Source organism: Paraburkholderia sp. Ac-20340, from assembly GCF_017104965.1.
In the GTDB taxonomy this organism is placed as follows: Bacteria; Pseudomonadota; Gammaproteobacteria; order Burkholderiales; family Burkholderiaceae; genus Paraburkholderia.
This window is the reverse complement of sequence record NZ_JAAGPR010000024.1, coordinates 57,335-113,230: the sequence shown is the minus strand read 5'-3', so window position 1 is coordinate 113,230 and position 55,896 is coordinate 57,335. Positions and strand designations below refer to the sequence as shown.

Below are 55,896 nucleotides of genomic sequence, written 5' to 3'. Positions count from 1 at the left end.
GGAGACGACTGTGGTCACCATCGGCAGACCCAGACGCTCGCCCACTGCATTGAGGACCTGGCGGTGCAGCGGCGAGGACATGTCCTCAAACCGGCAGCGATCCAGGGACAGACATTCCTCGAAGGCGTGTTCGTCGCCAATGCGGCGCAGCGGCAGCGCATCCGAGGGCGTGAACGCGCGGCGGGCATCAACCTGATCGGCCAGTTGCCGCACGCGGCTGCCATTGAACATGTAATGCAGCGCATCTCGCAGTTTGCCTCAAAGGCATCACGATCGATGCCGTGAAGCGGAAAATCCTCGGGAAAGTGAACCTGCAACTTCGTTGTCACCGTCTCGCCTCCTTTCATTGCGGGTCCGTCGAACCGACCTCGTTGCCGTCCACGCCGACGTTCTCGTACACGCTGCTCAGGTCCACGTCGCGCGCCACAAATATGTTGATCACGGAGCCCTGGTTCGAATACGCCGTCGGCGGAATGTTGATCGTGGAGCGTAGCGTCTCCGCAGCGACCTCCTGGGTCGCATTCGAACTGTTCGAGAAGGTGATCGTCTGCCCCGCTCCGGTTGCCCTGTTGGCCAGCGCCTGACCGAAGTCACCGATCAGGCTCACCATCAGCGCGCCCTTGAAGCGCAGCCAGAAGTGCTCGTCGACGTAGGCGGGAATGCCAGCCGCGCCCAGCGGATCGGTCGCCGGCGAATTCAGTGGAATCCGCACGTCGCCATCGTCGATCTCGTCCCAGATCGCGCCGATCACGCCCTGCCCCTGCATCACGGCATCACGCGTCTCGCCCTTGGCAATCGCGCCCTTGCGCACCAGCAGCGTCGTGCCGTCGTCTGACCAGACGTCCTGCGCAATCGGACAGCCTATGAGGCCGGGGCGGTCAGTACGGATCGCCGTGGCCTGTCCGCAGCGGATCATCGTGTTTCGGCTAAGCAGGTAGTGGCGGTTTGGCCGGAACGACGCCTGCATCGACTGCAGGTTCGAAGGCTGCAGCGACTGCTCAAGGGCACTCCCCTTGCCATCGCCCGTGGCCGGCGTCGCGCGGGCGGCACCACCTCCTCCTGACTGCCCGCGCAGAGCCGACAGGCCCATCGACCTCGCCGCGCCGGACAGGCCGCCGTCCGCGCTGCTGTCGTTACCACCGGAAGCACTGTTGCCGCGCCCGAACGCATCCATCGTTGCGCCGCTCTCTGTCGTATCTCCCGCCTCGGCACCCGTGTCGCCGCCACCCAGCGCGAGCACGCTGCCCTGCAGGCGCCGCTCGGCCGGCGTGAGCGGACGCTGCCGGTTCGCGGCCATCTGACCACCCGTGCCGCCGTGCTGCGCCGTATCCGAAGGCTGCGCCAGGTGCGCCCTCGCCTCCGAGGCCGCGTTAGCCGCGGCCGCCGCTTCTGACGCAGCTTTCGCCTGCGCCGCTTCATCACGCTTGATCCGGTCTTTCTGGGCATCAATATCCGTACCGGGGTCGTGATTTCCCGAGTTCTGCGCCTTCTTTTCGTCCGCTTTTTTGGCTTCCTGATGACTGTCGGCCAGGCGCTGGAGTCCTACCGTGAGGGCGGCCGCACCGAATCCGATGATGACGATGAACGCGAGCACGAGCTTCCATCGGCCGGCGCGGGTTTTGCGGCGCCCCGGGAGCTCCAGCGACGGTTCCGGCCCGGTGTCGGAGGTCGGCCTGCTCGAGATTTCGTTTTGCTCTTTCATCGGTCTGTGTGCACCGTTCAGTTGCCAGGACTCGAAGGGTTGAAGGACGCGTCACGCTCCCGCGTGAGCCGGGCTGTGCCAGGCAGCGACGAACCTGATGCGTCTGAATGGCCATCGGGCGAGTAGCCGTCGTTGCGAATACCCAGAACCGATTGCCCGTAGCGGATCACGAATTCCCTGGAGACCTCGTGCACGACGATCGTGTCGCCCTCCATGTGGTAATTCACGGTCGCCTCGTCACCGTCCGGCAGCTTGGTGAAGATCGTGGGCAGATCGCGTGTCGTCGAATACTTGAAGTAGGTAAAGCGCCCGTCGTCCCATAGGACGGTCGGCGCAAGAGCGTGATCGCCGCGCATCATGTACTGCATGTTCGACGCGTTGGCCACAGCGACTGGGGCCACCTGAGTGCCGGGGTTGCCGACGGCCTGCAGCGTCGCCAGGAACGCCGCCCTGCCGCCCGGCATTGATGCGCGCGGCATCGGACTGCCCGTCGCGCCCGCGAGTGCCGCCGTGACTGCCTGCTGCCGGCGCAGTTGTGCCGACGCCGCCTTCTCGCGCGTGTCTGGATAATCGAAGCGCAGCACCCACGTCGCCGGCTGCGCGGCCGTCGCATCAGCCAGGGATATGGCGTAGACGCGACGGTTCGTCACGATCAGGAAATTCGTCTCGGGCTGCTGGGCTCTCGGCTTCAGTAACGCTCCGCTGTCGGTCATGCCCAGCGACCACGCCTTGGTATCGCCGATGCCTGCACCGTGGTCGATGACCTTCTCTCCCGGCTCGAACTGGATGAATACCGCCCTTCCCGCTTCTGTCGCCACGCGATAGGACTGGTTTGCATCGTAGGTTGCGCACTGCACGTGCGGATCGCCGCCGCAGCTGTGCGGCGTTTGAACCGCGACTGCCGGCGCGCTCACCGTAACGACAGCGCACGCAAGCGCTTTCCGCATGGGAAACCGGCCCAGGCTCATGCCGCGCCTCCGGTCGATGGCGTTGCGGTGGAACCGGGCGCGACATCCGAGGGCGCACGCGTCCAGTCGCGCGAGACCTGGTAGCTCGTGCAGCGAAAGCCGTCGGGGTCGATATCCTGCTCGTCCTGCTTCTCCGGAATATCCACACGCGTGAAAGCCACCGTCGCAATCCAGTACGTCGGATCGGGACGCTGGGCGGCCGGACTCAATGGCACCAGCTGCCGCGAGAAGAAAACTTGTGCCGTGGCACCCACAAACGTGATTGAGCCGACCTTCGCAATGATGCGCGCCTGGTCTTTCAGCATCTTGAGCGGACCCGCTGGCCCGCGGATAAACGTGTCGTAGATCTGCCCTTCCCGGTCATCGCTCATGATCATCACGGCCTTGTGGGCGTCCTCGATGGTTTCCCAGTCGTAACCCTCCCGCAGCAGGACATAGGTGTGGAGGTCGTGACGGTCGGTCTTCTCATTGAACGTCACGCGGCCATGCGCGGTTGTGGGTAACACGTCCACCTTGCCGGTCGTGTTGTCCACCCGTAGCACAGCGGGTGGATTCGGCCTTTTCAGTAATCCTAAAGCTCCCATGCAAAAAACAGCCGCGAGAGCGACACCGCCCGAGAGCACCGAGCGACGATCGGCGATACGTGCCTTTTCTTCCAGCGCCCGCATCTTCGACCGTTCGAATGCCATCGCCTGGTTCAGATACCAGGTCACCGCATCGTTGCCAGATGCATCCGCCGATGTTGCTGTCTGCTGTTTCTGGATAGCCGTCGCCGCGGCATCCGGTTTGCGACGGCGGCCCGGCATCGCCGCCGCAAACCACCGTCTGATCATTGCGGACATCCAATCCTCACTTCTGTTGTGGACGGCTGGCTTGCGCCGTGACCGGATTGACGGGCACCCACTGGCCGGTAGGCTCTGGGGGCTTCGGTGGCGAACTGCACGCCGCGAGGATCGAGATCGCTGCCGCCACAGCGACGGCGATGGCGATGGCGCTCGCCGGCATGCGACTATGGCCAACTGGTTCAGTCATCTTTGCTTCCCCCTCCGCGTATCGCTCAGTGAAGCCAATGCGCCGCAGTGTTGACAAGCAGCGCTGAGACCACCGCGCCGACCGTTGCGACCGCTGCGGCAATCAACCACCAGCGTGCAAGCTTCAGAAAAAAATTGTTCACTTCTTACCTCGCTTCGCTCAATGAGCCACCCGCTCCGCTCTTTCCTCCGCTCCCACCCACCTTTCCAAGTGCACCCGCTATCCTGCCGACGGTACTGAACTTGCCCACCATCGTCGAAATACCAACCCCGCCCGCGAGAGACGATGCAAGACCGGGCAAATTCAGCGAAATGACCCAGAATGCGATACCCATGACGTCGAGTTCAATGAGCTGCGGAATCGAGACGGGACCGTTATTCGGCACGATGCCCATCGCGAAATTGACCTCGAGCGCGCACGCTGCGGCAAACAGCGCTACAAGCAGGATGTAGTTCATGCACTGGCCCACCCAGTTCCAGAAGAATTGCCGCGATGGCGGGAAAAGCCCGGCCGATATAAACAACGGACCAAGCGCCAGCAGAAGACCCAGCGCAAACTTCGCGAGGATGATGTAGGCAACCGCGATGGACATGAACGGGCCCCCGAAAATGATCATCAGGGCGATTGTCCAGATTGCAGCAATGACTCTGAGGCCGGAAGCCTGCTGGTAGATATTGATCGCTGCGTTGATATACGCATTGAGCAGATCGTCGAGGCCTGATATTGGATTGCCGCTGTTGGTCAAGGCGCCGGCGATCTGCTCGCCCAGACCATTCACAAACGGTACGACATAGTCACTGTAGAACTGGATGTTCATGCCGCACGTGAGAATGACAGCCCAGAGCGCCACGCGCTTGAAAAAATCGTCAATCGGATCGTCATGGCGGCCCTGCCAGTACCCCCAGCAGATCAATAGTACGTAAATACTGAAACACACAGCCATCAACGGCGAGATAAGAGAAATCATCCTCGTCGAGCCGGAGGAAATCGTACTCAGCACGTTCTGCTCGAACGTGTTCGTCATGGACGTGAAAAGGTTGACAGAGACCACGGACACCTCCTACCTCAGTCAAACGACGGCGAACCGCTGATGCTATTTCAGTCCGGCGGCGCTCGCCGCGGCGTCGTCGCTGGCCGGATTGATACCTTGCGCCTTACGTTGTGCCGCCAGTTTCTCGGGCGTTGTACCCAGCATCGCGGCATCGAATTTCAGGTCCCGTTGCTGCTGCTGTTCCTCCTGGAGGTTGTGCTGATGACGGTCCCACGCGAGGTAGCCCAGATAGCCTGCGATAACGGCCAGCAGGGTGATGACGGTTCCGAGGAGTGCCTTATTGACCATTGGTGTTCCCCACAAAAGCGTTGTCGAATTCGCGATCGCGCTGCTCCTGAGCAAGCTTGAGCTCGTCCTCCTGCAGCTTCGCGGTCAGCTGCAGACGCGTCTGGTCGTTAGTCACTAGGGCCTCTTCGGCCGCCATGCGGTTTTGCAGATCGGCTTTTTCGGTTGGGTCCTGCGTCAGGTTCGCCTGCTGCATGAGCGACTGGATGTTGCTGAAGCGCGCCATGATCGCCGAGTACGCCTGCTCGTTCATGGCCTTGTTCGCGGCAAGCGTGTCGTAATAGCGCTGCTGGCCCGCCGTGGCGGCGCCCGTCATGCCCTCCTGCTGCTCGATGCTCTGCATCGTCGAGCTGATGCCGGGCAGGCCGCCTGACTTCGCCTGCGAGTAAATGTCCTGCCACTCTTCAGGCAGGTAGTTGCGCAACGACGGATTGTTCAGCATCATGCCGATGCTGCTGTTGCCGGTGATGGCCTGGAACTGCGCCTCCTGGTTCTGCACCTGCCGAACCAACTGCTGAACCATCTCCATCTGCTGGGCGAGCTCGGCCGGCGAGATGGTCGGCACACCTTGGGCGTGCCCCGCCGACGCGCCGAACAGGATGGCAATAGCAGGGAGCGCGCGACGCAGCCCACTCTGCAAAGCGGTCGAGAAGGCGAGTTCAGGTTTCACGGCTACCTCCATTCGGGTTGAAATTCAAACTGTGGCCAGCGCAGCCGTTTCGTGCGCAACAGGCCCATAGATCGCCTCGAGCGCCACGCGCTTTTCCGCAAGCAGCGTATATAGCTCAGTAATCCATATCAGTTCGTCCTTACCGTGTTTTGCAATCAGCCGCGAGCGCTGCTTGCGCTCGTAAACGCGATATAGATAGGCCGGCACCCATGCGTCCGGGTCATCGCCCACTTCGGAGCGCACATCGTCGAGAATCCGCGCGTTCTCTCGATCGCCGGAGAACATCGCAATCGCATCGTCCATACCGCGCAGATCGAAATGAGCGATCGCCGACTGGTTGCCCTGCTTGATCAGCATGAGACGCGAGTCCTTCGTGAATGTCTTGAACTTGCTGAATTCCTTCTTTGTCATCCCGTCGCGTAGATAGGGAGCTTCTTCTGCCTGCTCATCAGCGAGATAGCACTTGGTGGCAATAAGGCTGCGCAGCGCCGGGTACAGATCCGCAACCTTCTGTGCCTGTTCTGGTTGCTGCGTGAGGAGGATCATGAATTCACCCTCCTTCCGGCCGCTGGCCAGCGTTTCCTCAATCTGCTCACGGATCGTCGGAAAGCGGGTCGGCAGCCAGTATTCCTCTACGACCGTTGCCATCAGCCCGCCTTCACGACGCATGAGCTTCTTCAGATGGAAGAGCCATGCAAATACGGGCTCCGACGGCTCGTAGTCCGGAACAAGGAATGCCTCAACGTCGAACCCGATAACGCGCTGTTCGGTCAGATTCCGTACCGGGTTCGGTGGGTTGTCGAACACCCATGCGAACTTGCCGTTCGCGGATTTGCACCAGAGCGACAGACGCTCACGCAGGCAATCGCCGCCTTCGTCCGGGATACTCTCCAGCAGGAGGCTGAAGCGGCGCAGGCGCACATCTTCGATGCCCATCACGGCATCGACGGCGTTCTGGCACTGCTTCGCTTCTTCGGCCGTCAGGGGGAGCTGGACCGGTCGGCCCTGTTGATCGACTCCGTTCTTGCGACCACACAACCCGACGAGGGTATAGAGAAATGCGCGGTTTTCCGGCGTATCGGCCAGTTCAAACGGCGCCCAGTTGGTGGGCTCACCTTTCACCACATGAACATACGCCCCGCGCATCATGCGGATCACGGGCTCCCATGCGCGCCCCTTGTCCAGCACGAACAGCATCGGATCGAACCGCATCAGCATATTTACCGTGGCAGCAATAACTGTACTTTTGCCTGCACCGGTCGTGCCTTTCACCTCGGTATGGCCGGCCACCTTCTCGCCTACATTGATGTCACCCATGCGCGTCGCGTGAAAGCTGAAATCGTAGGCATTGCTGGCGAGCGTGGGAAACGGAATGATCGCGGAGCCGTCGCCGACCGGATTACCCTCCGCCTTGCCAGTCGAGTAGGTGTGAAACGCGTTCATCGCGGCCAGATTGCGCGAGGACTGCACCTTGGGCCGCGGCTTGACCTTCGCGCCCGGAACCTGGGAAAAATAGGTGAACGGCGCCGATCCGGTGGCGGTCATCCATTCCACACCGCACTCGTTGCGCGAACGGGAAATAAACAGGTCTCCGTTCGCGATCGCTTCCTTTGCCGTTGCCCCATACACCACGGCCGCGCCGTGGTACTCGCCGAAGCTCAACTCGCCGGTGTTGACATAGCCTTGCGCGTTGCGCAGCTCCTTGATCTGGTGTGCGGCCTTGTCCCCTGCCGACTCCAGCCTGTTGATGGCGGAATCGATCGTGCGGTTTGCGTCATACCCGGTCAGACAATTGAACGATTGCGTGATGGTGAATTCCATCGGCAGTGTGAGCAGTGCGTTCAGTTGCCCCCAGCCAGGCCTGTCCGGAAAGCCACGCAGATCCAGACAGGTTGCAAACTGTCGTCCCGGTGTGACGCCCGGCCCGCGGATCGCCATGGTGTTGTAGCCAAAATGAAGCCAGCTCGACGGGATGACATCCATTCCCGGTTCCGCTGAAACCGCGGTATCAATCCATACCGCATTGACGATGTCGCTGACGAAGCCGTACTGCTTCGAGTACAGCATCTGCGTGCCGTTCATGTGCGTGCGGGGATACACATCAAGGAGCTCGGCGTCGTAACCGGCGAACTGCAGCATTGCCTGACTCGCAAGCGACTCGATTTCCTTCAGACCATCGTCGAAGTCCTCGTATTTGAGAATCAGCGACAGGTAATAGCGGTTCTCATAGAAGCGCGCATTGCTGAACCGCGCGATGTATTCCCGCGCGAACCACTGCTGGAAGCGCTCCCGAAACCGGTAGACACGTTCAAAACTCACACGTCGGCGGGCAAACGTCGTGCAGTAACCGAGGCGACCGCCCAAATCGCGCCCGAGTTTGCTGTACGTTTCCGTATCGCGATCGAAGGTGCGCTCAAGCGCCAGGTTTTCGTGAACCTCGAAAGGCATACCACTCAGCGAGAGGGTCACCATGAAACGGTCGCCCCCGAGGTGCTGGACGTATCTCGTCACCGGATGGCCGAACGTCGGCAGCCAGTCCTCGACCGCGCCCAGGCCGCCGAGAATGTCACTTGAAACCTCGGGCTTCTGATTCACGGCTCCTCCTGATCAAGTTCGCGCAGGCGGTGCGTGCCGCGCGGCAGGGGCGTCAGGAACGCCCGGTAAACGCGGCGCTGCCTCCCAAAGCGCAGCGGGGCCAGCGTCAGTGTGTTGCCAAAACGCAGAGCGGCGCCCTTCGCGTTGACGAACGCCCGAAGCTTCTGCATCCGGAAGTAGAAACGGCAGCGGATCTCCAGCCACATGATGCGCAGGCCCTGATCGTCCGTTTCACACACCTGCTTGAAGTACAGGAGCACTGGTGCACCCAGGAATGCAAACGCCAAACCGCCCGGTCCGAGAATCGCCCCTGCGATAACGCCAACGAACATGGAACATACGACCACCACCAGCATGGCCATATACGGCACGCCCCAGATGCCGGCCGTGCGGCCCAGGCCGTTGAAACCGGGATAGCGGGTTTTCTCGTCGGACATGGCGCGCTCAGGAAAACATGTTCCACAGATAGGGGGCGAGCACACCGACGACCGAGCCCACCACCGCGACCTTTCCGCAGAGCACACCGAATTCGCTCCAGTGAGCACGATCTGCCCAGCATTCGGCCCCTTTCCACATCAGGACACAGGCACCCACGATGCCAAGAAAACTGTAGAGCCAGATCTTGAATGTGGTCGCACCCTGCGTCGCCGAATCCAGACCGCCGGCGAACGCCCGGTGCGGTCCAACGATGCTGCAGAGGATGGATGCAACGAGAGCATGGCAGGCGATACGCCGCATGTTCATGCGCGACGCGTAATTAATCAGTTGTACTGATTTCGCGTAATTCAACTTGGTGCCGAAAAACATAATTCCTCCGTCAGGTTGCCATTGATATCCGCCGGCCAGCGGGTCAGCTACATCAATTGCACGAGTCACCGTCGCATGGATAGTCACCAAACGCGTCCCACGACGGATGCGATCGTGCTGCGGTGTCGTTGTCCGCGTCGCCATCGGATGCAGTCACACGCCGCACGCGTACCGGCCGCGCGCGATCGGACTTGGGTGTCGCCGCCCTGTTCATCACAACGGGGATCGCCGGCACGACGGTGGTTTGGGCGGCCGGCTGCGCGTTGGCCGCGACGCGCTGGACATAGCTCGTGCCGTCGGCTTCGGCAACGAAACCTCGCGTGAAAGTCCCGCTGTAGTAGCAGCTGATAGCCGCACCCAACGTCCTGTCTCCTACTCCCATGCTCCCAGCCGCCCTGGCGTAGCAGCGGCTCAGGATGTCGGCGCCGGCGCGCAGGTTGGCGCACATATCGAACACAGTCCTGTAGGTGAGTCCATAGCGGGCCAGGTTCGCCTTATTGATCTGTCCGAGCCCCATGCTGAAATTGAGGCCTTGTGCGTCAAGCGCCTTTGCGGTCGCTACGGCCTCCGCCTCATTGCGGGGCTGCCTCGCAAGATGGCCGCCGACCACGCCAATTGCATAGGGATTGAAGCCGGATTCCGTGCGAACGAGTGCCTTCAGCGTGGTCGGATGGACAGTCGGAGCACACTGTTGCGCTAGCAAACTGAAATCGATCGGCATCATGGCAACCTCGATATCTTCTGCGGTTGATCCGGGCCACCACCGCGGGTGCGGTCATGGCATTCGGATGTGCTCCAAAACAGTTCCATCCTGCAGTCAGCAAACCTTGCGAATACCTTGGCGTCGCACAAAGCAATCGCCTCGGGATCGCCCCGGCTGCCTTGGCACTATAGTGCCATTTCGTGGCACTATACGGTAGTGTCTTCGTAGTGTCAAATACTGCACCTATGGATGACATCATTCGTTCCCAGTTCCGGTTGCCGCGTCCGCTGCACCTTCAGCTCAAAGCTACGGCCAGGGCGAACGGGCGCTCTCTGAATGCCGAGGCGGTTGCACAGCTCAGTCGCGCCCTGTCAATGCCCGAGGATGTGATAGCGCAGGCGAAGGTGCCGGCGCCGACGGCGAACCAGCTCGCCGAGGTTTTAGGGCGCATCCCCTTGCGGAGCATCCTGACGGCCGAAGAAGTCGATACCATCGCAACGCGGCTCCAGACACTGCTTGCCAGTGACAACTAGGCGGCCGCGCGGCACTAGAGCGGAAGGCCTCAGCCGCACTCCCGAAGACACCATTCCTTTCAGTTACGCGCATCCACGGAATCATCCAGGGCGAAGTCCAGGCATCTTCCCTCGACCGCGGCGCGGCGTTCGCGAAGCTCGACGATCAACTGAGCGTTTTTCGAGCGAGACTCAAGCTTCGCGCGGTTGGCCAGCCAATCATTGAGCTCCCTGGGGAGTCGACACTGTGAGCGAACAATGTCACTCATTCCCCCTCCTCTCACGCACTTCCGTGCTGTTCAACACGTTGTTAATCGAAGGCAACACTGAATCGACACCGCACTGACACTCTCGCCGAAACAGCCTGATAACTTCAAGATGCTCGTTTATTCTTGATTTTCGTGCGTATCGGTGCTACGCCGATGCGACGGCATATCTGGATGATGGTTCATGACCGAAAACCAGAGCGGTGGCAAAAGCGCGAGGAAGAACATGTGCATGTATCCCGCTGGCAGCGTCACGCCAACGCACTTGAGACGCCTGCAGGAGAGTGTTTGGTCGAGATGGTGATGGGCGTGAAAACCATTGTTCACGAACAGCCGGTTGGAGAGCCAGGAGCGGACGTTCCATGCGACAGGATCGCCGCCACCGACAAGGCCGTAGTGCTGGATGTAGCCGATCGTTTCCACGACGAAGATGGAAATTGCACTTTGGCCAAGAAAGAACATCAAGCCGCGCGCGCCGCCAAGCGTCAGAAATACGAACACAGTTCCGATCCACGCTGAGGCTGGAAACACGAGCCTGCGCTTTCGCCCTTGGGCCAACCGCCGGCGATCGGCAGCGAGAGCCGCAAGCGATGATCTGGCAAAGGAACGCCCCACATGCCTCCAAAGCGGCAGGCCAACATGCGCCGTTGACCCAAACTGGGGATCCCCGACGTTGGCGTGATGCAGTTCGTGTACCAACCGGTAGTGCGGATATCCGGCGAGTGTCATCCCAATATCGGTAGCCCATCTTCCCAGGCGACCGTCTCCATGCATGACCTCGTGAATGTGGGCCATCGCAAACGCACTCAGAACGCCGCATACCACCGTAAGACCCACAAATTCCGGCGCGGGGACATACTTGATTCGAGATGCCGAATCGAGAACCGCAACCACCCACAAGCAGATAAACCCGACAGGAACCACATGACTGACCGTAGGGCCGTCGATTTGTCCGTCACCCGTCCCGATATGCTCACCAAGCAACGCATCGAAGACAAGGATTGCAACTATCAGGCCGGCGACGTACACCCATGGGTGATCACACTGAAACGCGACAATAGCTGAAACCGGGATTGCCCACGACAACAAGTACCACCCCGGCTTGTCACGCAAGGAGGTCATGCTCTTCCGCGAATTTCACCGCTGCGGTGATGCGCGCAACATTGAGCTTTTCATTGATGCGCTGGAATTGGCGATAGACAGTCACCGACGATACCTGCAATTCGGCGGCAATGTCTGCGGCGGTGAAACCCGTCCTTACCAGGCCGAGGAGCCGGAGCTCGTCGTGTGTCAGGCCCGTGACCTGCATCACTTCTTCTCTCACCGCACGGGACGACCATTCGAGAAGTTCCAGTGCCAGGGCGCGAAAAAGCGGGCGCGCTTCGTGGAATTTTGCCTCCATCGTTTCTGGCGGCAGGTCAGATCCGAGATAAAGGATGCCGATGCGCCCCTTCTCGCTTGTGTGGACTGGAACGACGTAGCCGCTGCGAAAACCATATTCCGCCGCCACCTCCAGCATGCGTCGTTGACCTGCCGTGCGAACAGGCAGTTCGGAGCCTAGTAACGGCGCCGTGTTCGACCGCGCATACTCAAGGCATGGATCGGTGAGGTACCAGCGATTTGCATTGTAAAGTTGGCACCACTCCGGCCGGCAGCCAATCAGGAATCGATAGGTCGATCGGCTATCGGAAAAATCCGATGGATGCAGGGAGACGAACACGAACGACTCCGCACCACGTGTTTGAATCGCGCGCTTCACAAGCTCGGCTAACTCAAGCTCGTCTGTGGCGTTCAACAGGTCATCAACGCTCAGATCCATAACTGCCGTCCTACTTAACGTGCTTTGCCAACCTCACTACCCCAAACCAGTTGCCGAACTTCACCGTAGATGTACTCCATCACGGAATAGTGCGGATCGGCCGCCGCGAATCCCTCAAAATCATCGCGCACCAACATGGGAAGAACCTGCACCGCGACGGTCCGGTCACCCTGAACGAGAAAACGTTCGGCAATGAATCCCGTTGCTACACGATACAGGCGGACTCCGACGCGCTCTGTCGGAGCGCCAACGTCCCGCTCAAAGATGAGATTCTTCATAATCCTCACCAATATCACCGGGGTGGTACCCACACTCCCTGCATCTACGATCAAGGCAGTCTTGCGCAAATGGCGAGGAAATTAAATTGTCGGCAGCGCAAGCTTCGCACTCGAACCAACTCGTGAAAAAGACCTTGCGACATGCCTTGCAGGTAATCTGATGAACTTCTTTCTCGGTCAGGACCTCCCACCCATCCTCACCGAATACCATGCCGCAAGCCGGACACACGATGCTAAGACACTCACTCATAGTTTGCAGTCCAACTGTAATTTCGGTACCGGCGCACTACCACTAAGCACCCGATTGCTGCGCGATCCTTCTGCCAGTACAGGTCCTAGAAGTGGTTAAGCGAACCCCCTTCAAGTACGCCATGAACCGACCAATCTCAGCGTCCTCCATGCCCAACCACGCGTAACGCACACGTGCCGGTTTCAAAGGAAATATGCGCTCACGCGCGATTCCGTGATGTTCGAGATACGCAAGAAAGACGAACAGATCTTCGCCCTGCATTCGCTCGATCCATGACCGCAATCGGATCACCTGCTCGTCCGTGAGAGCCGCTGGCGATGTATTCAGCACACTCAATGCAAACCGCGTCGGTTGCCGTGTTCGGGGAGCAAAGTAAAGGTCCCGGAGATGCTGATGCGCTGCTCGCGGATCCTTTCCAGAATCGGAGTCTTGCGCCCTGCGCCGTCCGCGATTCCAAGGTCGACCTTCGCGAGCCGCAGACCAAATGCGGCGCAGGTTAGCTGACCGGGCGTCCTCCCTTGAAAACCAGATCTCCCGCAATTGGGCATACTCGTCCGACTGCGCAACGCGATATGCAGCGTCCACTAAAGGGCCGTCGTGCCAGCGCGCCACGGGCGGCATTCGCGTGGCCGCTCGCATACGGGCCTGGTCATCCTTCAACTCAACTTCTGCTTCCTCAAAGAGGCGGCGGAAAAGGACGATCGAGCGGCGAAAGTATTGGTTAGCGGCGTCTGCCTCAACGTACGGCCGCTCGGGAAACGTCTGGGCGTTTGCGGGAGCAACGTGGCCGTTACTCGAATCCGTTATCCTCGTCGCTATCCAGAATGCATACTGCGGAAAGAGACGCGCCAACGCTTCGATCATGTCCGGCGTCGGTCGCTGACGCCTATGGAATACCTTGCGCCACCGCTGCGTCGAAATCCCGGTGTATTCGGTGAGCCGCTCAAAATAACCTCGGCCCGGCTCGGGAACTTGAATGAATTCCGTCAACGAGTCGACGACTCGCCGGAGCCTTCCTCGCCCCCGTGCGCCATCCGTTTGTCCAAGCCTAGTCCGCTCATCCAGAAGCAGAATGATGCGGTCCTCGATCGTCGTACACATGCCCGGATAATCCTGATTCGACTATCTGTCCAGTCAAGACCAAAATTCATTTCGTACGACGTTACTGCGCCGGTCGCAAGGGACGCCAATGCTGTTACATCCAGATACATCGGCTAAACCAGACTGCATAAAAGAGGTAACTACCTCATTTCGGAGCCGGATGAGGCTCGATAAATCCGCAATAAATTCAGAGCGTCAGATAACCCGACGTCATCCAATATCAGCCGAAGCGTTCGATCATGTCTCGAGCAACTCGGTTCAGAGTGTCGGGCTGTAGATTCTGGAGCTCAATGGAGGGCGCGTTGGGGATCGACTGATAGACCCGTTTCGTTGAGCGTGCATAGCTCGGATCGTAATGAGCAATCATTAGGCGTTCGAATAATTCGGGAATCCTTCGTGCCGACGCCAGCTCGTGCCATAGCTCAACCTCTTTCCCGCCCACGAGGCTCCGCAGATGGGCGAGCCGATCGAGCAATGATTCAGGATCGCTTTCAAAATGTGCGTAGTCTTCGCGCCATAACCGTACGCGCTCTTCCATCGGGGCACGGACCTGCACCAGCGTGCCTGTCGAGTGCATCGTTTCGAGCAGGGTCAGCGGCACTTGAACGTTGCCGATTTTCTTGCTTTCAGCCTCGACCCATACTGGACGAGTTGAATTGAATGTGGAAAGTTTCTGAAGGAGCAAGCTGTCGAAATATTTTTGTGTCGGTTGCTCGATCCCGGGGATTGCACCGATAACAGAACCGCGATGCGCGGCAAGCGCCTCAAGGTCCAGAACCTGCGCCCCTTCAAGGGTCAGTTGGTCAAGCAGACGCGTTTTACCGCAACCCGTCGGCCCAGAAAGGACAATGTAAGAGAATTCGCGCGGACGACTCTCCAATTGCTCGTTGACCCAACGTCGGTAGCCTTTCCATCCCCCAGGTAATCGGTCAACCTTGTAGCCGATGGTGTCTAGCGCATCGAACCATAGACGGCTACGTTTGCCGCCACGAAAACAATAGACCAGGATCCGGCAGCGGCGAGAGTGGTTGGCAATTACAGTGTCCAGATGACGTGAAATGTTCTTCAACGAGTAGGACACGCCAATCAGGTATGCATGCATCTTGTCTGTTCGATGCAAGGTACCGACTTCCGCGTACTCCTCGTTGTTCACCACCGGAAGGCTGATTGCCCCCGGAATATGATCCTCCGCGTATTCGCGCTCGCACCGTGCATCAATGATGAGGTCGTAGTCTTCAAAGCGATACATGAATTCGGTGCCTCTCCTATTCGAACCCTGCCTCGGAGCAATTATGCGCAGGTTCGTGGCTGCCACGGTTAGATAGACCATACGGCACTCGAACCGCTCGGACGCACTATCCGTCACGCAGCAGAGCCGCGTTCGTGCGACAAGCGGGCGTCCACAAAGCCAGCCTCCCAGCCCACACTTTTGCGTAAAAAGCAAGAGCAATCTGGCATCTTGAAGTTATCACGGCGTTTGGGCGAAGGTGTCAGCGTGGTGTCGGTTCAGTGCGGTGAGTTGTCCTGCTTAGAAGTGCTGTCCGTAGATGCACCATCAGCAAGCATCAAGAGGCCGTACCGGTCAACCGAACTGTGTGGAAATGTGCCAATCCACTATCCGTGCTGGACGCGGCCGAGAAATCAACACTTCAGAGTTTACTTGAAGTTTACTCGGTCAGCCATTATCCTCACGGTTAATCGACTTCCACCCCAAAACCCTGCGGAAGTTCGGGTAACCTGAGGATGCGACCGTGACCGCCAACGACATACTGATTACCCACCTGCCAGAGGTCGACCAATCCGTGTCGTTCGACGCGTTGATTGGCGTATCAGGTCGGGCCAAGGACGCATTTGGGCAAATCCGAAACCGATTGCTCGAGCCCTATCCTCGCAAGAAGGCGCCGGTTTTCAGTACAGCAGCTCTGGCGGCGCTCTGCAATATCGACCGCCAAAAGCAGCGGTATCTGGCAAGCAAAGGTGAACTCCCGCCCGGCACCTTACCCGGGAATGGAAAAGCAAAGGTCTACACGCTAGACGAGACGATAACGTGGATTCAAGCAACATCGAAGCGTCCGAAACGCCCAACCGCGGCGCGCGGGCGCGTGTATGCGATCGCAAACTTCAAAGGCGGCGTCGCAAAGACAGCCACAGCCGTGTCCGTTGCACAAGCTCTCAGCTTGCTCGGTCGTCGCGTCCTCATCTTAGACTGCGACCCACAAGGGTCCGCTACGCAGTTATGTGGCTACGCGCCTGAAGCCGAGATTCCAGAAGATAAGACGCTACTGCCGCTTATTTATGGCGACCAGAAAACACTGCACTACGCTGTGCGGAACACGTATTGGCGTAACCTGGACCTCATTCCGGCGTCCGCCGCGCTCTTTGACGCTGAATTTGAGATCCCTTCGAAGGTGCTGCATGACCCGCGTTTTGAATTCTGGGACATCATCAACAAGGGGTTCAAATCGGACGCGACGAATTCTAGTGGTGACGGTGTACGTCCGCTAATCGAAGACTATGACGTTGTCATCGTCGACACCCCTCCTGCCCTCAGCTACCTGACGATCAACGCGCTTATTGCGGCGGATGCCATCCTGATGCCATGCCCGCCTGAGGGGCTTGATTTCGCCAGTTCCACCCAGTTTTGGAGTCTCTTCTCCGACGTCGGCAGCAACCTGCCTGGCCTCAAGGAAAAGAAACGCTATGACTTCGTGAAGGTGATTATGACGAAGGCACGCACCACTGATACCTCAAGGGCAGTACAGGGTTGGCTGCGTATGGCGTACAGCGACCATGTGCTTCCGTACATCATCCCGGAGTCGAAGATTCAACAGGACGCCTCGGCGATGTTGTCCACAATTTACGATCTTCCCAAGTCCGAAGTTCGAAACTCGACCTATGCAAGGCTACGCGAGCCACTCGACCAGTTGGCCGAATACCTTGATGACCAGCTGATCGCAGCTTGGGCGAAGGAGTCGGCGCAATGAGTATCGGGAAACGTCTTGCGCAGCGAACGGCCGGGATCGAACTTAAAGAGACTACCGCACCGGCACCAAGTCAGGGCGGGCCTGCCCTGACCTCACCTGGCCGCCTAATGAGCGCGACTAGCCGCATTGTGGAGGCTGAGGACCGTGCTCTAGCTGCCGAACGCACTGCGGAGGCAGTCAAGGTCGAACTCGAAGACGCTCGTAGACAAATCGAGAGCCTTCAGCAATCGAACCTAAGCGCAGGCACAACTGAGATCGAAATTTCTACCCTCGTTGAGGTACCAGGACGCAGGAGAGTTCTCTCGCCGGTGGAATATAGCGAATTGCGCGAAAACCTTCAGCGCAATCCGTTGGTCCACCCGATCGTTTTCCGTCCCCTCGGGGATGGCAAAAACGAGATCGTTTCTGGTAACAACCGGGTAGCGATATACAGAGATGAACTAGGGCGGACGACGATCCTCGGCGTGCCGTTCACTGGTGACGCCAAATCCGCGGAGATGGGGGCAACCTTCTCAAATCTGCTTGCTCCATCTTTGCCAGACTTCGAGAAGTTTCGGCAGTTCGTGCGGCTACAGGAAGAATCCGGGTTTACCCGCTCTGAAATTATCGAAGCCTCTGGACTGACTAAGCAGCACGTCTCCCGCATCCTCTCGTTCGAAAAATTGCCACAAGAAGCTCGCGACGCAATTGCGCGGCGGCCAGACCGGGTTGGGGGCAATGCTGCCGAAGATTTTGCTGCGCTCGCGACTGATGGGAACGCCGAGGCAGTGGTGAAGGCGATTCGAGCGCTCGTCACCGACGAATCATTGACCCAGAAGCGCGCTCTTGAGCTCGCCAAGCCGAAGAGAGAAAAAGTAGCGGCGGCGCCTCTGACCCGCACGATCACAATCGGGCGCAAGAAGCTCTGTGACATCTCAGTCCGGAGCGGAGTGATCGGTCTGCGATTTGCCGGCAGTGCCGACGACGCAGAGGCAACCGCACAGATGTGGGCGGACAGGATTGAAACGCTTATCCGGCGTGAGGTTGAAGAGAAAAACGCCGAAGAAGGTCGCTAATAGCGACTCCAATAAAATCAAACACTTAGCGATTAAGCGAGACGTGGTAGCAAGAGTCGCTTCTAGCGACTCCTTATAAATCAATGACTTACAAACTCAGGATGACGGGATGCGCTAACAATCTGGGTACCTGAAAGACAAAGGCCCTCGGCTGGAACCGAGGGCCTTTGCAAAATTGGGCTCGACTGAAATCGTGCCCCGCTACTCACTCAGCCGGCTGGAACCGGGAGAGCTTAGACACCTCTGAGTGTAGCGGAAAGCGATAGGCAGTCAAGCATTGGCCATCCATTTTCAGAGAAATGGACGCTCGCTATGTCTATCGCGCAACATTCCGTTGCCTGCGAGGATGAAACTCATCTCGCAGAAATTGATGAATCCGCGGCACACGAATACACGTGTGATCGCGTCAATCTCCATTGGGTAATCTTTCGCGCCGCGTACCGTGCCGCCCGCATTCCCGGATTGCCCCGTCGCGCGTGCGACCTGCTGGCCGCCCTCGCCCGCACCGTCGATCGCAAAAAGCCCAACGGCCGGATCTTCATTGGCCGAGCCCGACTCGTTGAACGCGCCCGGCAATCCACTCGCACGCTCTACCGCAGCCTGCACGACCTGGAGCAGGCCGGGCTGATCATGCGCGGCGAGCAGGGGCGCGACATGGAAAACCAGTTCGACCGCGCATATCTGTATCTCACCGACACCGCCATCCGGCTGCTGGGGTACTGCGACGACCTTCCCGTCCAGTCCCGCCAACCCCGCGCATCCGCGGCTTCTGCAAACGGTGAGGACGTTGACCCGGCCTCAGCCGACTCCCCGAAAACCGAATCAGCATCCCCGTGTGCCACTCTGGCAGACCGTATACATGAAGATCTTTCCCCAACTGCTTTTCAAGAAAGACATCCAGCCGGTCAACCGCCCGCGGACCTTCAGCGCCTGCGGTCGCTGGGCTTTTCTGACAAGCTGATCTTTTTCCTGATGCGCCGGGCGCGAGAGCACGGCAAGCGGCTGTCTGACGTCGTTGAAGCCACGTGGCAGCACCTGAAGCAGGCCACCTGGCCACGTGCCTACCTCACGCGCCTGCTCGCTCGACCGGTCGACTTCCGACGGCAAACCCAACTCCGGACGACGGAATCCGAAGCACGCCAGGTGCAGGAGGCGGAAGTGCTTGAGTTGGATCGCATCCTTGTCGAGGCTGCCGGAAAAACCTACGTCGATGTGTCCTTGACAGCCCGATTCGTCGTCAGCCATGACGCACGATCGCTGGTTGCCGTCCGCGCCGACGAAGGCATCGAACGCACGATGCCGGCCTCCGGGATGCACTGGTTCGCCCGCGAAATCCGCAAGGGCAGGGTGCGGCTGGCGACGGCCGCCGAACTCCTGACGCCGGGCGCCCCGAAGGCCCGTATGAGTGATGAAGCCAAACGGCCGTCGCTCGCTGCCATTGTCCGGACTGTGGCTGTCTTGGGCTACGATCGCCTGCACGACGCATCGAAGACAGGCAGCGCGTGTGGCGTGGGTATCGCAGCGCCGTGAGAATGTAGATGGGTCTGCATTGCGGCAGCCAAGCAGACGGCCACAAGGCGCGTTCCGGCTGCCTTATACCAAAGTTTGGTATATGATGGGCGCGATAGAAAGGAGAGTGCCCATGTCCCGCAACACGTCGGTTTCGCTCGGCGAGCATTTCGCCGACTTCGTCGACACACAGGTCCAGTCAGGCCGGTACGGCTCCGCGAGCGACGTCGTGCGCGCCGGGCTGCGTCTGCTCGAGTCGCATGAAACGCAGGTGCGGGCGCTGCAGGAAGCACTGAAGGCCGGCGAGGCGTCGGGCGCACCAGTACCGTTCGACAGCGAGGCGTTCCTCGCACGCATGCGTGCGACGCACGGCGACCTGGATGGCCGTTAGGGCGCGGCAGCTGCGGCTGACGCCGCTGGCCCAGTCCGACCTCGAGGACATCTGGCGCTACACGGCCGCGCACTGGTCGCCCGGGCAGGCCGACCGCTATCACCGCGACCTGGTCTCCACCATGGAGGCGCTGGCGCGGGGCGAGAAGGCCGGCCGCGCCTGCCTGGTGCGCGACGGGGTCTTCCAGTACCCGGCGGGATCGCACATCGTATTCTGGCGCGAGACGGATATCACACTGGACGTGATCCGGGTCCTCCACCAGCGCATGGACGTCGGCCGTCACCTTTGAACTGGATCACGGCAGGTGCTGCCTAGGGCAGGGCAGAATCGCCCTTGTGAATGCGCCGGACATTTCCACCGAGAACCCTGATGAAGCCAATTGGACCGCAGCAGCGGCCACGGCTGGATCAGGGCGTCAGGCCAGTTGCTGATGCGTCCAGCGCCGCGTCAAAAAAACGCTCCACTGACTCGTACCGGCGCGCGGCGTCCCCCTTGGTGTAGAGCGTGGTCGTGCCCAGACTCGCGTGGCCCAGCTGGTCCTTCACGTCGCGCAGGTCGCTGCCGGCATCGAGGGCGTGGTTCGCGTGGGTGTGGCGCAACCAGTGAGTGCTGGCCCGTTGCAGGTCGGCCGCGGCGCCCGGATACCGGGTTTCCAGCCGTGCGGCCGCCTGGGCAAAGATTCGCTTGTACATAAGGCCAATGCCGTCGGCGGTCATGGCCCGGCCAGTGGTCGTGCTCACCAGCAGCGGCATGTCGCGCGGGGAGGAGTCGAGCGTGAGCGGCCCGCCGGGCGTGAGCCGCAGCAAGGCGCGCAGCGCTTCCATCAGCCGTCCTGGCATCGGCACGACCCTCGGTTTCCCGCCCTTTCCCCTGACCTTTAGCGTCCAGGCGTCATCAAGCGTGCCGTCCAGTCCCTTCCGGTCGAGCGCGCCCAGCGTGGCGGTGGCCAGCTCGGCGCGGCGCAGGCCGGTGGCATAGGCGAAGAGCAGGGCAAAGGCGTCGCGCTGCTGGGCGTGGGTGGGGTTCAGGTGGCTGACGGTCTGCAGGACATACCGCCACTGCGCGTGGGTGAGCGTGCGACCGTGGGTGTCCACCTCGGGGCGCGCCACCTGCAGGCGGGGCAGCGCGTCGAACGGATTGGCCAGCAGGTAACGGACCTTGACCAGCCACGCGCACAGGGCGGAGAGAATTTTCCGGGCGGTCTCGCGGCTGGACACGGGCAGCGGCCCGGTGAATGGGCGCCACGCCGGATCGAACCGTTCGGCCTTGGCGCGCCCGACCCAGCGTGCAGCCGGCTGCGGATCGGCCAGAAAGCCGTTCAGGTAGGCGTCGGCGTCGCCGGCATTGAGTGACGAAAACGCCTTGCCCCGTGCCACGACGGCCCACAGCAGCAGCCGTTCGGCCTCGCGCCGGTAGGCGCGCACGGTGTGTTCGCTGTTCACGCCGCGCACACGTATCCACGCGCGGATCGCCTCGATGTCGGACCGGAATTCCTGCCCCGCCGCCGCTGTCCCTGCCGGGACCGGCGCCCGGTTGCTGCCCGTGCTGCCGTCCAGCTCCACCGGTACGGCAAAGGCCTCGATCGGCGCGATGTCGGCCACCACGGTCGGGCGCGTGAGCGCCGGATGGTCTGCCGTCAGCGAGCGTCGGGGGTGGAGCGCCAGGGGCGAGAATTCATGCCGCAGCGGAGCGGCGTGCAGATCCAGCCAGTCCACGATGCGGGCGGCACCCTTCGGCCCGAGGCGCGGGACGGCCGTGTACCAGCGCTGCCGGCGGCGGTCGATCAGGGCCAGCAGGTCGGCCAGCGTGGGGACGCCCGCGGCGCAGAGGCGGGCGGCAACGGACGGTTCGAACCAGCCGTCGACAGGGTGTTCAGGAGCCGGATCTTCGGCCAGCGCCTGCTCCATGCGCGCGAGCGCGGCGGCCTGGCGCTGGCGCAGCCGGGCGTTGCGGGCGATTTTCCGGTCGATGCTGGGGGACGCCTGTGGCGGAAAATCTGCCTGATACAGGTCCAGCAGTTCCGCCTCGCCATAGAACCCGTCCGGGTCCACCTGGGCGCGGTAATCCTCCAGTGACGGGGGATCGTCGCGCCCGTGCATTTCCGCGGGGGCCAGTTTGTCGTGCAGGCTGCCGGGGCGCAGGCGTAGCAGGTGGGCGGCCTCGATGTCACGCGCGCGGCGAGCGACGACGGCCAGCGTATCGCGCATCGTCGCGATCATCCGGCGGGTGAGCCGGATATCAGTGTCCGTTTCGCCGTACGCCGCGTGCAGTCCCTCGAGCGCCGCGCCCTCCAGCCAGCCGCGGTATAGGGCAAAGTGCTGCCGGGTCAGGCGTGGAGTGGCGGGTGTTCGCATCTCAGAACTTCAGCCTGGTTTGGCCCAGCGCAGTCCGCGCTGTGTTGCGATGAGCAACCAGACGTTCGACCGATGCCTTGACTACTTGGGTTGCGTTTTCGAGAACGAGCAGGTCGCTCGTGACCTTGTCCGCTGCGGCATCCCGCAGCGCACAGATCGCGGGGTTGTTGGGTGTCATCTGCGCTGCAGAGTGAGCGGCCACCATCATGTTTTCCGAGGCGATAAGTGCGTTGAGCGCACTCATCAGAAAGGCCGCCAATATCGGAAGCAGTTCCAGCTCGGAAAAAATCTCCGGGACAGCCGTAATCTCATCGGCGCTCACGTCGGCACGCGCGTCCGGTACGCGCCGATCGATGACCGTGCGTGCAGCAGCTTTTGCGGCAGCAGTGTGGATGACAAGGGCTCCAGCCGTCCGATGAAAAAAAACTCGTACCAGTCGATGCGGCTCGATCAGCCCGCACTCGCGGCTTCAAATTCCCGCCAGAACAAGAATCGCTTCAGCTGCACCAGAAGTGATTATTTGAAACCCCGGATGAGAGAAGTAACCAACTGAATTCTTGAGGAATGGTTGGGCTGCAACGGGCGATTCCGTGAAACATCGACCAGACAAGAAAAAATCCTTCGAAAGCCCGTCCTGTGAAGGGATCTAGCGATTTTCCACGGTAATGTTCCACGAAGCCACGCGTTTCCGACCCGAAAATGCTGTCCTGAATACGCGAGGCGCTTCCTCGCGAGTCGGGTTGGGCCTGAGGTGTATTGATCGTTACGTGATCTGTAATTTGGTAGCGGAGTAGCCCGACCAGCAGCCGGATCTTCTCAATCATTCGCTTGGCGGGATTCGTGTACTACAACGTGAACATCGTCCGCAGGAGTAATGCGATGCGCACGGCACGTTTTCAAAAGGCAGTGACCCCGATGCGGCCGCATGGTTCGCACCGCTTCGACGTGTTCGGTCCAAAGATCGGACGGCGGCTTACGCTTTTCGGACGCGAGGCGCTGCAACTATGGTTGCGTATGGAGGCCGACCCACAAGTGGTCACCTATTGCGAACGGCCGATGCGCATCTCGGGGCGGAGCAGGGCAGCCGACTTCTGGGTCGAAACGAACGTTGGTGAGCACCTGTATCTCGTCGCCCGGTTGCCGCCGGGTCCGTCGGCAGGGCAGGGTGCCTGCCCCTGCCCTGCGCTTGAGGCGTGGGGGCGAGCTCGCTCGATCGCGCTACGCGTCATTTCGCCGGACGATCTCAACGACAGCGAGACGCTTTGCCAGAACCGGCTGACGATGCTGCAGTACGTCGCAGCCCGCCCACTCGCCACAGTCGCCGAATTTCGGACCACGATCCTGAGCGCGTGCGAAGGCGAACTTTCGCTTGCCGTACTTGAGCGACAGTTCGAACAGATCGATCCGGCCGTTGTGCGAACGACGGCCTTCTCCCTGATCCTGCAGGACCGGCTCGCCTGTCCCACGATCGCATCGCAGCCGCTCGGGCCTCGCAGCCAACTGGTGAAGCGATGAAATCGATGACCTTCGGCTCGCTACGCTTTGACCGTCGTTCGATACCGCCCGAGATCGCCGATATCAGCCAGTGGCCCGGCGCCGATGACAGCGCACTTGGCGAGCGGGCGCGCTCGCTTTTCGCGAGACGGGTGCACGCGATGACGCTGTTCCTCGACGGGGCTGTCCCGCTGCGGGAGATCGGCCGGAAGACCGGCGTGCGCATCAACGATCTGTACCGGCTGTTCGAACGGTGCATCGCCCCCCACGAGGACGGCCGGATTTATGGCTGCCGTGCGCTTTTGCCCTGGCTGCATACGCGTCCCTATGAGCGTTGTGCAAAGGTCGCGGGGCCATCGAAGGGCGGCGCAAGCGGTGCGTTCAACCAGTTACTTCGCCGCTATCCAGAGATTGAGCGCTGGATCGCGCGAAAGGTCGCGGCGCGCAGCCGAAAAATGACCAGGCTGGAGGAAGTCCCACGGCAGCTCTGGCGGCTGCACGGAGGCTTTCTGGCGCAGTGCCGGGAGAATGGCATCCAGCCACATGAGTATCCTTTTAACCAGAAGCATCTCGGCGAACGCTCGCTGGCGACGCACGTGCGCAAGCTTGCGAACCGCGAGTTCGCCGCTGCGGCTCGCGCTGCCGGTGCCCGGCAGATCGGGCATCAGTGGCAAGCCGATTCGGGCGATGTGCGAAAGGCGGCGACGTTTCCCTGGGACGTCGTGGAATTCGATGGTCACAAACTCGATGTCCGGCTGACGCTGCGCATTGATGACCCGTTCGGTTTCGAAACGCTGCTGGTCCTGCACCGGATCTGGGTACTGGTGCTGCTTGATGTCGCAAGCCGCGCAGTGATCGGCTATGCCATCTCACATGGGCGCGAATACAACAGTGACGACGTCGCGCAGGCACTGCAGGCCGCGCTGATGCCGCATGTACCTCGCGAACCGGCGATCCCCGCTCTGCGTATTCGGGCAGGCGGCGGCTTCCCGTCCGCAGTGATTCCGCAGACCGCGTGGGCGTGCTGGCGCACGCTGCGCTTCGACGCGGCCAGGGCGCACCTGGCGAAGGCGACGCTCGAGCGTCTGACGGCGGTAGTCGGCTGCGCGACTGACAACGGGCCGCCCGGCGAAAAGAATGAGCGCGCGCTCATCGAACGTTTCTTCGATCGACTCGCCTCGCATTTTGCTCATCGCCTGCCAGCGTCCAGCGGACGTGACCCCCGATCGGTCGAACGCGCGCTAAGTGACGTAGGGGGCGACACATCATTGATGATGACACTCGACGAGCTAGAGGACGTAATCGACGTCGTGCTCGCCAATTACAACGGTGAGCCGCACGCGGGGCTCGGTGGCCGTACGCCCCTCGAGGCGATGCAGTTCCAGCTCGAACGAGGCGAAGGTCTGTTGCGTACGCTGCCTGAAGCGCGGCGCAGCACGTTGTGCCTGCTTCAGGAGGCGCGTATGGTCACTGTCCGTGGTAACGTCGCCCGCGGCGTGCGGCCCCACATCAACTTCGAATACGTGCGCTACGACAGCCGCCTGCTGTCGGGCATGACCGGGATGATTGGCCAGCAGTTGCGCATCTATTTCAACGTGAAGGACATCCGGCACCTGCACGCCTTTTTCATGAACGGGGAGGAGCTTGGTGTGCTGACCGCGTCTCGCCCGTGGTGTTTCACACCGCATTCGCTTCGGGTCAGGCAGGAGATCTTCTCCCTGATGCGCCAGCGCAAACTAGCCTGGCGTGAAGGTGAGGATCCCGTCGGCGTCTGGTTTGCGTGGAAGCGGGACCAGGCCCGGCGGCATACGCGCGACGCGAACGATCTCGCGCGGATGCTGGCCGACCGCGCGAAGGCCCATACCGTGCCAAAGGGCGTTCCTGTTGAGCCGGCAGGTGAACCGGGGGGCGCCCCGAACGTGGTCCGCCCGAGCAAGGCCGGGCCCGTGAGCGCGGCGCAGCCAGCGCCGTGGCTCACGAAAATCTTCACGTACTGAAGCGATGCTCGACGCTCTCAAACGGCCTGTCGACGCTGCGGATCATCCGCTTTCGAGCCAGTCGTACATCGTGCCGACACCGGCAATCGCTGCGATGTATGCGCGCGTGCGGCACTGTCTGCGGCGTGGCGTGACGGGGGCATTAATATACGGGCACACCCGCTGGGGAAAGACATACGCTGTCCGATACTGTGTGCGTCTGCTGCGTCACGAACTGCCGCGCGTGGTCGTGCTCACGTTTGGCATGCCGCAGAATCCGTCACGCTCGGAAGCCCTGTTTTTTGGCATGCTGCTCGAGGCTGCCCGGCACGCCCGTCCAGACAGCGGCACGGCATTGCAGCGCCGCCTGCGGCTCTACCACAAGCTTGGCGAACTCGTTGCGCGGGCTTCTGGCAACATGCTGGTGGTGTTCGTCGACGAAGCGCAGCGACTGGAACTGGAGCATTACGAATGGCTGCGCGACGTGCAGGACGAGCTCGGGCGTCGTGGCATCCGCATGTTCGTGTTTCTGGTGGGGCAGCCCGGACTTCTGAACCGCAGGAGCGCCTTCACGCAGAACGTCGATACCTCACAGATCGTTTCGCGCTTCATGATCGAGGAGATGCGCTTTACCGGTCTGTGCGCGCCCGCCGACCTGAAGATGTCGCTCACGGCCTACGACAGCTCGGTATTTCCGGAGGAAAGTGGCTGGACCTATACGCGTTTTTTCCTGCAGCGGGCGTTCGATAACGGTTTCCGGCTGGGGGCGCAGCACGGGATTCTCTGGGAAGCGTTTGAAGCGGCGCACCGCCTCGCCAGATTCGATTTCGCGCTCGAGCTGCCGATGGAATTTGTGGCACGCTCAGTTGAGATCGCATTGATGGGCAACCTCGAGCACGACGGCCCACGCTTCGAGCTGAGCCGCGCCTGCTGGGACGAGGCGGTTGGCGAGTCGAACTTCGTCGCCGCGCTCGAGGCGCTGCGGATAATCTTCGTCGATGACGCAGGCCCGCCGTGACGCGACGCTTCGACATCCTGCTGCCGGACGACAATCCCTTGCAGCACGATCCCTGGTGCTGGCGTGACGACTGGCATGTGCAGGGAGAGTCAGCCTTCGCGCTGCTTGCGAAGTTCCAGCGTCTGAACGCACTGTCCTGCAAGGCGCTCTCTGAGTCGTTTGCCTGGGGCAGTGGCGGCATGAAGGCGGCCCCACGGAAGATCGATCTGCGTGATGCGCGGCGATTCGACCTGCATCGCATGACGGACCTGCTGCGCCTTCGCCTTGTCGATGTCGCGACTGCATTCGTCATGCCCTCGGGGATGGCGCACCTTGTTGCGTCTCCGAGCCTGCGCTGGTGTGCCAGATGCGCGCGGGACGGCGTGCATCTGACTGCCTTCCAGTACCACAGGCTGGGCGAGTGCCCTTTTCACCACGTGCCGTTACGCGAGTACTGCGAGCAATGCGGCGGGGCGATTCCTTATTCTCTGCGTGCCGACCTCTTCAGGACGCCATTTAGCTGCCCGACCTGTTCGCATCCATGGTGTGAACCAGCGAGCGGCATCGATGACCTTCGCCCGCGTCGTCGGCAGCAGCGGCAGTCCATGCGATACGCGCCAATTACCCTGCTACCCACGCCTTCGTTCGCACAGTCCACGGATGTTGTTCTGGGCACCGTGGGTCCTTTGGGCGGCCAGGTGGCGAGCGGACGGGTGAATTCTCTCCAGGCTGTCGCGGCGCGGTGGATCACATTCGGCCTGGCAGTGGGCATGACCAGGGCAGCAACCACCGGAAATGCCTGGCCGGGTGAGAATGCGCCGGCTGACATCCCCGAGAGGGACGGTGGGTATCCTGACGACGCCCAGGCGCGTAGCTGCTACAAGTCGGTGCGCCGCCGCATCGCGAGCACTGTCGGGCGCGCCCATCGTCGGTGTGTGCGTCTGGCTGCGCAACAGATGTGCGGGGCAATGGGCGGATCGGCGACGACGCCATGGTGTCCTGTGGCGCAGGCGATCCTGCGGTGGCGCTGCAAATGGGAGGGGATCAGCCAGCCCGGATGGTTGTTCCGGCAACCACTGCACGGACCGTTGGGCCTGGCGATCTGGCTGTCCCTTGACGCGCCCATTGCGCCGGCTTCCTGGAGCCGCGAAGCGGGACAGTGGCTGACGCTGCATGGTCTTACGACGGCGTGCCTGGACAGTTTCTACACTTACCTCGTTGAAGCACGATCGGCTGGGGCGAGCCAACACATGCAGTGGCTGCCGTTCCCCGTGAGGGACTTTTCGTCACGCGCGGTCATTGTGTGCGATGGGCACGCTTCCTCCAAAGAGCCGCAACTATGCGTAATTCCACTGGATGCCTCGCATGGCGAACGGCGCATACTCCGCGAACTGGCTTCGCCCGCCCGCCGTTGCCCAGCTGTCGCGCAGGTTAATACCAGTGAGCGACAACTGAAAAAATGACACACAACGTCACGCGTCCTGGATGGTGCGGATCTGTTGCAGACGTACGTGAACAAGGGTACACCGCTGACGTTGAGATGCCACGAGGACATGTCTGGCAGGCGCCGGCGGAGCATCAAGCACGGGGACACCGGTGCGGGGCATGTGCCATTCTTGATCGTACCCATCTGGAAACCGCTTGGAAGCGCTGACGTTACGAGGTAACCGGCAGACTTTCGTTCTGAACCGCAGTTTCGGTTTCGAAATTGATCAGGACTACAGATTAATGACAGCCGCAGAGCGTTGCTGTAGAAGTCCGCGCATGATCGCGTAGACCGCTGGCAGCGGATCGTCGTCACGCTGCCAGTCGACTTCCGCATCAATATCGGCGCCCGCAAACCGGCTGTCGGCAAGCCGGGCGAATCCATGACGCACCGCATCCGGATGCCGCGCCTGAAAACCGGGATCGGCGAAGGCCTGTTCCTCGATCACGAGCAGCACACGCCATGTCGGAGCTGGAGCAGGGTAGCCCGGCATGGCTCGTGGGCGGAATATCGTGCGTTGCGCGAGCATGTTGACGAGGCGCTGCAGGTCCAGCGCGGCACGCAGGATGGCCCCGTTGGAACGATCAGTATCGGCCCCAAGTTCGTCGTCATGGGTTCGCGCGTTGGCGTCAGGGAAATTGAACATGGCTGATCAGGACGGAAGTTATCGGACCGCCTTGTGCATTGAGGCCGCATGCTGCGCAAGCACCTCGCGTATCCGGGAGAGGTACTGGTCGGCAATCGGGTTACCGGCGACGATCTTGGTTGCACTGAGGGGAGCAGGAGGACGCACGCCAAGATAGCGGCATACGGCCGAAAGGTAAGGCTTGGACCCGATACCGCCATGCTGTTCGCGCTGCGCGATCAGCCGGCGGGCAGCGTCCGACAGGCGGGCGTCACCGACATGCCTGCGTAGCCAGGCGAGGGTTTGCCGGTCGTTGTCGTTGAGGATTCGAACCAGGTGCTCCATGATTGCTCCTGCCTGTATATCCATACATGTAAATATATACAGTATTATTGGAAGAAGCAAGGGTGGAGCTGGCCCGTGCGGCACGGGAGTTGTTGCCCCGATTTTCGTTCGGAGGGACGCGTTTTCCGGTCGGCCTTGGAACTCTAGAGCGACGAGCGGGGCGACGTTGCACACGCCGCCCTCGAATGGCGGGACGACAGGCGTCGCGCGCGTCAACAACTGCGCAGACGGACCCTCCAATACCTAGGTCCGGCACAAACGGGGGCAGCATTCAGAAGAAGCGGCCAACCTCTAGCGCTGCCTGCGAACTTCCGGTATCGACCCGGAACGGTCCTTCCAATCGTTCATGCGACTGTCGGCTCACCGCGGCAAAGCCGTCGTTGATTTACGTAGCGTATGTTTTGCGAATACCGCCTCTAGGGCAAATGCAGATAGATGCTATTTGCATTAGATGTGCATGTGTGGAGGTGCCTATTCGTGCGCTGACGACGTGGGCAGCTTGTCGTGCACGGCAGGTAGCTCATCTCGTCGAGGACGTGCATCGTCCGCCCGTATAGAATCTTGCAGAACTCACGGTACACGGCTAGGTCCAGAGTCTCGTGCAAAAACGGCACCACTGCGACAACTTTTAACGCGAGCGCCCCATGCAAGAGAGTGCGAAAAACGCCGTAGGGGCTCCATTCGCTGATGGTCACCTGCACTGAGCAGTTCCACCAACGCCTCGGAGCGCGCGTACGAGATGCTTTGCTTAGAGAGCGGTATGGACTGGCTCTGGCTGTTGATCATATAGGTGATGGCTACCAAGAACCTTTTTACATTGGACGGCTTTCCCATGCGCCAACTTTTGCTCCCGTTCTTTGCTCAGGTCGTGTTGGTCGCAGCAGGTGCACTTGCCTTCACCGGCTTCGCGCGGTCCAGTAACGCTGCGGAGAAAAATGCTGGTAACGGCCTAGCCGCCGCTGGCGCTACGCTATCAGCCGCCGCGACTCAGTCAGCCGGAAACCCTCAGTTCACTCTTGAAATTCGCAGGGTAGGAGTTACGGTTGACCGCTTCCGGCAACGGGCTTTGCTCATGCGGCTCGACGAGGTCGGTCCCAAGGGCGCCGTGCTTTTGACGGACCCCAAGGAATACGAGTGGTCGCACAGCACGCGGTGGGATCAGTTCACTACCCGCACCAATAACATCGTCAGTTATACGATCCTTGACTGGGTTCAATATTGGCCGATCCCGACGGTACTTGTTGGACCGCCAAGCGATGTATCCAGATCCAACGCGGTACAGTTGGGTGCGTTCCTTGGTGACGCCGACAACGGCTCCGGCGTGGGCAACAGTTTCTACATTCGGGTGAGTGATCTCAACACCGCAGACGGCTCCGAAGTCGTCGGGAAACTCTTCAATCTTTTTGATGAGCATCCTGACCTCCCGGCTGTGTTTGTCATGGCACTGGATGGTTCCAGCACGCGCGGTTTCGCCAAAACGCCAGGTAGCCCATTGCCCGAGTTCAATAAGGACGGAAACTTTGTGCCCACGCAACCTGACGCTCTGGTTGGCCTGATCGTCACGCGCAAGGACCGTGTCGATCAGATGATTCGGCCGTATGCAACCGAGACGTCAGGCACCATTGACAAAAGCAAGACGCAGTATGACGTTGTCAAATTGTCGAACTTCTACTGGCAGGAGCAGCGTGCCTATCCGAAGCCCTCACGTGGGGTGAGCGATCCTACCAAAGAATATTGGCAGTCGAAGTTGCCTGAGTTTTATAAGACTGAATCCCTCAATTTGCCAAAGGGATTCAAACCCAATCCGTGGGTGCCCGTACCCTGGACGACCTGGCAACTCAAGGAATTCGATCAGTGGCCGGTACTCGGCTATTTGCATCGCCCTGTGACGGTAGATCTCTCGGACGGGCACGGCGCTCCGGCGAAAAAGGCCGACAAGATCGAAAAGCTGCGCACTGGCTGGGAGCAGGCACTGGCAACGTTGCCACAAGGCACGCAACCGGAGCGGATGTTCTACGACACAGGCGTGTCCACGGCAAACCTCGCTTTGCTTGTGCAGTCATTGCATGACAACAAGCAGAAAATTGATCTCGATGATCCGGCCGACGCGTTCGATATGCAGCATCGCATCGGTGCCGATACGGGCGTCAGCTCGACGTTCGTGCAGATTGCCCTTGCTACCATGATCGGCTATGGAGATGGGAAGACGAACGCACTTGTGAATCTGCGCGACCCTGGGCATACGACGATTACGATGTTGACGCCGCCGGACGAAGCCTCGCGCAAGGCGAATCCGCAGGTTTTCAGCTGGAGCGTGCCGCAATAACAGGACACAGACAAACTACGTGAGTGACCGCTGTGCATCGAAGTTCCGTCATATCGGAACGCTCGGCGAGTGTCTCCTCATGGCCGCGTCGAGGCAGTGCCCTCTGTGATTTGCTCGCCGCAAACCGGCCATTGAGCGAGGCCGGACGAGACCTCGCACAGCCAAACTAGGCGACGGCCCCGACCGGCCGTTCATGGCCGGACGGCGTCCGATCGCTGCCCGGCCAAACTGGTCAGACATCAGTCTGCTCCGCCATCTCGAGTGCGTCGTCAACCTCGATGCCGAGGTATCGCACCGTGCTCTCGAGCTTGCTGTGGCCGAGGAGCAACTGCACCGCCCTCAGATTCTTGGTGCGACGGTAGATCAGCGACGCCTTTGTCCTGCGCATCGTATGCGTCCCGTAAGCCGCATCATCCAATCCGATCGAGCCAATCCAGCGATGGACCAGCCGAGCGTACTGCCGCGTCGAGACGTGCGGCGAACTGTGGATCCGGCTGGGGAAAAGATAGTCGCCTAACGAGAGTCCCGCTGCGCGGATCCACTCCTCCGCGCTCGCGCGCGTCTGCTCAGTAATCTCGAACTGAACCGGCCGCTGCGTCTTCTGTTGCATGACAGTCGCCCGACTCGCCACCCGCGAACCCAAGCAGATGTCGGAAACTCGCAACTTCGTCAGGTCGCACGCGCGCAACTTGCTGTCGATCGCGAGGTTGAACATAGCGAGATCTCTCGTGTTTGACGCCAACTGCAGGCGGATACGGATCGCCCAGATCTCCCTGAGCTTCAAGGGCGGCTTCTGCCCGGTCAGCTTTCCCTTGTTCCAGGGCGCACGCCGCGCGTTGCCGATGACAATGGCTTCCATGACGGTTCTCCTTTCGACGGAAGGAGAACCAGTTTGCGCCCAACGCCGCGGGCGTTGAGCGACCCCGAGCGTCAGTCGACTTTCCTAAAAGCGGCCGTTCCGTCCAGCTTTCCACGGGGCCATTGTCGACAGCCGCCCTTCGAATTCTGCTCTGCCGTAGACTGCGCATCAAAAACTGCGCAACGAGATCTCGAAAGTCCCAGTCAGATCGGTCATGCGCGATCGTGCGTGGCGTTGTTCGAAAGAAATCGACTCTCAGGAATCACCTGACCGAAGCGCTGGGAAAAAGACGGCTATGGATGGACTACCGTCATCCGGAATGGACCGCCATTCGCCGCAGCATGGCTGACCGCCTCGTTCACCTCGTCGATTTTGAAGGACGTCACGTCGAAGTGTGCTAAATCGAGCAGCCCGCCACGAATCAGGCCCGTCATGAGCGTGACGGCTTCTGGCGGATACATCCATTTGCCCCGCACAGTGACGTCGTTGCGCATGATCCACGGGTACGGCAAATCAAGACCGTCGCCGCCGAGCATGCCAACACCGCCCATCAACACAACACGTCCATACGGCCGCACGGCCATCACCGCAGCGCGCACCGTCCTCGTGGTCGCAGACGGCGGGAGCAAATCCATTACGCAGTCGATGGGTGCTCCGGCAGCTGCACGCATCCCTTCCCGATCGTGGTCCTCGTTGCCGGTGAGCTTCACGGTACGGATGCGTTCGCCAAATCGTCTTTGCAGATCCGCGAGCACGTGTTCATTGCGTCCGGGCGCGACCACGCAGCGCACACCCATCGCGAGGGCGACGGCGACGCACGCGCTGCCAAAGTTGCCGGTCGCGCCGCTCACGAGCAATGTCTCGCCAGCCTGTAGACTCGACGCAAGCAGCCCGCCGTACGGGACCAGCATGGTGTTGAGCGCGCACCATTTCGCGGCATCGGTGGCCTCGATTTCGCCGATGCGAATGGCGTTCTCTGTCGGCACGCGTATTTGTGCGGCGAATGGGCCGTCGTGGAAATGGCGCGCGAGCCGCAGGCCGCCGTCGCCACGTGCACTCCAGCCCTGCAATGTAATGTCGGGCGTGAGCGCGTCGTCGCGTGATCGAACGGTCGGATCGCAGAAAACCCAGTCGCCCGTGTTCAGATGTGTGGCGTCGGGGCCAAACGCACGCACGCGACCGATTGCCCCGCAGCCCGGCACGATCGGCAATTCGATCGGGTAGCGGCGCTCCCCGCTGAACACTTCTCGCGCGTACGGCAGTACTGGCGCGGCTACGACATCCACGATCGCTTCGCCCGTGCCTAAAGAAGGATCTGCTACGTCTTCAATCGCAAGCGGCTTGCCAAGTTTCTTCAAAATCGCTGCTTTCATCTGACTTTCCCTTTGATGGTGATCGGACAAGAGCATTCTGGCGGGCGTAAAATCGGCAGCAAGGCCTGGTACTATCCCAGGATTCGCGTGTACCTGCTTGTGGAGGGCGGACGTTCATGACAAAAGCGAGCCGAAGCGAGTTCGGCGATTTTCTGCGCTCACGGCGCGAGAAGCTGAGCCCTGAGTCGGTGGGAATCAATAACGGGCGGCGGCGCCGAACGCCGGGTTTGCGTCGCGAGGAAGTTGCGGAACTCGCGGGCATCGGCGTGGACTGGTATGTGCGGCTCGAGCAGGGCCGCACGGTGAGTCCGTCAGATACCACGCTCGAAGCGCTCGCTCGCGCGCTACGGCTCGGCAAAGTTGAGGCGGCGCATCTCCGCGCACTGGCACGCAGCGGAGATCGGCAGCCCTTCACTCGCGAGCGCGTGCCGGCACCCATCGCGAATCTGATCGCAACACTCGGTCTTCCCGCGTATGTCACGGGCAGGCGTTGGGATCTGCTGGCGTGGAATGCGGCTGCGTCTAATCTTCTTGGCTTCGAGCGTCTTGCGGAAGCGGATCGCAACATTTTGGTGTTCATGTTCATCGAACCAGATTCGCGACGGCTGTTCGGCGAGAACTGGACTAGCGAGGCGCGTCGCATGATTGCGTTGTTTCGCGCAACGCACGATCTGTACGCGGACGATCCGGCGTTTGTCAAACTGGTCGAGCGGTTGCGCGCACACAGCGCGGAATTCGCAAAATGGTGGAACGCACACGATATTCGTCGGGGCGCGTCCGGGCAGAAGGTGCTGATCCATCCGGAGCGCGGCGCGCAACGCTACGACTACGCGACATTTCAGGCAGACGACGACCCCGCGTTAAAACTCGCGATCTACACGCCCGCGTAAATCAAATCCCCGCGTGCGGCGCATCAGCATGGCGCGGCGAGTCGAGCCGGTGGCCCGATAGGCTCCATCCACAGACGACAAAGGCAGTGGTCAATCGACCCGATGTGTCGCCGCTAAGCGGTGGTTGACGACACGTGATCGGAAGCCGGGCGTCCGTTCTTGGCCGAGGCCGTGTAAAAACGCGCAGAACGGCCGACCGATCCCTCCCCGGCGGGAGCACAGTTGCGTTAGGACGTGACGCAGGCAAATGAAGTGATCGTGTTTTACTGGCAAACAGCGTCGGCGCGCGCATTCACGCGCCTGCCAGCTTCATCGCTCGCATCGTCTTTGCGAATCCGAGGATCCTGATGACTCGCTTGAGGTTGTATGCCAGCACGTGCAAACTCATTTCAGCGGCGACATGGCCAAGTCCACGCGTCTGGAAGTGCGTCGTCCCCATCCAGTGCTTGAGAGTGCCGAACACGTGCTCGACCGTGCGCCGTCGCATCGTCATGGCATCGAGCTGGCGATCCAGCCTGGACTGCATCGCCTCAAGCACCGCTTCGTGTTCCCATCGTCGAATACGCCGGTAGTCGGTGGGCGTGCACCGGTTCTTTATCGGGCATTTCGGGCAAGCGCTGCTCCAGTAGGTACGCAGGGCCATCGGAGTTTCGCGCTCGACGGAAGTAAATCGGTAAATCGCCCGTTGCCCCGCTGGACATAGGTATTGGTCGTCTTTCGCGATGTAGATGAAGTCGGCCCGATCGAACCGTCCATCTGCCTTTGCACTGGAGGTTTGTGTTTTTGGCACCAGCGCTGCAATACCAGCGTCATCGCATGCTTTGATCTCCGTCGCGCTGTAGTACCCGCGATCGGCCAGCGCCTTGAGCTTCTTCTTGCCCATCGCTTCGCGCGCGGCTTTGGCCATCGGGCTTAGCTGAGCGCGGTCACTACCGACGTTCGTCACTTCGTGGGTCACGATGAGGTGGTGCTTCGTATCAACAGCCACCTGAACGTTGTAGCCCACCACGCCTGTGCCCTTGGCTTGCGACATCATCGAACGTGAGTCGGGATCAGTCAGCGAAACCTGTTTTTCCGGTAAATGATTCAACAGTTCCGCGGCCCGATCCAGATCGCGCATCTGCTCGCGCAGCGTCTCGATCTTTTCCCGCAGCCGTTCGGTTTTCGCTTCGACCTCTGCGGGTTGCGTGCGATCAGCAGTTTCCAGCGCATCGAGATAGCGCTGGATGCTTTGCTCGATCTGCTCCTGACGCTTTGCGATCTTGTTGGGCGTGAAGTTGTTATCGCGACTGTTGACTGCCTTGAACTTGCTGCCGTCGATGGCAACGACTGCTTGCGTGAACAGCTTCAGGTCGCGGCATATCACCACGAAGCGGCGGCATACATTGCGAATGCCGGCGCCATTGCTGCGTCTGAACTCGGCAATCGTCTTGAAGTCCGGCACGAGGCGACCGGTCAGCCACATCAGTTCGACATTACGCTGGCACTCGCGCTCCAGACGTCGGCTCGACTGCACGCGATTGAGATAGCCGTAGATGTAAAGTTTGAGCAGAACGGAGGGATGGTAAGACGGTCGGCCCGTGATCGCCGGCGTGGTGCCTTCGAAGCCCATGGAAGCCAGATCGAGTTCGTCTACGAATGCGTCGACGATCCGCACGGGATTGTCTTCAGCGATAAAGTCTTCGAGACACTCCGGCAGCAACGTGGCCTGATTGCGGCTTGTACCTTCGACGAATCGCCCCATCTCCGCCTCTCGCGCTAACAGGTTGATTCAGTCTAGGCGATCGCGCGGGTTTTGACACACCCTCGGCCGCATTCGGACCGACACGTTCGCGGAGACTCATACGTGAGCGAGCATAGTGCCGCGGCATGCGGGAGCACTGCAGCGGCAGTGGTAGTCATCGAGCGATTTCCGACGTCGTACGTTTGGTACTTCAAGAGCGTAGTCGATGAACAACTCTTCGCCCGCGCGGATACGTTGTGTCACTTCAATGAAAATCCGCCCGTTTTCTTCGACGGCTTCGCAGTTTGCACTGCAAGCATGATTGAGCCACCGCGCGCTATTTCCGCCGCGCCCGCCATCGATCACGCGTCCATCGGACAGCCCGAAAAGAAACGTGTGGCCCTCTGCCTCGCGGTGCGCGTAGTGACGCGCAGCTTCGCGCCACGAAGTCACCAGGCCCAGGTACTCCAGAACACGCTCGCCAGCGGCCAGCGTCTGAAGCGCAAAGACACCTTTGCCATGGATGGAAGAGCGCCGGACGGAAACACGTTTCATCGGTGGGGAGGCTTCCAGTTAAGGTAATCGACAGAGTATGCCGGAAAGGCATGCCACTGGACTCAAGCAGATCATTTGGAGACTGTGAAACCCGGCTGTCCCGTCAGCGTTGAATGCCAGTTTCGGGCGCCGTTACGGGTTCATTCGCAGCCAGCGCGATCAGGCGGTCCAGATAGTCGCTGGCTTTCGCGAAGAGTTCAAGACGAACATTGCGGAGCATGCGGTCGTATTCATTGACGACCACCGTCAGCGACTCAACAAGAGCTGCGGAGAACCCGTCGATTTCGCCGGTCCGGTTAAAGGCGAGCAGTGCCTGCGCAAGGTGCTGCTCGACCTCCTCAATCCGGTCCGGGGAAATGCGGCCATGGCCTGCACGCGCGATGTATCCGCTGAGGATGCAGATCTGCGCCATATGATTGATGGCGCCGCGGTCGATGTCGCGTCGCCGGATGCGCTCAAGGACAAGCCGGGTACGAAGGATCAGGTCGGTTGCCTTGTCGCGGGCCATGGGGAGCAGCAGCGCCTTTGAGGGGCCGGGAGTGCGGCGCGAGGGTTTTCTGTTTGGCATTGCGGCGTCCGGTCAGATCAGGTGCGAAACGACATGAGGGCGTCCGCACACTTTTCAAGAAAAGGTGAGCTAAAACGGGATGACGAACTGTTACTTTCGGCCAGAGAAGGCGTCGCCGATCTGCCGGGCCCGCTTCACCTCATCGCTGTGCAGGTAAATCGATGTGGTTGAGACCGAGGCGTGCCGCAGGTTGTCGCGGACGGTCGTCAGTTCCGCGCCCCGCCCGAGCGCATGCGTCGCGTGGGTGTGCCGCATCCAGTGGGGACTGGCACGGCGCAGTTTTTCGGCAAGGGGTGCGTGATCGGCCTCAATTGCCTTTGCGGCCTGCAGGAAGAAGCGGCGCATCACCACCCACAGACGCACGCTGCTGATCGCGGTGTCGCTGTCCGCCTCGAGGCTGCCGATGACCGGCGTTTCCGGCCGCCAGTGCTGCTGCGTGACCGGCAGCCCGCGCTCGGCCAGATAGCGCGCGAGTGCGTCCCAGGCGAGCGGCGGCAGCGCTACGCGCGCCAGTTTCTTTCCCTTGCCCATGACCCTCAGCCAGTAGTCGCCGCGTGGATCGGTCTCAATATGGCCGAGCGTGGCGCCGACGAGTTCGCTCGCGCGCAGTCCCGTCGCGTAGCCGAAGTCCAGCAGAAAGCGCAACCGCTGCGCGGCCGCTGGCGACCAGCGTTGCGCCCCCTGGGAAGACCATTCCAGGCCATCCGCAATCGTGCGGACAAGCGCCCATTCGCCTTCGCTGAAGGCATGGGAGACATCGAGGACATTTGATCCCGTCGCCTCGCGCACCTTGACGCCTGCAAACGGATTGGCCAGCACATAGCGCTGCTCGATCAGCCAGCGGAACAGGGCGCCGAGGATCGACAGGGCGTGCGCGACCGAGCGCGCTGAAAGGCTTCCGTTGAACGGGCGCCAGTCGGGCGAGGTTCGGGGGCGTACCGGGCCGACCCAGCGGGTGCGGGGTGAGGGATGACGCAGGAAAGCCCGGTAGGCGATGGCGTCCTCAGTCGTGAGTGACGACAGCGCCCGGCCGCGCTCGACGATGGCCCACAGGATCAGCCGCTCGGCTTCCTTGCGGTAGGTGCGTTGCGTCGCAGGTGACTCGTGCAGGGCGAGCCAGGTCTGGACGGCCTGATAGTCGTTGGTCGCATCAAGCGTGCAGGTAGCGGCGGGCGCGCGGAAGGTGCCCGCGGAGCCATCCACTTCGTGCGGCAGGCTGATCGATTCCCACGGCACGACGGGACTGTGCCGGCTCGCAACGATCAGCGCACGCGCTTTCTCGGTGAGCGCCGGCCACGCGGCGAAGAACGTCTGGATGGCGCGGGCGCTCGCCGCGCCCAGCCCAGGCACGGCCTTCCACCACTGGCGGCGCCGCGGAATGCGCACGGTCAGATCCGCAAGTGTGGTGATGCCGTAGGCCTGCAGCACGCGCACGGCACGCGGCGCGAACCACTGCGCGATGTCGTCGGCGATCTGCGGCTCGCGCGGGCGGGCGGTGCGCAGAAAGTCGATGGCCAGGGCGGCAGCTTTCGCGTGCTGTGCGCGCGTACCCGCGGGGTGGTCGAGCAGGGTGGCCAGATCCTCGCGGTTGACGGTACGCGCGAGTGCCACCAGCCGCCTGCGGATGCGCCCGAGCACGCCACGCGCGGATCTGCCATCACCCAGCGCCGAAGGCAGGTAGCGCTCGACCGCGGGCCGCACGGCGACACCGGCGTACCACGCGCGCAGCGCGGCGAGTTCGGCGGCATCAGGGAAGCCAGCCGTTTCAGAAGAAACAGGATCGTCTGGGGCGGGCAGGGCAGTGTGACGCGTTTTCATGCATCGTAGTTTATCTCAGAAATCATGCCATATTGATAAGAAGGATTATCTTAATGGCACGATCGTGCCACACGTTTTTGGAAAAAACGTGAACATTCACGCAAGGAATGTTGTGTCTAAACGGCAAGCAAACTTGTGTCTATCGATCCGGTCTTCTGCAGCTGTCAACGAAATACTGCTTAAAAAGACGTTCGGATTCCCGCAATCCCGCGTCCGTGAAGACCACGGATTTCGCTTTGTTGACAGGATGAGAGATGAGGCCTCGATCATGAAGTCTGGTGCCCTTCGGTTCTCTGGTAGCTTCTGAAACAGTGGGTGCATAGAGCGATGAAGCCTGCGGAAGGGGTTTGCAGCGCAGCGCGATTTGCGCCAAGATGGGGCAGGTCGCCCGGTATTCCCTGCCGGTCAGACAGCATTTCCCTACGACATGGCCGTCCGCTTCGAACTCGTTGCCCTTGCGCTGCCCCCCGGCTGCGCCCCCGAATCGCTTCCGCCACCGGTCGTGGCATTGGTCGCCGCGTGCTGGCCGGGGATGAGCCGCGCGCAGCTGCTTGATCGCGCGCGGCGCCTGGCCCTGCGCATGTCGTTGCGGGCGCGACCTGAAGCCGGGTCCGGCGGTCTGCAGCTGTATTCACTGGTGCTGGTCGCGGAGGGCGTCCGCGCCGAGCTCGTGGCGCACGTGCGCCGTCTCGCGCGCCGTCGTACCGCACGCCGCGCGAAGGTCTCGCTGCCGCCCCAACGGGATGAGCGACAGCAGGGACTTTTCTTCTAGCCGTTCATCCTGGGGTGCGGACGGGGTAGGCCAAGGAAGCCGGCCGGACGTGCTGCGCCCGCCCGGGGCGAACTGGATCAAGGATGCGAGTAACTGCGGCAGGTTTCTGAGCTGCGGATCCGGGTCGTTTTTAGGGCCGGTACAAATTTCACTTCCGGATTGGATCAGCTTTCACTTCTTCGGACGACAGTAGCCCGCCGTGCTCACGCATGGTGGTCCTTCACGCAAACAGGAGCTGCCTGTCTATGGCATCGCAACACACGGTACGTCACCTCCATCACCGCGCGTCCGCGCATCCCGTCGATAACCTCGTCGTTGAACCCGTCGGCGCGGACGTGGCGTCACCCGGGCCCAAGCGCCGTCGCCCGATCGCCCGTGCTTCGCTGGTCGCATTGGCGGTAAGTGCGCTCGCGGCCTGCTCGTCCCTGCAGCCACATGCCGCCCAGCCGCAGGTATGGGCCACACTGGTCGACGCTTCCGCGGGATCGGCTGACGCGACGCCGGGCGAACCAGTGCTGGGTGGACTGGTCACCCAGAAAATTGCGACCGGTCTTTACTGGCAGGTGGTCCCGGATCTCTTCGCGGTGCACGCGTGCGATGCAGGCACGGGCGGCTGCCGTCACGGGATCGCGAAACCGGTGGCCCGCGTGACGCTGCTGCAGGCGGGCGCGACCAGCGCCAAAGTGACGCTTCAGGCCGAGTACAACGTGGGCGCGAGCCAGACCCTGACAAACGGCCTGCCGGTGTCCCCGATGACCACGACCCTGTCAGTGCCGGCTGGGGTCCCGGTGATGTCTACCCATGTCGAACGGGTGGAGCGCACGGCAGAATTGCCGTATGGTCAGCTGCGCAAGGTGACGCTGCCCGATGGCGTCACGCTGGGCCTGTGCATCAGCGATTCCCGTGAGCCGGTCATGCCCCCGAGCGGCGCCTGTCCGGCGGGCACCGACGTGCAGCACCTTGGTGGGGCGCTGCACGCAGCCACCACGTTCTAGCCGCGCTGGAATGCTGTGACGTTATGCCGGCACCCGCGGCGCATCATGATGCTTGAGGTGATCTGCAGATGCCGGTTGACGACCACTGCGGCAAGAGCCGACCGTCGATCCCGGTCCGTTGCGTTCAACCGTTGTCAGGGCTTTAAGTCCCATTTAAAACGGGGAACGGTATATTCTTTCCACGCTGAAACACTGACCACACAACTTATGGGGAACGGGGTGAATCAACCTGAACGAGAACGCAAGAAGCCGCGCGGTATTTCGGTTACCTTGCAAAGCGGCCCGCAGTGCATTTCAGTCGAGCAAAAGCAGCTGCCGGCCAAAAAGGCCGATATCGAGCAACACTTCGCCGAGATGTTCTGCACGGATAACCACGGGATGCGGCCGCACTTCAGGCGGTTCACGAAATTCGAAAACCTGTGCGCGCAGAAGGAAAACGATATCGACTTCAAGGTTGATACCGCACTCGGAACGAAGTGGCTCGAACTCGCTGAATTTGCCCCCATACAAGAGGTCGGCCGCTACGAAGAAGCCACGGGGGTCTGGGACGCACGCCAGTTGGCCGGGATGGTTGTCGATCTCATCAAGAAAAAGAATGGCAAGGGCTACGGCAGCGGCGTGATCCTCATGGTGTACATGACCCACGACCGCTTCTGGGCTCCGCCGCCGGTCGTCAGGTCGATTCCCGAACTGCTCAAGGACGAGGCGATTGTCTTCGAGGCGGTGTACGTGGTTTCGCGGGGTGGAACCGTTGTGGAAGCGTGGCCGGGTGACCCTGACGATCAGGGGCCCAAGGGGCTTGGGACCACGATCGTGGGCCCGTTTTCGGGACCGGCGCAAGTCTAGACGGCGGGGCAAGCGAGGTCGCGCCAATTTCCGGAAATCCGGCTTGAAAAAATCCATCGTCACAGCCGCTCTTTTTTTGTCTCGCTGCTCGCGCCCGCACTACTTGCGCACGTCGGCGCAACCCATCACGTGGATGTGTCTGTGGTGCGTGACGGTGTGACCGTCCTCGCCGCCCTTACCCTGCTGGCGATCGGGGGGGGCAACGGGCGCGCCATCGCCGGTTGCGCCCGCAATCATCCCGGGCCTGAGGATCGGGACATCAGCCCGCGTATGTGGCAGATTTTTTCGCATGCGAAAGTGAAGGCGCCGATGCGTCAGCCTGCCCCAGAGGAAACTACGATGACCAGTCCGTTCAAGGGCTTCGCAACACTCAGGCAACCCGAGGAGCTGTACCGCAAGTTCGTTCACGACCGGCTGCGTCTGCAGTCCAACATCGGTCCGTCGAGGACGTGCGGGAAGACGGCGATGCCGTCCCGGACTACGTGGCGGAAGACTTTTGGAGCAGACGCTGCTGATCCGACTGATGCCGCAGGAGCAGGAAGCGCTGGGTACGCCCTTCATTACCTCGGTCGATCAGGCTGACCGGACGCTGAAATTTTGGGCCGACTATCTGAAGCTCGATGCTTCCAACCTGGAGTACAACGTTGTGCACAATGGCATGCACGGGTACGTCTCCAAGCTGCTGGACGATTTCTAGCCATGAACCGAGCCGGGAATCGTGGAGGCTATTGGGTTTAAGTTAAAGCAGGCGCATCGGCAGTATTTCTGAGTTGCCTGTAGTAGTTTGCCTCAGCTTCAGCGGGCGGGATATAGCCGAGCGGTTCCATCAGTCGATGATGATTGAACCAGGCCACCCATTGCAGCGTTGCCAGTTCGACGGATTCCTTCGTTTTCCACGGGGCGCGCCGATGAATCAGTTCCGTCTTGTACAGGCCGTTAATCGTTTCAGCCAGCGCGTTGTCATAGCTATCGCCACGGCTGCCGACCGAAGGCTCGATGCCCGCTTCGGCCAGACGTTCGCTGTAGCGAATGCTGACGTATTGGGACCCCCTGTCGGAATGGTGTATCAATGTCCCGTTCTCGCCTGGTTGCCGCGCATACAGCGCCTGTTCAAGTGCGTCCAGAACGAAGTCCGTGGTCATCGACGAACTGACTCGCCAGCCAACGATACGGCGAGCAAACACGTCGATCACGAACGCCACGTAAAGCCAGCCTTGCCATGTCGAAACGTACGTGAAGTCCGAAACCCAGAGCTGATTCGGCCGCTGCGCCTTGAATTGCCGGTTGACTCGGTCCAGCGGACGCGGTGCGCTTTTGTCGGCAATCGTGGTGCGAATGCGCTTGCCGCGAACCGCACCACGCAGACCTTGCAGCTTCATCAGCCGACCGACCGTGCAGCGCGCGACCACAATGCCCTCGCGGTTCATCTGCTTCCAGACCTTCGGCACACCATAGACCTGCATGTTGGCCTGCCAGACACGCCTGATCTCGGGTTGCAGAATCTCATCTCGTTTCGCGCGGGCGCAGCGTCTGGACGGATCGCGAAGCTGTGCCGCATGGCGTCGGTAGCCCGACGGGGCAATCCGCAAGACCTTGCAGATCGGCTCGACCCCAAAGGTGTCGCGATACTGATCGACGAAGGCCTTCAGGACTTGAAACGGCGGTCGAGCTCCGCCTGGGCGAAAAACGCGCTCGCGACCTTGAGAATCTCGTTGGCACGACGCAATTCCTTGACCTCGCGCTCCAGGGCCTTCAGCCGTTCGCGTTCGTCGGGGCTCAAGCCATCACGCTCACCCTGGTCAACCTGGTCACGCTTGACCCATTCGTGCAGCGTCTGCGGCGTACAGCCGATCATCGGTGCAATCGATTCGACCGCCGCCCACATCGACGGATGTTCGCTACGTTGCTCGCGCACCAGACGCACTGCGCGCTCGCGGACTTCCGGGGAAAACTTGGTTGCCTTCTTGTTCATGGCTCCATTATATGGACGTCTCCCGTTTGCAAGGGATTTCGAACTCTGACGTGACAGGAACGGTCGCAGCTTTATATCCGGCCTTGTTGCAGTCGGTTGTTCCGCTGCGGGCCACTATGGAATCCGCTGATCCGCGCCTCATTTCTCTCACGAGCTCGTAGCTCTTGGAGCCATTCAGGTTTTGCAGACCACGGTCCGACCTGTGTTGCCATCACTCTCGATCCCAACGCAACCTTCGACGTGCCACCTTTACAGAACCAGTCTCTCAGCAGATGTTAGCGGTTCCGACTCGATTCACGCTTACGTATCCCTTCTGGTACGGTCGATCATGAGCAAGCACCGCCCAAATTGTCCGTGCTATCTTGTTTGCCAGCGCGACGATGACCACGTTCGGATGCCGTCGTTTCTGCAACTGTTCGACCCACGGACCAGGGTCGTTCGCATGAGTCAAAACACTACGGGCACCGTGAATCAGTAGGGTGCGCAGATAGGTGTCACCACGCTTGCTGATGCCATGAAGATTCACCTTGCCACCCGAACCAGTCTGCCTTGGCACGAGTCCCGCCCACGCTGCAAATTCGCGCCCAGATCGAAACACCTTTGCGTCGCCCATCATTGCGACTGCCGCAGTTGCGGTTAGCAATCCCACGCCGGGAATCTCACTGATCGCTTTCACAGCATGGTCATCTTTCTTCCATTCACGCATTCGGCGTTCGATCGCCGCGATCTGCTCATCGAGCTTCGTCAGCCCGGCCCACTGCTCACGCAATGTGTCGATGAGCACTGCAGGCAAACGCTCCGCAACCCGCGCAAGGATTTCGGGTATCGCCTTGTCGAGCGAAGCCCGTCCCTTGGCCGACACTTCGCCATACTCGGCTAACAATCCGCGCAAACCGTTGATCTGCATTGTCCGGAACTTCACCAATTGCTCCCGTGCCCGATGCAGCGCCAGCATTGCTTGCTGCATTTCGGTCTTTACCGCGACTGCCTTGCCGGGCTGCTGCACAGCAAGCCAGATCGCTCGGGCATCCGCCGCGTCGTTCTTGTTGCGGATGTTGAATGCCTTCACGAATTCCCCTGGCATCAGCTTGACCTGATGCCCCATCTGCACCAGCTTGCGTGCCCAGTGATGCGCTCCGCCGCACGCTTCCATTCCGATAAGGCAAGGGGACCAGTTCGCGAAATGTTCGAGAAACGCAGCGCGTCTGATGGGCTTGTTCACAACCTCGCCAGTGTCGTGGTCTACGTAATGCACCTGGAAAACAGTCTTTGCAATGTCAATTCCAACTGGTGTCAGATTCATCGCTAGCCTCCGCTACGCCGTGAAGATCCATGTGATCTTGCGCTATGCGCTCGCTCATGTCGAAGGATTGCGCCTCACGATGTGGAAGGGAGGCGTCCATACCATTTCTCTCAAGAGTTGGAGCCTCCACCAAACCCGGCTCGGTTCACTACCCGGTCTGTAGTTCACGTCAGGCGGATGCACCGTAGTGCGCCTGGCGATGACAGTTCGGACAGGCGGCGACAGCATTTGCCGTCGTGTCTTCCCCCCCATCGGCGAGTTGAACAAGATGGTGGACTTCAAGGTAGGGTCGGCCGTCCCTCCGCATAAACGGAGCATCGCGACGACAAATTTCGCATATGCCACCTGCGCGCGCCAGAACTTCCGCGACAACGTCGGCATTGCGCAAGAAAATTTCGGTTGTGACGGTGGTGGTTGCTGGCTTCCTCGCTGCAGTGGCCAGTCGCTGGCGCCGGGCATCGCCAGTGTCCGCCAGAGACGCCTCAATCTCGCGCTCGAATTGAGCGCGTGCCTGCGTCAGCGTCGCGCTTTGCCGGTGCTCTTGTAATTGCGCCTCATACCGCGCAACCACATCACGCAAGGCGTGAACGGTAGTCTTACGTGTCTGCTCGTAGTAGGCAATGTGCGCCCAGACTGCTGCGATAGCTGGCGCAAGCGCATCAGCGCCATCTTCCGTAAAAATCCGTTGCAGGAAGACCTCCGCTGCAGGCGTGCTCAGCGTGCGCCGGTAGCATTCACCTTTTCGGAGATGCCGGTAGTCGCGGATAAGTGCCTTCGCACTGTTGATGTTGATGCCATGATCAGTGGACAGCTGGGTGGCGCCCACCGACGCCTTCACTTCCCCGAGGTAGACGCGCCTCGCGACGTTGAACGCCGCGATGATCTGTTCATTTGTAATTGTTGACGGCATGGTGTGCTCAATTTCCAGTGTAGTGGGGATGCCCAAGGCTGCTCACGCCTCTGAGTCGACATCGCGCGGTGGCGAGTCGGCTATCCAGCTCTCGATTTCTTCCATACGTTCGAAGCGAGGTTCGCGGAACCACGCAGTCAGTTCGTTTGCCCACTCATTCCAGAGCAGATCGCGCAACTCAAACTCTTCTTCGATCAGTCGAAGATCGTCCTCGCGAAGATATGCAAAGACAACCTCCCGGCCATCCCACCAGGCAACTGCATAGTTGGTCAGGCGAGCGGCAACGCCGCGGGGAAGATCACGAAGCAGCATGGCGAGGTCCCTGCGGAAAGCGTCGGGCGTGATAACTTCCATTGCTGTCTCCCAGATCGATGTGCTGCGTCGCAGTCTACTCTTGGCAGTGCATTTAACTCGGACTGAGTGTTACGTTTCACCTTCAGCCGAAAGTCGACGATGGTATCGACCGCGGTGGGGTCTGCCTGTTTGCTTGAAGCGCGCCCCCGAATTTGCGACGGCGAGCGTGACCGAAGCTACCTGATCGTCTTCCAGAATCATGCGGATTTGGAAGCCAGATTTCAGGCAAAATGCGTTGCGCGTGGCCACTGTCGATTTTGCCGCCCGTCACGACGGCGCATACGGGGCATCCCCGAATGCAGTTACCACCGCAGGGCAGACAGCTTTTTCCTGAATACCGTACTATGCCGCTTCCAACGACCGACTTCTTCAACCGCGTCCTGAGTGGACCGTACGACGCGCTGTGCCGCACGCCACAGGCGGCAGCGCATCTGAGCGGCACATTCCGTTACGACGGGGTGCAACTGGAAGACGGCGACGCGTTCGAACTGTTCGGCGTGGTGATGTCGAGCCGCGAGGCGGCGCAGTTGCTGATGGTGTTTGACGGCGCACGCGTGCATGCGCAGGACCAGTACGGCTACGGTGATGACGATGCGCCCCCGGGCACCTACTTCACGACGATCCATCCGAATCTGGTGCATGAAGGCCACAAGAACCGCGTCGGCATCTATGACGAACAGGGGACCGGCGAGGCACTGTTTCTTGACGATGTGCTGGCCGATGACGGCGATGACGACGAATTCCCTGCGGAAGAAATTGGCCCGCCGCGTGCTGTGCATGTCGACCACTTCTATCTGCGCCACCAGGCGCCCGAAGGTCTCGGCACAGTAGCGTTTGCGCTCTGTGCGATGACTGCGCACCGCATGGGCTACACCCGTATCTCGCTGATCGCCGGCGGCGGTCGCGGACATGCCAGGCACATGATCGGCTATTTCGTCTGGCCAAAACTCGGGTTTGATGCCCCGCTCGATCACGGGGAAACCGATGGCCGCGTGGATCTCGCGGGCTGCCTTACGGTTCAGGACGTGATCGCGATCGACGAGGCCTGGTGGCGGGAAAATGGCTCCCAGCGCCTGATGGAGTTCGATCTGGGTGCCGACAGCCGGTGCTGGGAAAAACTGCTAGACTATCTGCAACAGAAGGAGTTGATATGAGCGAAGCACTGAAAGCAAAAAAGCCGGCTGACGCTGCCAAGCAGCCGAAGGTGGTGGTGCGCCGTGCCCGTTCGAAGACGATGCCGGTCGTGACGCCTGCCATGAAAGAGCGGCTGCGCGCGAAGGCGAAGACGTCGACGCGAAGCTCTTTCCCTGAACTTCCTGAATGGCGTCTGGAATACTGAATGACTGAAAAACGGGCCGCGAGGCCCGTTTCTTATTGGGGCCGCAACGACTGTATTCCGTGTCATCTTATGCAGGGCAGAAGTTCTTTTCACACGCTAAACGGGGAACTACCTTCTTGAGGGGGAGCCTGAGATTGTGGCTAGCTTGCTCAAGCGGTCCCAGACGTTATGTCTCTAGTGCGTCGTCAGGAAAATTAATGGCCGCGTCCAACCCCCGTACATTCTCTCTTCAGACTCCAGCTGATCTCTACCGCAAACTGAACTTTGAAGCGCTGGAGCTGCACAACAATGCCCCCGCCGATCTGCAGCAGCGCGCGTATGCGGTGATGAATGCTGTGACGACGGCGTGGCAGATGAAAGACTGGGTATATGAAGCACTTCGCGATGCCAACGCGCTTGGTCGCCTGAACGAATTCGCAGGCCGGAACATCCAGGGGAATAAAGATTTCGGCAAGTTCCTTTGCGACAACAGCCCGTGGATGAACGTGTGTTTTCAACTGGCGACTGCAGCCAAACATTTCGGCGTCGGACAGGACACCGGACTCGAAGTGCAGACCACAATTGAATTCCAGGTAGATCCTGAGACCACCGTTCACGAACTACGCGGGCAGCATGAAATTATGGTTCGAACACCTCGCAACAGCATATCGGGCCCCGATCTCGTTTTGTTGCTCGATTACATCTGGTCTCGGGCACTACCCCGACTTGGACTTCTGGAGCCACAAGACGCCGGATAGACAGCGCTTCTCCCGCTGCTCACGGTAAGCGAGTCCACCGTACCGTCTGTTCATAACGATGCGGCTTCGGCATTCTGATTCCCACTAGATCTGGTGGGAATCAGAATGATGGAAGTGAGCGCACCGGGCCGGCGACGCGGCTCGAGGAACTACACACAAGAATTCCGGGAGATGGTGGTTGCGCAAGCTAACGACCCGGCGCGTTCGATCGCCGACGTTGCGCAGGAACACGGTCTGAACGCGAACATGGTCGCAAAGTGGCGACGCGAACGTTCGCCTGCGCAATCGACGGCTCTATTGCCGGCGCCAGAGTCCTTTCTCCCCGTGCAGATCGCGCCGTCGTCGAAGCAGCAGCCGGCCATCACGGTGGAGCGCGGAGCGGTTCGGGTTCGCTTTGAAGGCACCCCGGATCTCGACGTACTGCGCGTCGTGTTGGCTAGCCTGCGTGATGCTCAATGATGCTGGGACTACCATCTGGCACACGCGTGTGGCTCGCCGCCGGTGTCACCGACATGCGCGCCGGCTTCAACAGTCTCGCCGCGAAGGTACAGAGCGTTCTCGAGCGTGATCCGTTCAGTGGCCACGTGTTTGTGTTCCGGGGCAAACGCGGCGATCTACTCAAGGTGTTGTGGTGGAGCGGCGATGGATTGTGCCTGCTCATGAAGCGCCTCGAGAAGGGACGTTTCGTGTGGCCTCAAGCCACGAGCGGAACGGTCTGCCTGAGTCCCGCGCAGCTTTCGATGCTGCTCGAAGGCATCGACTGGCGCCAGCCCACGCGCACGGCGCAACCCACTTCTGCGTTGTAAACGTCGGCGCCGACACGTAAACTGTCGGTCATGACTTCGGCCGACACCCTTCCCGACGACATCGATGCCTTGAAAGCGCTGCTGCGCGAGCGCGACGCCAGGATTGAACGCCTGCAGGATGTCGTCGACTCGCAGGAGGCGGTCATCGCCACGGGCAAGGCTGAGATCGAGCACCTGAAGCTGCTGATCGCGAAGCTGCGCCGCATGCAGTTCGGGCGCAAGTCCGAGAGACCGGACCGGCAGATCGAGCAACTCGAACTGCGACTCGAAGAGCTCGAAGCCGACGAAGGCGCGATGCCAGTTGAAATTCCGAAGGCAACGCTCACGGTACCGGAACAGGCACCGCGCAGGCGATTGCCCGAACATCTGCCGCGCGACGTTCAAACGTATTTGCCCGAGTCGGGCGAGAAGTGCCCGGAGTGCGGCAGCAAGATGAAGCTCCTGGGCGAAGACGTTGCTGAACAACTCGAGTACGTGCCGGCAAGCTTCCGCGTGATCCGGCATGTGCGACCGAAGTTCGCCTGCTCGTGTTGTGACCACATCGCACAGGCAGCAGCACCGAGCCGACCGATCGAGCGTGGCCTGGCCGGCCCCGGACTACTGGCTCACGTGTTGGTCTCGAAGTTCGCCGATCACTTACCGCTCTACCGGCAGTCGGTCATGTACGCACGCGAAGGCGTGGAGCTTGATCGCTCGCTACTCGCGAAGTGGGTCGGTCACGCCGCGACGCTCCTGCAACCTCTCGTCGAGGCGTTGCGTCGTCACGTGATGGCGGCAACGAAACTCCACGCCGATGACACGCCGGTACCGGTGCTCGCGCCGGGCAACGGCAAGACGAAGACCGGTCGCTTGTGGGTGTATGTGCGCGATGATCGCACCTCGGCCGATATGACGCCGCCGGCGGTATGGTTCACTTACACGCCAGATCGCAAGGGCATCCATCCGCAACAGCACCTCGAGTCGTTCAGCGGCACATTGCAGGCTGACGCGTACGGCGGCTACCGGGCCATCTACGAAACCGGGCGTGTGATTGAAGCAGCCTGTTGGGCCCACGCGCGACGCCAGTTCTACGAGTTGCACGCGGCACGTCCGAATGCGCTGAACACCGAAGCGCTCGAGCGTATCGGTGTGTTGTACAAGATCGAGGAAACGATCCGGGGCAAACCACCCGATGAGCGCCGGGCATATCGACAGGTGCATGCGCGGCCGCTACTCGAGCACTTCCATGCGTGGCTCACAACAACGCTGGAAACGCTCTCGCGCAAATCCGACACGAGTCGGGCGATCCTCTACGCCCTGAACCGGTGGGAGGCATTCACGCGTTATTGCGATGACGGCCGGCTCGAAATCGACAACCTGCCAGTCGAGCGCGCGTTGCGCGGGGTGGCCATCGGCCGACGTAACTATCTGTTCGCCGGCGCTGACTCGGGTGGCGAACGCGCTGCCGTGATCTACAGCCTCATCGGCACGGCGAAACTCAACGATGTCGATCCCGAGGCGTATCTGCGCTTCGTGCTCGCACGCATCGCCGACCACGCGATCAACCGCGTTGACGAACTCATGCCGTGGGTCGTTGCGGACCAGCTTCGCGCAAACGCCTGAAGATCCCGCGCGCCTGTCAAGACGGCGCTCGTGCAGCGCTTACTGCTCACGCGGAGAAGCGAAGCCTTCTGCGCATCACGCGCCGACGGCACGCCGCATCGCGTTGCTGATCGCCTGCCGGACAGTCCAGTAACCCTGCTAGGCATCACCACCCAGGCGACGTTGACGCGCGAGCGCTGACTGCATTGTCCATTCATGCGCAGACCTGAGCGATGGCAGCTCTCCCCAGGCCACGGGCATTGAAACACCCATGCCGGGACGGGCCCGAACCGAATAGGCCGCAACCGACGTGGCGCCCTTCGCATTGCGCAGATAGTCGATAAAGATTTTCCCGACGCGGTTCCGCGGCCCCGACACTGCGGTAAACCGTGAAAGCACCACCCGCTGCATGTGCTTTGCCACGCACTTCGAGAACGCCTTCACGTTTTCCCAATCTTGGCCGCCGGTCAGCGGCACAACGATATGTAGCCCCTTGTCGCCACTGGTCTTGGGAAATGACGCGAGACCGAATTCGTCGAGCACCACCTTGAGTAGCTGGGGCGCCTCGATCATGCGGCTCCATTCAAGCGCCGGGTCCGGGTCAAGATCGAAGATCATCCGGTCGGGGTGCCCAAGGTCGGCCGAGACCGCATTCCAGGTATGCAGTTCGATCACGCCTATCTGCACAAGTCCGACCACGGCCCGGGCATTGTTGGCCACGAGCAGCGCCGCGTGTCCCGGATGCAGTTCGACGGGCAGTTCCTCGGCAGCCGGAACCTTCGCCCGCTCCTCGTGTTTCTGGAAAAAGAGCTGGCCATCGATGCCGTCCGGCGCCCGGACAAGCGAGAGCGGCCGATCGCGAAGGTGTGGCAGTGCCCATTCTGCGATTGCCTAGTAGTAACGCGCGACTTCGAGCTTGGTATGCGCCGCGCTGGCATCAATGACGCGTTGTCAACGTCGGACTTAATTTCCTCAGAATCGTCGAAGTAAATTTCCCCACCCTGTGTATTTGCGGTGATCAGCCGCTGAATGGATCAGGTGAGCTCTTTCGGGGGCGACCCGGGCGTCGGTTAGCAGGTTCGACCGGTGCCGGGTTTAGGGCGGATGGTCGGTTGCGCAGGTGGTCAGGCAGGAGATCGGCATGCTCCCGCAGCCGGTACGACGAACCTTCAATCTGGACAACAATCGCGTGATGCAGCAACCTGTCGAGCAGCGCCGCTGCGACGACGGTGTCGCCGAAGACCTCGCCCCATTCGCCGAAGCTGCGATTGGACGTGAGGACGATGGCGCAGCGCTCGTAACACGCGTTGACGAGCTGGAAGAACAAGTTGCCCCCGTTGGAGCCGATCGGCAGATAGCCGATCTCGTCAACGATGAGCAGACTGTTGCGCGCAAGAAAGCGCACACGCTGGGCGAGGTTGCCTTCGCGTTCGGCCTTCGCCATCGAATTGACGATTTCTGCCAGTGAGCCGAAGTACACGCTCTTGCCCGCACGCACCGCTTCGACACCTAGCGCAATGGAGAGGTGTGATTTGCCAGTTCCTGGCGGCCCGAGGAAGTGGACCGTCTGGCGTCGTTCGATGAACTCAAGTTGCGCAAGCGTCATGATGCGATCGCGATCGAGACTCGGCTGGAAGCTGAAGTCATATCCGGCGAGCGTCTTGACGGTGCCCAGCCTCGCTGTCTGCAGCGCCATGCGGATGCGCCGCGTCTCGCGCGTCGTGAACTCCTCGCCCAGCAACGTCTCCAGCACTTCGAGCATCGAGCTGTCGCCCTGTTCGAAACGCTTCAAGGTGGCATCCAGCGCTTCAAGCGCACGCGGCATACGCAAGCCAACGAGGTAACGCTGTATCCGTTCGACGGTTGAGGTTGGAACGCTGTTCATGCGCGCCTCCCGGCATCAGCCAGACGCCTGGCCACCTGATCGTAAAACGACAGCGGCCGACGTCCGACACCGGTCGTGCCCGACGATACGTCGCGCGCCGCCTGCTGCCTGCGCTGGCCCGCGCTCCGATGGCCAGGCAGCAACGATGTTCGTCGCCGGCCTTCCAGCACGGGGTGCACTGCGAGCAGTTCGCCGTCCTCGTAGATGCGGATCTCGTGAGCCAGACTATGGACGTCGAGCGTGCGCCTGCGGGTGCGATCGGGCACGCTATAGTAGTTGCCGCCGACCGAGACCAGACCTTCGTGGCTCACGCGCCGCTCGAGTCTGATGACGCCATTGAAGACGCCGGCAGGCAACTCCTGGAGCGCGGGGCGTTCCTCCCGGAAGTGTTGCATGACAACGCGATGCGTCGTGCCGTGTACTCGTGAGTTGGCCACCGTGTCGAGCCAGTTGCGCAACTGGCGGTTCAGATCGGCGAGATTCTGGAATCGTCGTGCGAGAAAGAAGTCCTGCCGGATATAGCGATAGGGGCGTTCGACCTTGCCCTTGGTCTTGGCGCGATACGCCTTGCACGCACGCGGAGCGAAACCATAGTGCTGTGCAAACGCGACCAGCTTCGCGTTGTAGACGATGTGCTTCTCGACTTCGCCCAGCACCGCTGCCTTCATGCGGTCGTACAGCACTTCGCGTGGCACACCACCAATGTGCTCGAACGCTTCCATGTGGCAGCGCAGGACGGTCTGCAGGTCCTGATGTTCGACGAAACGCCCCCACAGATAGCGGCTGTGCCCGAGCACAATCGAGAACAACCAGATTGAGCGTCGCTGCCCCGGTACATCGTCGAACTCAACATTGAAGTGTGCGAAGTCTACCTGCGCCTGGTGGCCAGCGGGAGTCTCAAAGCGCACCTCGAAGCCACGCTGTCGCGGTGGCCGGACTTCCCGAACCAGGTCGCCCAGCGCTGTTCGACCGCCCGCGTAACCCATGGCGTGAATCTCCCGCAGCAGCCGCTCGATACTGAGGTCCGGATACTCACGCACACGCTCGGTCACATAATGAACGAACGGGTCGATGACGCAGGGTCGCGGTGCACGTGGACCGTAACGCGGCGCCTGCATACCACCCTTGATGTATTTGCGAATGGTCTTGCGGTCCATACCCAGTCGAGCGGCGATGGCCGAGATACTCAGCCCCTGCCGGTGCAATTCCAGAATCGTCATAACCTCTCCCAGTTCGATCACCGACACCCCCTCGACGGATCCGTAGTGGGATATGGTCGGTGATCGGGAGAGCGCCGCCGCTTACGCGGCGGCGCCAGACAAAAACTGGGGAAAATTACTTCGACGAAAATGAGGAGTATCTATCCGACGCTGACACGCGTCCCGCGTCGCTGATGCTGACGCCCGCAACCATACCATCGCATCGCCGCACGGGTGGCTCGCAGGAATGTCAGCTATCTGCGCGGTATGGATGTCGACCACGTGCTCGCGAACGATCTCCGGGACGGCTTGTCGTCGCGCATTGCATGAAAGCTGCCATGTCGGATTTCACCACCGCGCGTCCATTCGAGAAGCGACACCTCGCAGACTATTTCGGGGCGTATCCAGTAATAGTCCCGGCCCGGTTCGAGACGTGGCGAAGGCTGTAATGGAGCCGCGGCCTGGGCGAGCGACAGCGCGCGCTCGTAGAACATCGCGGCACGTGCCTCGGACAGATACGGTCGCACACTACCGGCGTAGCGCAGCGAACCGTCCAGTTCATGCACGCCGAGCGATAGTCAATTCAACGAGTCGACGTTGCTCTGCAGGTAATCGTGTCCGTTGGCAGGAGGGGGAGCGCGTGGTCGAGAAATGAGTCATGCTGTCATTACCCATGGCAAGGACATAACAAGCCGCCTTACCTCGTACCTGATGTAATCGGCGCAAGCGACTACATAGCAGCCCCCCGCGCTGTCCAACCACGGACGGCAGATTCATGAATCCATTCCACGCGCCGCGACCTGGAGGGCGACAATCATTTTGGCCGGTGTAGCGGCGAAGGTTTTGGCCGGTGGTGAGGAGTCGAAGGCGGCGTAGCCGCCGAAGACGACGAATCACCGGCGGCGCCGAGTCGGCCGGGTTCTACGATGGCTGATCGAATAAGAAAGCGATCAGCCGCATGTCCGGAACCCGTATCACCGACCAACAGGTTCGCCTCTACATGTCTAAACGCAAACACCACTCTCAGGAGATCGCCGCCGCCAAGGCTGGCATCAGTGTCCGCAGCGCCCGGCGCATAGAACGAGACGCCTCACTGCCGTCCCAAAAGCCACGCCGCTATTGGCGCTCGCGCCCTGATCCTTTCGCCGACGTCTGGGATACTGAAGTCGTTACGATGCTCGCAAACGCGCCGCAACTTCAGGCGGTCACGATCCTGCGTAAGCTGCAGGACGATCATCCCGGGGAGTATCCCGACAGCACACGCCGCACACTCGAGCGACGCGTGCGGCACTGGAGGGCGATGTCCGGCCCACCCAAGGAAGTCTTCTTCCCGCAGCTGCATGAGCCCGGCGCACGCGGCCTGTCCGACTTTACCGACATGGCCGAACTGCGAGTGACGATCGCTGGCGTGCCATTCGAACACCGGCTGTACCACTTCGTGCTCTCGTTCTCACGCTGGGAATACGCCAATGTCGTTGAAGGTGGCGAGAGCTTCGAAGCCCTGTCCATGGGATTGCAGAATGCACTGTGGCAGGCTGGCGGATGTCCGCGCGAACATCGCACCGACAGTCTCTCAGCGGCGTTCAGGAATCTCGCTGACGAAGACGACTTCACAGTGCGCTATGCGGCGCTGCTTGAGCACTATGGCATGAACGGGACACGCAACAATCGCGGCCTGGGCCACGAGAACGGCAGCGTTGAGTCGTCGCATCGCTATCTGAAGGAAGCCGTCGACCAGGCGTTGATGTTGCGCGGCCATCGGGACTTCGTTGATCGTGCGGCCTATGATGAGTTTCTGCGCGAGGTCGTCATGCGTCGCAACCGGCGGAA

59 protein-coding genes, 1 pseudogene and 1 other annotated feature (2 of these 61 only partly in view) are annotated in these 55,896 nt (G+C 61.0%); of the genes and pseudogenes, 23 read left to right on the top strand and 37 right to left on the bottom strand.

Going from position 1 to position 55,896, the window contains the following annotated elements; genetic code table 11:
* From G3N59_RS25765 to G3N59_RS25710, 12 genes are all read right to left on the bottom strand, one after another.
* Nucleotides 1–231, bottom strand: the 5' portion of a protein-coding gene (locus G3N59_RS25765) for a hypothetical protein (protein WP_205985632.1). The gene continues 117 nt to the left of window position 1, outside the view; 231 of the gene's 348 nt are visible here — the first part of the coding sequence; the start codon lies at nt 229–231; its stop codon lies beyond the left edge, outside the window.
* A gap of 112 nt (nt 232–343) precedes the next feature.
* On the bottom strand, nt 344–1,702 hold the full coding sequence (locus G3N59_RS25760) for a TrbI/VirB10 family protein (protein ID WP_205985631.1): 1,359 nt from the start codon (nt 1,700–1,702) through the stop codon (nt 344–346).
* Nucleotides 1,703–1,719: 17 nt separating this feature from the next.
* Nucleotides 1,720–2,670, bottom strand: coding sequence for a TrbG/VirB9 family P-type conjugative transfer protein (locus tag G3N59_RS25755; RefSeq protein ID WP_205985630.1), 951 nt, complete (start codon nt 2,668–2,670; stop codon nt 1,720–1,722).
* Nucleotides 2,667–3,512 carry a type IV secretion system protein gene (locus G3N59_RS25750; protein ID WP_205985629.1) on the bottom strand — a complete coding sequence of 282 codons (846 nt, stop codon included), beginning with the start codon at nt 3,510–3,512 and terminating at the stop codon, nt 2,667–2,669. Before G3N59_RS25750 ends, G3N59_RS25755 begins: the two co-directional genes overlap by 4 nt.
* 7 nt (nt 3,513–3,519) lie before the next feature.
* On the bottom strand, nt 3,520–3,702 hold the full coding sequence (locus tag G3N59_RS25745; RefSeq protein WP_205985628.1) for a hypothetical protein: 183 nt from the start codon (nt 3,700–3,702) through the stop codon (nt 3,520–3,522).
* A 145-nt stretch (nt 3,703–3,847) separates the two neighbouring features.
* Nucleotides 3,848–4,726 (bottom strand): type IV secretion system protein, encoded by an 879-nt coding sequence (locus G3N59_RS25740; RefSeq protein WP_205985648.1) that lies wholly within the window; start codon nt 4,724–4,726, stop codon nt 3,848–3,850.
* A gap of 69 nt (nt 4,727–4,795) precedes the next feature.
* The gene (locus G3N59_RS25735) at nt 4,796–5,041 is read right to left on the bottom strand and encodes a hypothetical protein (protein ID WP_205985627.1); all 246 of its coding nucleotides are present in this window, start codon (nt 5,039–5,041) and stop codon (nt 4,796–4,798) included.
* On the bottom strand, nt 5,031–5,708 hold the full coding sequence (locus G3N59_RS25730; RefSeq protein ID WP_346777934.1) for a type IV secretion system protein: 678 nt from the start codon (nt 5,706–5,708) through the stop codon (nt 5,031–5,033). The genes G3N59_RS25735 and G3N59_RS25730 overlap by 11 nt, the downstream gene beginning before the upstream one ends.
* A 24-nt stretch (nt 5,709–5,732) precedes the next feature.
* Nucleotides 5,733–8,303 carry a transporter gene (locus G3N59_RS25725; RefSeq protein WP_205985625.1) on the bottom strand — a complete coding sequence of 857 codons (2,571 nt, stop codon included), beginning with the start codon at nt 8,301–8,303 and terminating at the stop codon, nt 5,733–5,735.
* The gene (locus G3N59_RS25720; protein WP_205985624.1) at nt 8,300–8,740 is read right to left on the bottom strand and encodes a VirB3 family type IV secretion system protein; all 441 of its coding nucleotides are present in this window, start codon (nt 8,738–8,740) and stop codon (nt 8,300–8,302) included. The genes G3N59_RS25725 and G3N59_RS25720 overlap by 4 nt, the downstream gene beginning before the upstream one ends.
* A gap of 7 nt (nt 8,741–8,747) precedes the next feature.
* Entirely contained in the window at nt 8,748–9,110 is a 363-nt protein-coding gene (locus tag G3N59_RS25715) for a hypothetical protein (RefSeq protein ID WP_205985623.1), read from the bottom strand.
* A gap of 52 nt (nt 9,111–9,162) precedes the next feature.
* Nucleotides 9,163–9,834, bottom strand: a complete 672-nt coding sequence (locus G3N59_RS25710) for a lytic transglycosylase domain-containing protein (protein WP_205985622.1) — start codon at nt 9,832–9,834, stop codon at nt 9,163–9,165.
* 224 nt (nt 9,835–10,058) lie between these two features.
* Between G3N59_RS25710 and G3N59_RS25705 the strand changes: the two genes are divergently transcribed.
* Nucleotides 10,059–10,346 carry an Arc family DNA-binding protein gene (locus tag G3N59_RS25705; RefSeq protein WP_205985621.1) on the top strand — a complete coding sequence of 96 codons (288 nt, stop codon included), beginning with the start codon at nt 10,059–10,061 and terminating at the stop codon, nt 10,344–10,346.
* A 59-nt stretch (nt 10,347–10,405) separates the two neighbouring features.
* Here the strand turns inward: G3N59_RS25705 and G3N59_RS25700 are convergent, their stop codons facing one another.
* The 6 genes from G3N59_RS25700 to mnmH all read right to left on the bottom strand — a co-directional run bounded on the left by G3N59_RS25700 (nt 10,406) and on the right by mnmH (nt 15,288).
* Entirely contained in the window at nt 10,406–10,594 is a 189-nt protein-coding gene (locus G3N59_RS25700; RefSeq protein WP_205985620.1) for a hypothetical protein, read from the bottom strand.
* A gap of 117 nt (nt 10,595–10,711) precedes the next feature.
* Nucleotides 10,712–11,713 carry a fatty acid desaturase gene (locus tag G3N59_RS25695; RefSeq protein ID WP_205985619.1) on the bottom strand — a complete coding sequence of 334 codons (1,002 nt, stop codon included), beginning with the start codon at nt 11,711–11,713 and terminating at the stop codon, nt 10,712–10,714.
* Complete coding sequence (locus G3N59_RS25690) at nt 11,697–12,410, bottom strand: LuxR family transcriptional regulator (RefSeq protein WP_205985618.1); 714 nt, start codon at nt 12,408–12,410, stop codon at nt 11,697–11,699. Before G3N59_RS25690 ends, G3N59_RS25695 begins: the two co-directional genes overlap by 17 nt.
* Before the next feature lie 14 nt (nt 12,411–12,424).
* Complete coding sequence (locus tag G3N59_RS25685; protein ID WP_205985617.1) at nt 12,425–12,688, bottom strand: hypothetical protein; 264 nt, start codon at nt 12,686–12,688, stop codon at nt 12,425–12,427.
* 292 nt (nt 12,689–12,980) lie between these two features.
* Nucleotides 12,981–14,039: a hypothetical protein gene (locus G3N59_RS25680; protein ID WP_205985616.1), complete on the bottom strand. Its 1,059-nt coding sequence runs from the start codon at nt 14,037–14,039 to the stop codon at nt 12,981–12,983.
* A 220-nt stretch (nt 14,040–14,259) separates the two neighbouring features.
* Nucleotides 14,260–15,288 carry a tRNA 2-selenouridine(34) synthase MnmH gene (gene mnmH, locus G3N59_RS25675; RefSeq protein WP_205985615.1) on the bottom strand — a complete coding sequence of 343 codons (1,029 nt, stop codon included), beginning with the start codon at nt 15,286–15,288 and terminating at the stop codon, nt 14,260–14,262.
* A gap of 502 nt (nt 15,289–15,790) precedes the next feature.
* On the opposite strand from mnmH, the gene G3N59_RS25670 reads away from it, so the two are divergent.
* The 5 genes from G3N59_RS25670 (at nt 15,791) to G3N59_RS25650 (ending at nt 20,267) form a co-directional block, all read left to right on the top strand.
* Nucleotides 15,791–17,023 carry an AAA family ATPase gene (locus tag G3N59_RS25670; protein ID WP_346777933.1) on the top strand — a complete coding sequence of 411 codons (1,233 nt, stop codon included), beginning with the start codon at nt 15,791–15,793 and terminating at the stop codon, nt 17,021–17,023.
* Nucleotides 17,020–18,078 carry a chromosome partitioning protein ParB gene (locus tag G3N59_RS25665; RefSeq protein ID WP_205985614.1) on the top strand — a complete coding sequence of 353 codons (1,059 nt, stop codon included), beginning with the start codon at nt 17,020–17,022 and terminating at the stop codon, nt 18,076–18,078. Before G3N59_RS25670 ends, G3N59_RS25665 begins: the two co-directional genes overlap by 4 nt.
* Before the next feature lie 312 nt (nt 18,079–18,390).
* Nucleotides 18,391–19,608, top strand: coding sequence for a Replication protein O (locus G3N59_RS25660; protein ID WP_205985613.1), 1,218 nt, complete (start codon nt 18,391–18,393; stop codon nt 19,606–19,608).
* 112 nt (nt 19,609–19,720) lie between these two features.
* Nucleotides 19,721–19,978: a type II toxin-antitoxin system ParD family antitoxin gene (locus G3N59_RS25655; protein WP_205985612.1), complete on the top strand. Its 258-nt coding sequence runs from the start codon at nt 19,721–19,723 to the stop codon at nt 19,976–19,978.
* Nucleotides 19,968–20,267 (top strand): type II toxin-antitoxin system RelE/ParE family toxin, encoded by a 300-nt coding sequence (locus G3N59_RS25650; protein WP_205985611.1) that lies wholly within the window; start codon nt 19,968–19,970, stop codon nt 20,265–20,267. Before G3N59_RS25655 ends, G3N59_RS25650 begins: the two co-directional genes overlap by 11 nt.
* Before the next feature lie 118 nt (nt 20,268–20,385).
* Here G3N59_RS25650 and G3N59_RS25645 read toward each other — a convergent pair whose 3' ends face one another.
* The 3 genes from G3N59_RS25645 to G3N59_RS25635 all read right to left on the bottom strand — a co-directional run bounded on the left by G3N59_RS25645 (nt 20,386) and on the right by G3N59_RS25635 (nt 23,156).
* A complete protein-coding gene (locus tag G3N59_RS25645) occupies nt 20,386–22,332 on the bottom strand; it encodes a site-specific integrase (protein ID WP_205985610.1) in 1,947 nt (648 codons plus the stop codon).
* Between the two features lies 1 nt (nt 22,333).
* Nucleotides 22,334–22,654, bottom strand: coding sequence for a hypothetical protein (locus G3N59_RS25640; protein ID WP_205985609.1), 321 nt, complete (start codon nt 22,652–22,654; stop codon nt 22,334–22,336).
* 175 nt (nt 22,655–22,829) lie between these two features.
* Entirely contained in the window at nt 22,830–23,156 is a 327-nt protein-coding gene (locus G3N59_RS25635; protein ID WP_205985608.1) for a hypothetical protein, read from the bottom strand.
* Between the two features lie 16 nt (nt 23,157–23,172).
* Between G3N59_RS25635 and G3N59_RS25630 the strand changes: the two genes are divergently transcribed.
* Genes G3N59_RS25630 through G3N59_RS25615 form a run of 4 tightly spaced genes read left to right on the top strand, consistent with a single transcriptional unit; the run spans nt 23,173 to nt 28,262 of the window.
* A complete protein-coding gene (locus tag G3N59_RS25630) occupies nt 23,173–23,847 on the top strand; it encodes a hypothetical protein (RefSeq protein ID WP_346777932.1) in 675 nt (224 codons plus the stop codon).
* Nucleotides 23,844–25,823: a transposase gene (locus G3N59_RS25625; RefSeq protein WP_241024087.1), complete on the top strand. Its 1,980-nt coding sequence runs from the start codon at nt 23,844–23,846 to the stop codon at nt 25,821–25,823. The genes G3N59_RS25630 and G3N59_RS25625 overlap by 4 nt, the downstream gene beginning before the upstream one ends.
* A 4-nt stretch (nt 25,824–25,827) precedes the next feature.
* A complete protein-coding gene (locus G3N59_RS25620; protein WP_205985607.1) occupies nt 25,828–26,820 on the top strand; it encodes an ATP-binding protein in 993 nt (330 codons plus the stop codon).
* The gene (locus G3N59_RS25615) at nt 26,817–28,262 is read left to right on the top strand and encodes a hypothetical protein (RefSeq protein WP_205985606.1); all 1,446 of its coding nucleotides are present in this window, start codon (nt 26,817–26,819) and stop codon (nt 28,260–28,262) included. Before G3N59_RS25620 ends, G3N59_RS25615 begins: the two co-directional genes overlap by 4 nt.
* A gap of 255 nt (nt 28,263–28,517) precedes the next feature.
* Here G3N59_RS25615 and G3N59_RS25610 read toward each other — a convergent pair whose 3' ends face one another.
* Both G3N59_RS25610 and G3N59_RS25605 read right to left on the bottom strand, forming a co-directional pair.
* Nucleotides 28,518–28,931 carry a DUF2471 family protein gene (locus G3N59_RS25610; protein WP_205985605.1) on the bottom strand — a complete coding sequence of 138 codons (414 nt, stop codon included), beginning with the start codon at nt 28,929–28,931 and terminating at the stop codon, nt 28,518–28,520.
* A gap of 18 nt (nt 28,932–28,949) precedes the next feature.
* Nucleotides 28,950–29,255: a hypothetical protein gene (locus tag G3N59_RS25605; RefSeq protein WP_205985604.1), complete on the bottom strand. Its 306-nt coding sequence runs from the start codon at nt 29,253–29,255 to the stop codon at nt 28,950–28,952.
* Nucleotides 29,256–30,048: 793 nt separating this feature from the next.
* Here G3N59_RS25605 and G3N59_RS25600 point away from each other — a divergent pair.
* Entirely contained in the window at nt 30,049–31,581 is a 1,533-nt protein-coding gene (locus G3N59_RS25600; RefSeq protein WP_205985603.1) for a DUF2875 family protein, read from the top strand.
* 232 nt (nt 31,582–31,813) lie between these two features.
* Here G3N59_RS25600 and G3N59_RS25595 read toward each other — a convergent pair whose 3' ends face one another.
* Complete coding sequence (locus G3N59_RS25595; RefSeq protein WP_205985602.1) at nt 31,814–32,440, bottom strand: tyrosine-type recombinase/integrase; 627 nt, start codon at nt 32,438–32,440, stop codon at nt 31,814–31,816.
* Between the two features lie 293 nt (nt 32,441–32,733).
* Entirely contained in the window at nt 32,734–33,813 is a 1,080-nt protein-coding gene (locus tag G3N59_RS25590; RefSeq protein WP_205985601.1) for a zinc-binding alcohol dehydrogenase family protein, read from the bottom strand.
* Nucleotides 33,814–33,929: 116 nt separating this feature from the next.
* Here G3N59_RS25590 and G3N59_RS25585 point away from each other — a divergent pair, with 116 nt between their 5' ends.
* Nucleotides 33,930–34,703 (top strand): helix-turn-helix transcriptional regulator, encoded by a 774-nt coding sequence (locus G3N59_RS25585; protein WP_205985600.1) that lies wholly within the window; start codon nt 33,930–33,932, stop codon nt 34,701–34,703.
* A gap of 292 nt (nt 34,704–34,995) precedes the next feature.
* Here G3N59_RS25585 and G3N59_RS25580 read toward each other — a convergent pair whose 3' ends face one another.
* The 5 genes and pseudogenes from G3N59_RS25580 to G3N59_RS37120 all read right to left on the bottom strand — a co-directional run.
* Nucleotides 34,996–36,447, bottom strand: coding sequence for an IS1182 family transposase (locus tag G3N59_RS25580; RefSeq protein ID WP_205985599.1), 1,452 nt, complete (start codon nt 36,445–36,447; stop codon nt 34,996–34,998).
* Nucleotides 36,448–36,543: 96 nt separating this feature from the next.
* Nucleotides 36,544–36,981, bottom strand: a complete 438-nt coding sequence (locus G3N59_RS25575; RefSeq protein WP_205985598.1) for an SET domain-containing protein-lysine N-methyltransferase — start codon at nt 36,979–36,981, stop codon at nt 36,544–36,546.
* Nucleotides 36,982–37,084: 103 nt separating this feature from the next.
* On the bottom strand, nt 37,085–37,489 hold the full coding sequence (locus G3N59_RS25570) for a hypothetical protein (RefSeq protein ID WP_205985597.1): 405 nt from the start codon (nt 37,487–37,489) through the stop codon (nt 37,085–37,087).
* Nucleotides 37,490–37,639: 150 nt separating this feature from the next.
* Nucleotides 37,640–39,367, bottom strand: coding sequence for a site-specific integrase (locus G3N59_RS25565; protein WP_205985596.1), 1,728 nt, complete (start codon nt 39,365–39,367; stop codon nt 37,640–37,642).
* A gap of 139 nt (nt 39,368–39,506) precedes the next feature.
* A pseudogene (locus G3N59_RS37120) lies at nt 39,507–39,644 on the bottom strand (DUF6429 family protein); the annotation flags it as partial.
* A gap of 150 nt (nt 39,645–39,794) precedes the next feature.
* Between G3N59_RS37120 and G3N59_RS25560 the strand changes: the two are divergent.
* From G3N59_RS25560 to G3N59_RS25545, 4 genes are all read left to right on the top strand, one after another.
* Entirely contained in the window at nt 39,795–40,139 is a 345-nt protein-coding gene (locus tag G3N59_RS25560; RefSeq protein WP_074987855.1) for a hypothetical protein, read from the top strand.
* A 245-nt stretch (nt 40,140–40,384) separates the two neighbouring features.
* Entirely contained in the window at nt 40,385–41,134 is a 750-nt protein-coding gene (locus G3N59_RS25555; protein ID WP_205985595.1) for a hypothetical protein, read from the top strand.
* 219 nt (nt 41,135–41,353) lie between these two features.
* On the top strand, nt 41,354–41,980 hold the full coding sequence (locus G3N59_RS25550; protein WP_205985594.1) for a hypothetical protein: 627 nt from the start codon (nt 41,354–41,356) through the stop codon (nt 41,978–41,980).
* A gap of 496 nt (nt 41,981–42,476) precedes the next feature.
* On the top strand, nt 42,477–42,677 hold the full coding sequence (locus G3N59_RS25545; RefSeq protein WP_205985593.1) for a hypothetical protein: 201 nt from the start codon (nt 42,477–42,479) through the stop codon (nt 42,675–42,677).
* Nucleotides 42,678–42,714: 37 nt separating this feature from the next.
* Here the strand turns inward: G3N59_RS25545 and G3N59_RS25540 are convergent.
* The 4 genes from G3N59_RS25540 to G3N59_RS25525 all read right to left on the bottom strand — a co-directional run bounded on the left by G3N59_RS25540 (nt 42,715) and on the right by G3N59_RS25525 (nt 46,519).
* Nucleotides 42,715–43,952, bottom strand: a protein-coding gene (locus G3N59_RS25540; RefSeq protein ID WP_205985592.1) for an IS3 family transposase whose coding sequence is annotated in 2 segments (ribosomal slippage) — nt 42,715–43,661 and nt 43,661–43,952 — 1,239 coding nt in all. Because the reading frame shifts where the segments join, the coding sequence is not laid out codon by codon here.
* Nucleotides 43,555–43,671 (bottom strand) — a sequence feature (AL1L pseudoknot). Its footprint overlaps the gene before it by 117 nt.
* A 265-nt stretch (nt 43,953–44,217) precedes the next feature.
* Nucleotides 44,218–45,255, bottom strand: coding sequence for an IS110 family transposase (locus G3N59_RS25535; protein WP_205985591.1), 1,038 nt, complete (start codon nt 45,253–45,255; stop codon nt 44,218–44,220).
* A gap of 169 nt (nt 45,256–45,424) precedes the next feature.
* A complete protein-coding gene (locus G3N59_RS25530; RefSeq protein WP_241024085.1) occupies nt 45,425–46,201 on the bottom strand; it encodes an HNH endonuclease signature motif containing protein in 777 nt (258 codons plus the stop codon).
* A gap of 6 nt (nt 46,202–46,207) precedes the next feature.
* Nucleotides 46,208–46,519: a hypothetical protein gene (locus G3N59_RS25525; protein WP_205985590.1), complete on the bottom strand. Its 312-nt coding sequence runs from the start codon at nt 46,517–46,519 to the stop codon at nt 46,208–46,210.
* 296 nt (nt 46,520–46,815) lie between these two features.
* On the opposite strand from G3N59_RS25525, the gene G3N59_RS25520 reads away from it, so the two are divergent.
* From G3N59_RS25520 to G3N59_RS25495, 6 genes are all read left to right on the top strand, one after another.
* On the top strand, nt 46,816–47,673 hold the full coding sequence (locus G3N59_RS25520) for a hypothetical protein (protein WP_241024083.1): 858 nt from the start codon (nt 46,816–46,818) through the stop codon (nt 47,671–47,673).
* Nucleotides 47,670–47,858, top strand: coding sequence for a hypothetical protein (locus G3N59_RS25515; RefSeq protein WP_027820657.1), 189 nt, complete (start codon nt 47,670–47,672; stop codon nt 47,856–47,858). The genes G3N59_RS25520 and G3N59_RS25515 overlap by 4 nt, the downstream gene beginning before the upstream one ends.
* Nucleotides 47,859–48,055: 197 nt before the next feature.
* Nucleotides 48,056–48,595, top strand: a complete 540-nt coding sequence (locus G3N59_RS25510) for a hypothetical protein (protein WP_205985589.1) — start codon at nt 48,056–48,058, stop codon at nt 48,593–48,595.
* A 105-nt stretch (nt 48,596–48,700) separates the two neighbouring features.
* Nucleotides 48,701–49,054: a transposase gene (locus G3N59_RS25505; RefSeq protein WP_234489200.1), complete on the top strand. Its 354-nt coding sequence runs from the start codon at nt 48,701–48,703 to the stop codon at nt 49,052–49,054.
* Nucleotides 49,055–49,080: 26 nt separating this feature from the next.
* Nucleotides 49,081–49,401 carry an IS66 family insertion sequence element accessory protein TnpB gene (gene tnpB / locus G3N59_RS25500; RefSeq protein ID WP_346777931.1) on the top strand — a complete coding sequence of 107 codons (321 nt, stop codon included), beginning with the start codon at nt 49,081–49,083 and terminating at the stop codon, nt 49,399–49,401.
* 30 nt (nt 49,402–49,431) lie between these two features.
* Complete coding sequence (locus G3N59_RS25495; protein WP_205985588.1) at nt 49,432–51,003, top strand: IS66 family transposase; 1,572 nt, start codon at nt 49,432–49,434, stop codon at nt 51,001–51,003.
* 138 nt (nt 51,004–51,141) lie between these two features.
* Here G3N59_RS25495 and ligD read toward each other — a convergent pair whose 3' ends face one another.
* From ligD to istA (G3N59_RS25480), 3 genes are all read right to left on the bottom strand, one after another.
* Complete coding sequence (gene ligD / locus G3N59_RS25490) at nt 51,142–51,855, bottom strand: non-homologous end-joining DNA ligase (RefSeq protein WP_241024095.1); 714 nt, start codon at nt 51,853–51,855, stop codon at nt 51,142–51,144.
* 145 nt (nt 51,856–52,000) lie between these two features.
* Nucleotides 52,001–52,867, bottom strand: a complete 867-nt coding sequence (gene istB / locus G3N59_RS25485; RefSeq protein ID WP_074987891.1) for an IS21-like element helper ATPase IstB — start codon at nt 52,865–52,867, stop codon at nt 52,001–52,003.
* A complete protein-coding gene (istA, locus tag G3N59_RS25480; RefSeq protein ID WP_205985587.1) occupies nt 52,864–54,087 on the bottom strand; it encodes an IS21 family transposase in 1,224 nt (407 codons plus the stop codon). Before istA (G3N59_RS25480) ends, istB begins: the two co-directional genes overlap by 4 nt.
* A 937-nt stretch (nt 54,088–55,024) precedes the next feature.
* On the opposite strand from istA (G3N59_RS25480), the gene istA (G3N59_RS25470) reads away from it, so the two are divergent.
* Nucleotides 55,025–55,896 carry the 5' portion of an IS21 family transposase gene (istA, locus tag G3N59_RS25470; RefSeq protein ID WP_205985585.1) on the top strand. 622 nt of this gene lie beyond the right edge of the window, so 872 of the gene's 1,494 nt are visible here — the first part of the coding sequence; the start codon lies at nt 55,025–55,027; the stop codon falls past the right edge of the window.

Bases quoted from the DNA above. Each gene is read 5' to 3' on its own strand.
- G3N59_RS25760 (WP_205985631.1), bottom strand. From the start codon at position 1,702: ATGAAAGAGCAAAACGAAATCTCGAGCAGGCCGACCTCCGACACCGGG.
- G3N59_RS25755 (WP_205985630.1), bottom strand. From the start codon at position 2,670: ATGAGCCTGGGCCGGTTTCCCATGCGGAAAGCGCTTGCGTGCGCTGTC.
- G3N59_RS25750 (WP_205985629.1), bottom strand. From the start codon at position 3,512: ATGTCCGCAATGATCAGACGGTGGTTTGCGGCGGCGATGCCGGGCCGC.
- G3N59_RS25745 (WP_205985628.1), bottom strand. From the start codon at position 3,702: ATGACTGAACCAGTTGGCCATAGTCGCATGCCGGCGAGCGCCATCGCC.
- G3N59_RS25740 (WP_205985648.1), bottom strand. From the start codon at position 4,726: ATGACGAACACGTTCGAGCAGAACGTGCTGAGTACGATTTCCTCCGGC.
- G3N59_RS25735 (WP_205985627.1), bottom strand. From the start codon at position 5,041: ATGGTCAATAAGGCACTCCTCGGAACCGTCATCACCCTGCTGGCCGTT.
- G3N59_RS25720 (WP_205985624.1), bottom strand. From the start codon at position 8,740: ATGTCCGACGAGAAAACCCGCTATCCCGGTTTCAACGGCCTGGGCCGC.
- G3N59_RS25715 (WP_205985623.1), bottom strand. From the start codon at position 9,110: ATGTTTTTCGGCACCAAGTTGAATTACGCGAAATCAGTACAACTGATT.
- G3N59_RS25710 (WP_205985622.1), bottom strand. From the start codon at position 9,834: ATGATGCCGATCGATTTCAGTTTGCTAGCGCAACAGTGTGCTCCGACT.
- G3N59_RS25705 (WP_205985621.1), top strand. From the start codon at position 10,059: ATGGATGACATCATTCGTTCCCAGTTCCGGTTGCCGCGTCCGCTGCAC.
- G3N59_RS25700 (WP_205985620.1), bottom strand. From the start codon at position 10,594: ATGAGTGACATTGTTCGCTCACAGTGTCGACTCCCCAGGGAGCTCAAT.
- G3N59_RS25695 (WP_205985619.1), bottom strand. From the start codon at position 11,713: ATGACCTCCTTGCGTGACAAGCCGGGGTGGTACTTGTTGTCGTGGGCA.
- G3N59_RS25690 (WP_205985618.1), bottom strand. From the start codon at position 12,410: ATGGATCTGAGCGTTGATGACCTGTTGAACGCCACAGACGAGCTTGAG.
- G3N59_RS25685 (WP_205985617.1), bottom strand. From the start codon at position 12,688: ATGAAGAATCTCATCTTTGAGCGGGACGTTGGCGCTCCGACAGAGCGC.
- G3N59_RS25680 (WP_205985616.1), bottom strand. From the start codon at position 14,039: ATGTGTACGACGATCGAGGACCGCATCATTCTGCTTCTGGATGAGCGG.
- mnmH (WP_205985615.1), bottom strand. From the start codon at position 15,288: ATGTATCGCTTTGAAGACTACGACCTCATCATTGATGCACGGTGCGAG.
- G3N59_RS25665 (WP_205985614.1), top strand. From the start codon at position 17,020: ATGAGTATCGGGAAACGTCTTGCGCAGCGAACGGCCGGGATCGAACTT.
- G3N59_RS25660 (WP_205985613.1), top strand. From the start codon at position 18,391: ATGTCTATCGCGCAACATTCCGTTGCCTGCGAGGATGAAACTCATCTC.
- G3N59_RS25655 (WP_205985612.1), top strand. From the start codon at position 19,721: ATGTCCCGCAACACGTCGGTTTCGCTCGGCGAGCATTTCGCCGACTTC.
- G3N59_RS25650 (WP_205985611.1), top strand. From the start codon at position 19,968: ATGGCCGTTAGGGCGCGGCAGCTGCGGCTGACGCCGCTGGCCCAGTCC.
- G3N59_RS25645 (WP_205985610.1), bottom strand. From the start codon at position 22,332: ATGCGAACACCCGCCACTCCACGCCTGACCCGGCAGCACTTTGCCCTA.
- G3N59_RS25635 (WP_205985608.1), bottom strand. From the start codon at position 23,156: ATGATTGAGAAGATCCGGCTGCTGGTCGGGCTACTCCGCTACCAAATT.
- G3N59_RS25625 (WP_241024087.1), top strand. From the start codon at position 23,844: ATGAAATCGATGACCTTCGGCTCGCTACGCTTTGACCGTCGTTCGATA.
- G3N59_RS25620 (WP_205985607.1), top strand. From the start codon at position 25,828: ATGCTCGACGCTCTCAAACGGCCTGTCGACGCTGCGGATCATCCGCTT.
- G3N59_RS25610 (WP_205985605.1), bottom strand. From the start codon at position 28,931: ATGTTCAATTTCCCTGACGCCAACGCGCGAACCCATGACGACGAACTT.
- G3N59_RS25605 (WP_205985604.1), bottom strand. From the start codon at position 29,255: ATGGAGCACCTGGTTCGAATCCTCAACGACAACGACCGGCAAACCCTC.
- G3N59_RS25600 (WP_205985603.1), top strand. From the start codon at position 30,049: ATGGCTACCAAGAACCTTTTTACATTGGACGGCTTTCCCATGCGCCAA.
- G3N59_RS25595 (WP_205985602.1), bottom strand. From the start codon at position 32,440: ATGGAAGCCATTGTCATCGGCAACGCGCGGCGTGCGCCCTGGAACAAG.
- G3N59_RS25590 (WP_205985601.1), bottom strand. From the start codon at position 33,813: ATGAAAGCAGCGATTTTGAAGAAACTTGGCAAGCCGCTTGCGATTGAA.
- G3N59_RS25585 (WP_205985600.1), top strand. From the start codon at position 33,930: ATGACAAAAGCGAGCCGAAGCGAGTTCGGCGATTTTCTGCGCTCACGG.
- G3N59_RS25580 (WP_205985599.1), bottom strand. From the start codon at position 36,447: ATGGGGCGATTCGTCGAAGGTACAAGCCGCAATCAGGCCACGTTGCTG.
- G3N59_RS25575 (WP_205985598.1), bottom strand. From the start codon at position 36,981: ATGAAACGTGTTTCCGTCCGGCGCTCTTCCATCCATGGCAAAGGTGTC.
- G3N59_RS25570 (WP_205985597.1), bottom strand. From the start codon at position 37,489: ATGGCCCGCGACAAGGCAACCGACCTGATCCTTCGTACCCGGCTTGTC.
- G3N59_RS25565 (WP_205985596.1), bottom strand. From the start codon at position 39,367: ATGAAAACGCGTCACACTGCCCTGCCCGCCCCAGACGATCCTGTTTCT.
- G3N59_RS25560 (WP_074987855.1), top strand. From the start codon at position 39,795: ATGGCCGTCCGCTTCGAACTCGTTGCCCTTGCGCTGCCCCCCGGCTGC.
- G3N59_RS25555 (WP_205985595.1), top strand. From the start codon at position 40,385: ATGGCATCGCAACACACGGTACGTCACCTCCATCACCGCGCGTCCGCG.
- G3N59_RS25535 (WP_205985591.1), bottom strand. From the start codon at position 45,255: ATGAATCTGACACCAGTTGGAATTGACATTGCAAAGACTGTTTTCCAG.
- G3N59_RS25525 (WP_205985590.1), bottom strand. From the start codon at position 46,519: ATGGAAGTTATCACGCCCGACGCTTTCCGCAGGGACCTCGCCATGCTG.
- G3N59_RS25520 (WP_241024083.1), top strand. From the start codon at position 46,816: ATGCAGTTACCACCGCAGGGCAGACAGCTTTTTCCTGAATACCGTACT.
- G3N59_RS25515 (WP_027820657.1), top strand. From the start codon at position 47,670: ATGAGCGAAGCACTGAAAGCAAAAAAGCCGGCTGACGCTGCCAAGCAG.
- G3N59_RS25510 (WP_205985589.1), top strand. From the start codon at position 48,056: ATGGCCGCGTCCAACCCCCGTACATTCTCTCTTCAGACTCCAGCTGAT.
- G3N59_RS25505 (WP_234489200.1), top strand. From the start codon at position 48,701: ATGATGGAAGTGAGCGCACCGGGCCGGCGACGCGGCTCGAGGAACTAC.
- G3N59_RS25495 (WP_205985588.1), top strand. From the start codon at position 49,432: ATGACTTCGGCCGACACCCTTCCCGACGACATCGATGCCTTGAAAGCG.
- istB (WP_074987891.1), bottom strand. From the start codon at position 52,867: ATGAACAGCGTTCCAACCTCAACCGTCGAACGGATACAGCGTTACCTC.
- istA (WP_205985587.1), bottom strand. From the start codon at position 54,087: ATGACGATTCTGGAATTGCACCGGCAGGGGCTGAGTATCTCGGCCATC.